47 protein-coding genes are annotated in these 50,314 nt (G+C 64.5%); 30 read left to right on the forward strand and 17 right to left on the reverse strand.

All coding sequences use genetic code 11. From position 1 onward, the window contains the following. Positions 1-289: 289 nt before the first annotated feature. A complete protein-coding gene (locus tag QCE64_RS11075; RefSeq protein ID WP_310003779.1) occupies positions 290-1,066 on the reverse strand; it encodes an enoyl-CoA hydratase in 777 nt (258 codons plus the stop codon). 136 nt (positions 1,067-1,202) lie between these two features. Between QCE64_RS11075 and paaN the strand changes: the two genes are divergently transcribed. From paaN to paaK, 4 genes are all read left to right on the forward strand, one after another. Next, the gene (gene paaN, locus QCE64_RS11080) at positions 1,203-2,912 is read left to right on the forward strand and encodes a phenylacetic acid degradation protein PaaN (RefSeq protein ID WP_309931074.1); all 1,710 of its coding nucleotides are present in this window, start codon (positions 1,203-1,205) and stop codon (positions 2,910-2,912) included. Positions 2,913-3,081: 169 nt separating this feature from the next. After that, positions 3,082-3,873, forward strand: coding sequence for a 2-(1,2-epoxy-1,2-dihydrophenyl)acetyl-CoA isomerase PaaG (gene paaG / locus QCE64_RS11085; protein WP_309931076.1), 792 nt, complete (start codon positions 3,082-3,084; stop codon positions 3,871-3,873). A gap of 69 nt (positions 3,874-3,942) precedes the next feature. Beyond that, on the forward strand, positions 3,943-4,329 hold the full coding sequence (gene paaI / locus QCE64_RS11090; RefSeq protein WP_309931644.1) for a hydroxyphenylacetyl-CoA thioesterase PaaI: 387 nt from the start codon (positions 3,943-3,945) through the stop codon (positions 4,327-4,329). A 69-nt stretch (positions 4,330-4,398) separates the two neighbouring features. After that, positions 4,399-5,700, forward strand: a complete 1,302-nt coding sequence (gene paaK / locus QCE64_RS11095; protein WP_310003782.1) for a phenylacetate--CoA ligase PaaK — start codon at positions 4,399-4,401, stop codon at positions 5,698-5,700. Between the two features lie 68 nt (positions 5,701-5,768). Here the strand turns inward: paaK and QCE64_RS11100 are convergent, their stop codons facing one another. After that, on the reverse strand, positions 5,769-7,022 hold the full coding sequence (locus QCE64_RS11100; protein WP_404987318.1) for a murein transglycosylase A: 1,254 nt from the start codon (positions 7,020-7,022) through the stop codon (positions 5,769-5,771). 101 nt (positions 7,023-7,123) lie between these two features. Further along, positions 7,124-7,498 (reverse strand): Co2+/Mg2+ efflux protein ApaG, encoded by a 375-nt coding sequence (apaG, locus tag QCE64_RS11110; RefSeq protein ID WP_309810061.1) that lies wholly within the window; start codon positions 7,496-7,498, stop codon positions 7,124-7,126. 261 nt (positions 7,499-7,759) lie between these two features. On the opposite strand from apaG, the gene rpe reads away from it, so the two are divergent. The 8 genes from rpe (at position 7,760) to QCE64_RS11150 (ending at position 15,003) form a co-directional block, all read left to right on the forward strand. Next, positions 7,760-8,449: a ribulose-phosphate 3-epimerase gene (rpe, locus tag QCE64_RS11115; RefSeq protein ID WP_309810063.1), complete on the forward strand. Its 690-nt coding sequence runs from the start codon at positions 7,760-7,762 to the stop codon at positions 8,447-8,449. Next, positions 8,446-9,186 carry a phosphoglycolate phosphatase gene (locus QCE64_RS11120; RefSeq protein WP_310003785.1) on the forward strand — a complete coding sequence of 247 codons (741 nt, stop codon included), beginning with the start codon at positions 8,446-8,448 and terminating at the stop codon, positions 9,184-9,186. The genes rpe and QCE64_RS11120 overlap by 4 nt, the downstream gene beginning before the upstream one ends. Before the next feature lie 392 nt (positions 9,187-9,578). Continuing rightward, entirely contained in the window at positions 9,579-11,075 is a 1,497-nt protein-coding gene (gene trpE / locus QCE64_RS11125; protein WP_309931082.1) for an anthranilate synthase component I, read from the forward strand. Between the two features lie 12 nt (positions 11,076-11,087). Beyond that, a complete protein-coding gene (locus tag QCE64_RS11130; protein WP_309810071.1) occupies positions 11,088-11,675 on the forward strand; it encodes an aminodeoxychorismate/anthranilate synthase component II in 588 nt (195 codons plus the stop codon). Positions 11,676-11,689: 14 nt separating this feature from the next. Then, entirely contained in the window at positions 11,690-12,724 is a 1,035-nt protein-coding gene (gene trpD / locus QCE64_RS11135) for an anthranilate phosphoribosyltransferase (protein ID WP_309931083.1), read from the forward strand. 11 nt (positions 12,725-12,735) lie between these two features. Beyond that, positions 12,736-13,521, forward strand: coding sequence for an indole-3-glycerol phosphate synthase TrpC (gene trpC, locus QCE64_RS11140; protein ID WP_309810076.1), 786 nt, complete (start codon positions 12,736-12,738; stop codon positions 13,519-13,521). A 21-nt stretch (positions 13,522-13,542) separates the two neighbouring features. Then, positions 13,543-14,214 carry a CYTH domain-containing protein gene (locus QCE64_RS11145; protein ID WP_309918644.1) on the forward strand — a complete coding sequence of 224 codons (672 nt, stop codon included), beginning with the start codon at positions 13,543-13,545 and terminating at the stop codon, positions 14,212-14,214. Positions 14,215-14,223: 9 nt separating this feature from the next. Next, entirely contained in the window at positions 14,224-15,003 is a 780-nt protein-coding gene (locus QCE64_RS11150) for a uracil-DNA glycosylase (RefSeq protein WP_310003787.1), read from the forward strand. Positions 15,004-15,102: 99 nt separating this feature from the next. Here the strand turns inward: QCE64_RS11150 and QCE64_RS11155 are convergent, their stop codons facing one another. The 4 genes from QCE64_RS11155 to QCE64_RS11170 form a co-directional block, all read right to left on the reverse strand. Continuing rightward, on the reverse strand, positions 15,103-15,699 hold the full coding sequence (locus QCE64_RS11155) for an NAD(P)H-dependent oxidoreductase (RefSeq protein ID WP_310003789.1): 597 nt from the start codon (positions 15,697-15,699) through the stop codon (positions 15,103-15,105). 196 nt (positions 15,700-15,895) lie between these two features. Then, complete coding sequence (locus QCE64_RS11160) at positions 15,896-17,707, reverse strand: PDZ domain-containing protein (protein ID WP_310003791.1); 1,812 nt, start codon at positions 17,705-17,707, stop codon at positions 15,896-15,898. A gap of 136 nt (positions 17,708-17,843) precedes the next feature. After that, positions 17,844-18,575, reverse strand: coding sequence for a DsbC family protein (locus tag QCE64_RS11165; protein ID WP_310003793.1), 732 nt, complete (start codon positions 18,573-18,575; stop codon positions 17,844-17,846). A gap of 68 nt (positions 18,576-18,643) precedes the next feature. Then, complete coding sequence (locus tag QCE64_RS11170) at positions 18,644-19,816, reverse strand: UbiH/UbiF family hydroxylase (protein ID WP_310003796.1); 1,173 nt, start codon at positions 19,814-19,816, stop codon at positions 18,644-18,646. 232 nt (positions 19,817-20,048) lie between these two features. Between QCE64_RS11170 and ychF the strand changes: the two genes are divergently transcribed. From ychF to QCE64_RS11190, 4 genes are all read left to right on the forward strand, one after another. Continuing rightward, a complete protein-coding gene (gene ychF, locus QCE64_RS11175) occupies positions 20,049-21,143 on the forward strand; it encodes a redox-regulated ATPase YchF (protein ID WP_309918657.1) in 1,095 nt (364 codons plus the stop codon). Between the two features lie 176 nt (positions 21,144-21,319). Further along, the gene (locus QCE64_RS11180) at positions 21,320-21,625 is read left to right on the forward strand and encodes a DUF3761 domain-containing protein (RefSeq protein WP_309931094.1); all 306 of its coding nucleotides are present in this window, start codon (positions 21,320-21,322) and stop codon (positions 21,623-21,625) included. Positions 21,626-21,777: 152 nt separating this feature from the next. Then, the gene (gene ettA, locus QCE64_RS11185) at positions 21,778-23,445 is read left to right on the forward strand and encodes an energy-dependent translational throttle protein EttA (RefSeq protein WP_309810097.1); all 1,668 of its coding nucleotides are present in this window, start codon (positions 21,778-21,780) and stop codon (positions 23,443-23,445) included. Positions 23,446-23,599: 154 nt separating this feature from the next. Continuing rightward, positions 23,600-24,727 (forward strand): DUF748 domain-containing protein, encoded by a 1,128-nt coding sequence (locus tag QCE64_RS11190; RefSeq protein ID WP_309918663.1) that lies wholly within the window; start codon positions 23,600-23,602, stop codon positions 24,725-24,727. A gap of 19 nt (positions 24,728-24,746) precedes the next feature. Here QCE64_RS11190 and QCE64_RS11195 read toward each other — a convergent pair whose 3' ends face one another. The 3 genes from QCE64_RS11195 to QCE64_RS11205 form a co-directional block, all read right to left on the reverse strand. Next, positions 24,747-25,370, reverse strand: coding sequence for an HAD family phosphatase (locus tag QCE64_RS11195; RefSeq protein WP_310003798.1), 624 nt, complete (start codon positions 25,368-25,370; stop codon positions 24,747-24,749). 19 nt (positions 25,371-25,389) lie between these two features. Next, positions 25,390-27,219 carry an aminopeptidase P family protein gene (locus QCE64_RS11200; protein WP_310003800.1) on the reverse strand — a complete coding sequence of 610 codons (1,830 nt, stop codon included), beginning with the start codon at positions 27,217-27,219 and terminating at the stop codon, positions 25,390-25,392. A gap of 95 nt (positions 27,220-27,314) precedes the next feature. Beyond that, positions 27,315-27,587, reverse strand: a complete 273-nt coding sequence (locus tag QCE64_RS11205; RefSeq protein ID WP_309918669.1) for a hypothetical protein — start codon at positions 27,585-27,587, stop codon at positions 27,315-27,317. Between the two features lie 351 nt (positions 27,588-27,938). Between QCE64_RS11205 and hemA the strand changes: the two genes are divergently transcribed. The 6 genes from hemA (at position 27,939) to QCE64_RS11235 (ending at position 33,153) form a co-directional block, all read left to right on the forward strand. Next, positions 27,939-29,234 (forward strand): glutamyl-tRNA reductase, encoded by a 1,296-nt coding sequence (gene hemA / locus QCE64_RS11210; RefSeq protein ID WP_309931100.1) that lies wholly within the window; start codon positions 27,939-27,941, stop codon positions 29,232-29,234. Between the two features lie 95 nt (positions 29,235-29,329). Then, positions 29,330-30,412: a peptide chain release factor 1 gene (prfA, locus tag QCE64_RS11215; protein ID WP_309918675.1), complete on the forward strand. Its 1,083-nt coding sequence runs from the start codon at positions 29,330-29,332 to the stop codon at positions 30,410-30,412. After that, positions 30,409-31,245 (forward strand): peptide chain release factor N(5)-glutamine methyltransferase, encoded by an 837-nt coding sequence (prmC, locus tag QCE64_RS11220; protein WP_310003802.1) that lies wholly within the window; start codon positions 30,409-30,411, stop codon positions 31,243-31,245. The genes prfA and prmC overlap by 4 nt, the downstream gene beginning before the upstream one ends. Positions 31,246-31,329: 84 nt before the next feature. After that, on the forward strand, positions 31,330-31,641 hold the full coding sequence (gene grxD, locus QCE64_RS11225; RefSeq protein WP_309810121.1) for a Grx4 family monothiol glutaredoxin: 312 nt from the start codon (positions 31,330-31,332) through the stop codon (positions 31,639-31,641). 17 nt (positions 31,642-31,658) lie between these two features. Further along, positions 31,659-32,261 carry a UbiX family flavin prenyltransferase gene (locus tag QCE64_RS11230; protein ID WP_309918681.1) on the forward strand — a complete coding sequence of 201 codons (603 nt, stop codon included), beginning with the start codon at positions 31,659-31,661 and terminating at the stop codon, positions 32,259-32,261. 106 nt (positions 32,262-32,367) lie between these two features. Continuing rightward, positions 32,368-33,153, forward strand: a complete 786-nt coding sequence (locus QCE64_RS11235) for a class III extradiol ring-cleavage dioxygenase (RefSeq protein WP_309918684.1) — start codon at positions 32,368-32,370, stop codon at positions 33,151-33,153. Positions 33,154-33,217: 64 nt separating this feature from the next. Here the strand turns inward: QCE64_RS11235 and QCE64_RS11240 are convergent, their stop codons facing one another. Continuing rightward, entirely contained in the window at positions 33,218-34,810 is a 1,593-nt protein-coding gene (locus QCE64_RS11240) for an APC family permease (RefSeq protein ID WP_310003804.1), read from the reverse strand. Between the two features lie 469 nt (positions 34,811-35,279). Between QCE64_RS11240 and QCE64_RS11245 the strand changes: the two genes are divergently transcribed. Further along, on the forward strand, positions 35,280-35,483 hold the full coding sequence (locus QCE64_RS11245; RefSeq protein WP_309810134.1) for a cold-shock protein: 204 nt from the start codon (positions 35,280-35,282) through the stop codon (positions 35,481-35,483). A gap of 70 nt (positions 35,484-35,553) precedes the next feature. On the opposite strand, the gene QCE64_RS11250 is transcribed toward QCE64_RS11245, so the two are convergent. Then, positions 35,554-36,804, reverse strand: a complete 1,251-nt coding sequence (locus QCE64_RS11250) for an Hsp70 family protein (protein ID WP_310003806.1) — start codon at positions 36,802-36,804, stop codon at positions 35,554-35,556. A gap of 217 nt (positions 36,805-37,021) precedes the next feature. Between QCE64_RS11250 and QCE64_RS11255 the strand changes: the two genes are divergently transcribed. Beyond that, positions 37,022-38,485, forward strand: coding sequence for an MFS transporter (locus QCE64_RS11255; RefSeq protein WP_310003807.1), 1,464 nt, complete (start codon positions 37,022-37,024; stop codon positions 38,483-38,485). A gap of 13 nt (positions 38,486-38,498) precedes the next feature. Here the strand turns inward: QCE64_RS11255 and QCE64_RS11260 are convergent, their stop codons facing one another. Continuing rightward, the gene (locus QCE64_RS11260) at positions 38,499-39,095 is read right to left on the reverse strand and encodes a nitroreductase family protein (protein ID WP_310003809.1); all 597 of its coding nucleotides are present in this window, start codon (positions 39,093-39,095) and stop codon (positions 38,499-38,501) included. An 80-nt stretch (positions 39,096-39,175) separates the two neighbouring features. After that, positions 39,176-40,459 (reverse strand): MFS transporter, encoded by a 1,284-nt coding sequence (locus tag QCE64_RS11265; RefSeq protein WP_309918699.1) that lies wholly within the window; start codon positions 40,457-40,459, stop codon positions 39,176-39,178. Positions 40,460-40,597: 138 nt separating this feature from the next. On the opposite strand from QCE64_RS11265, the gene QCE64_RS11270 reads away from it, so the two are divergent. Further along, entirely contained in the window at positions 40,598-41,245 is a 648-nt protein-coding gene (locus QCE64_RS11270) for a TetR/AcrR family transcriptional regulator (RefSeq protein WP_310003812.1), read from the forward strand. After that, the gene (locus QCE64_RS11275) at positions 41,242-41,799 is read left to right on the forward strand and encodes a DUF1415 domain-containing protein (protein ID WP_310003815.1); all 558 of its coding nucleotides are present in this window, start codon (positions 41,242-41,244) and stop codon (positions 41,797-41,799) included. The genes QCE64_RS11270 and QCE64_RS11275 overlap by 4 nt, the downstream gene beginning before the upstream one ends. Here QCE64_RS11275 and QCE64_RS11280 read toward each other — a convergent pair whose 3' ends face one another. After that, a complete protein-coding gene (locus tag QCE64_RS11280; protein WP_310003817.1) occupies positions 41,800-42,675 on the reverse strand; it encodes an SAM-dependent methyltransferase in 876 nt (291 codons plus the stop codon). A gap of 387 nt (positions 42,676-43,062) precedes the next feature. Here QCE64_RS11280 and QCE64_RS11285 point away from each other — a divergent pair, with 387 nt between their 5' ends. Next, the gene (locus QCE64_RS11285) at positions 43,063-43,383 is read left to right on the forward strand and encodes a DNA-binding protein (protein WP_309810154.1); all 321 of its coding nucleotides are present in this window, start codon (positions 43,063-43,065) and stop codon (positions 43,381-43,383) included. A gap of 60 nt (positions 43,384-43,443) precedes the next feature. On the opposite strand, the gene QCE64_RS11290 is transcribed toward QCE64_RS11285, so the two are convergent. After that, positions 43,444-44,142: a FadR/GntR family transcriptional regulator gene (locus QCE64_RS11290; protein WP_310003818.1), complete on the reverse strand. Its 699-nt coding sequence runs from the start codon at positions 44,140-44,142 to the stop codon at positions 43,444-43,446. 253 nt (positions 44,143-44,395) lie between these two features. Here QCE64_RS11290 and QCE64_RS11295 point away from each other — a divergent pair, with 253 nt between their 5' ends. From QCE64_RS11295 to QCE64_RS11305, 3 genes are all read left to right on the forward strand, one after another. Beyond that, complete coding sequence (locus QCE64_RS11295; protein WP_310003820.1) at positions 44,396-45,520, forward strand: mannitol dehydrogenase family protein; 1,125 nt, start codon at positions 44,396-44,398, stop codon at positions 45,518-45,520. Positions 45,521-45,620: 100 nt separating this feature from the next. Further along, on the forward strand, positions 45,621-46,904 hold the full coding sequence (locus tag QCE64_RS11300; RefSeq protein WP_309810161.1) for an MFS transporter: 1,284 nt from the start codon (positions 45,621-45,623) through the stop codon (positions 46,902-46,904). Positions 46,905-46,915: 11 nt separating this feature from the next. Beyond that, entirely contained in the window at positions 46,916-48,457 is a 1,542-nt protein-coding gene (locus tag QCE64_RS11305) for an altronate dehydratase family protein (protein WP_310003821.1), read from the forward strand. A gap of 5 nt (positions 48,458-48,462) precedes the next feature. On the opposite strand, the gene QCE64_RS11310 is transcribed toward QCE64_RS11305, so the two are convergent. After that, the gene (locus tag QCE64_RS11310; RefSeq protein WP_310003824.1) at positions 48,463-50,097 is read right to left on the reverse strand and encodes an NAD(P)/FAD-dependent oxidoreductase; all 1,635 of its coding nucleotides are present in this window, start codon (positions 50,095-50,097) and stop codon (positions 48,463-48,465) included. Between the last annotated feature and the right edge of the window lie 217 nt (positions 50,098-50,314).

A 50,314-nucleotide genomic window follows, 5' to 3' on the forward strand; every position in this document is an offset into this window, starting at 1 on the left:
ACTTATCGGCTGTTAGTTTTTAAAGAGCACATCGCAGAACAGAACCACTGCACTTCCGTCTTGCGTCGCTGCATCAGCAGCAGAGAAACGAGATTATGAACAACGTTTTGAAGTCTGTCAACAAGAAATTCGAACTTCCTTTCTCGCTGACCGCGCGGTGCATTCAACCACCTGCCCCATAGCGCGACGTCCAACCCGTCTTTCCCGCTCCCTTCGCGTTCATCGAATCGCGAAGGAACGGAATTCTAGTGACCCGGATCGAGAAGCGCAAGCACTTTTCGATGCACCATCACCGATGCTTGAACACAGGCTTCCGCTTCTCGACGAACGCCGCCATGCCCTCTTTCTGGTCTTCAGTCGCGAACAGCGAATGGAACAGGCGCCGCTCGAAATGCACGCCTTCGGAGAGTGTCGTCTCATAGGCGCGATTGACAGCCTCCTTGGCCATCATCACGGCAGGCAGAGAGAAGCCGGCAATGATCGTCGCGGCCTCGATGGCCTCGTCGAGAAGTCGATCAGCACCGACGACGCGCGACACCAGACCTGCACGCTCAGCTTCGGCTGCGTCCATCATGCGCGCGGTGAGGCACATGTCCATCGCCTTGGCCTTCGACACGGCACGCGGCAGACGCTGCGTCCCGCCCGCCCCCGGAATCACGCCGAGCTTGATTTCCGGCTGACCGAACTTCGCGGTGTCCGCGGCGATGACGATGTCGCACATCATCGCGAGTTCGCAACCGCCTCCCAGCGCGAATCCCGCCACCGCCGCAATCACCGGCTTGCGAACGGAGCGGATGGCCTCCCAGTTGCGCGTGATGTAGTCGCCCTTGTAGACGTCCATATACGAATAACTGGCCATCATGCCGATATCCGCGCCCGCAGCGAACGCCTTGTCGCTGCCGGTCAGAACGATCGCGCCAATGTTCTCGTCGGCGTCGAATGCCTTCAACGCACTTCCCAACTCGTTCATCAGCGCGTCGTTCAACGCGTTCAGCGCCTTCGGACGGTGCAGCGTAATAAGTCCGACGCGATCGCGCGTCTCGACCAGCAGATTTTCGTATGCCATTCGCTCCTCCTTGCGATCCTCAGGTAAGCCCTAATGAAAACAGTTCGTCACCCCAACCCGATGATGCTAACATTACCAACCAACCGGTCGGTTAATTATTTAACCCGGCGCCTTCCTCCGTTCTCCTCAAGCGACCATGACACATCCGCTATTCACGAAGCACGAAGCGACGCTCGATCGGGCGCTCGCCGCCATTGAAACGCGCGGCTACTGGAGCCCGTTTGCCGAAATGCCGAGCCCCAAAGTGTACGGGGAAACGGCCAATGCCGATGGCGAAGCCGCGTTCAAAGCGTATCTCGGAAAGACGTTCGAACTGGATCAGCCTTCGACGGGTGAAACCGTCGGTAGCGAGCGATCGCCGTTCGGCATTGATCTCGATGTCCGCTATCCGCAGTCCTTTCCCGACACCCTCATCCAGGCAGCCTCGAAGGCGCAGGCCGCCTGGCGCGCCGCCGGACCGCGTGCATGGGTTGGCGTGAGTCTCGAAATTCTCGCGCGCGTGAATCGCGCGAGCTTCGAGATCGGCTACAGCGTCATGCATACCACCGGCCAGGCATTCATGATGGCCTTCCAGGCAGGCGGCCCGCACGCCCAGGATCGCGCGCTCGAAGCCGTGGTCTATGCCTGGGACCAATTGCGCCGCATTCCGGCCGAAGCACACTGGGAAAAGCCTCAAGGCAAGAACCCGCCGCTGGCGATGCAAAAGCGCTTCGCTATCGTTCCGCGCGGCACCGGTCTCGTGCTCGGCTGCTGCACGTTCCCGACCTGGAACGGCTATCCAGGCATGTTCGCCGATCTCGCAACCGGCAACACCGTCATTGTCAAACCGCATCCGGGTGCGATCCTGCCGCTGGCGATCACCGTGCGCATCGCTCGCGACGTGCTGCGCGAAGCGGGCTTTGATCCGAACGTCGTGACCCTGCTCGCCACCGAACCGAACGACGGTGCGCTGGTCCAGGAACTCGCCGTGCGCCCCGAAATCAAGCTCATCGACTTCACCGGCAGCACGCAGAACGGCACCTGGCTCGAACGCCATGCGCATCAGGCCCAGGTTTATACCGAGAAGGCGGGCGTGAACCAGATCGTCATCGACTCGGTTGACGACATGAAGGCCGCCGCCCGCAATATCGCGTTCTCGCTTGCGCTCTACTCGGGCCAGATGTGCACGGCGCCCCAGAACATCTACGTGCCGCGTGACGGCATTCGCACCGCCGAAGGCCAACTGAGCTTCGACGACGTCGCCCGCACGCTCGCAGGCGCCGTCGAAAAGCTGACTTCCGACCCGGCCCGCGCCGTCGAACTCACGGGCGCGATCCAGAACGAGGGTGTCGTGGAGCGTATTGCCGAGGCACGCAAACTCGGCGACGTGCTGCTCGACAGCCAGTCGCTCACGCACCCGAACTTCCCGCAAGCGCGCGTGCACACACCGCTGATGCTCACGCTCGACGCCCGGACGGACAACGCCAGGTTCACCCGTGAATGGTTCGGTCCGATCTCGTTTGTCGTCGCCACCGATTCGACCGCGCAGTCGCTCGAACTGGCCGGCGCCATCGCGCACGAACACGGCGCGCTAACGCTCTCGGTTTACAGCACCGACGACAAGGTGATCGACGCTGCTCACGAAGCGGCCATCCAGGGCGGCGTGGCGCTCTCGATCAACCTGACCGGCGGAGTGTTCGTCAACCAGACCGCCGCGTTTTCCGACTTTCACGGCACGGGTGCGAACCCGGCAGCCAACGCCGCGCTCTCGGACGCCGCTTTCGTGGCGAACCGCTTCCGCGTGGTGCAAAGCCGGGTCCATGTTGCGCCGGAGGCCGCGCCAGCGGAAGTCGTCCAGACGGCCTAAGCCGCGCGACACAAAACGTGCAATGCCGACTGCACCCGCTGCCGGGTGCAAGCGGCCTATGCCATTCGGCCGAATGGAAAGCGGCGCGGCGCGCGGCTAGTATTGGAACGGTAACGAAACGAACCCGCCACGCGCCGCTGCGGCAAGCATCGGCGACAGAGGAGAATTCATGTCCGAAAAATCCGTGTTGTTCCATGTCGATGGCGAAACGCGCGTCGCAACCGTGACGCTCAATCGTCCCGACAAGCTGAACAGCTTCACGCGCGAGATGCATCGCGAGCTGAATCAGGCGCTCACCGAAATCGAAGCAAGCCCTGCGCGCGCGCTCGTCATCACCGGCGCGGGCCGGGGATTTTGCGCGGGTCAGGACCTGGCCGACCTCGACTTCACGCCAGGCGCCATGTCCGATCTCGGCGACCTGATCGAGGCTCACTTCAACCCGTTGGTGCGTCGCCTCCAGGCATCGCCGCTGCCGATCATCGCCGCGGTGAACGGCACGGCGGCCGGTGCGGGCGCCAATCTCGCCATGGCTTGCGACCTCGTGATCGCGGCCCGTTCGGCGAGCTTCATCCAGGCGTTCGTGAAGATCGGGCTCGTGCCCGATTCGGGCGGCACCTGGCTCCTGCCGCGCCGCGTCGGCGAAGCCCGTGCGCTCGGCCTCGCGCTCACCGGCGAAAAGCTCGGCGCGGAGAAGGCGGAAGCGTGGGGAATCGTCTGGCGCGTGGTGGAAGACGGCGAGTTGCAGCAGGCGGCCGCCGGCCTCGCCGCTCAGCTCGCCCAGCAGCCTGCCCGCGCCGTGACCGCGATCAAGCAAGCCATGCGGGCCAGCGCCACCCGGACATTCGACCAGCAACTCGACCTCGAACGCGATCTGCAACGCACGCTCGGCGCATCGCACGACTACATCGAAGGCGTCGCCGCATTCAAGGAGAAGCGCTCGCCGCGCTTCGAAGGGCTGTAAGCGCACGCATCCGCAAACACGGAGAACCCTGTGACACCTCAAGAACTCGCCGAAGCCACGGCCGCCGCCATGTACGAAGCCGACGCCTGCTCGCGCGCGCTCGGCATCGAATTGATCGAAGTGCGGCCGGGCTATGCGCGTCTGCAAATGGATGTGCGGGCCGACTTCCTCAACGGCCACGCCATCTGCCACGGCGGCCTGATGTTCACGCTGGCGGATTCCGCGTTCGCCTTCGCGTGCAACTCGTACAACCTCAGCACCGTCGCGGCAGGTTGTTCGATCGAGTTCCTGCGTCCCGTCCGAGGCGGCGATCGTCTCACTGCCGAAGCCGTCGAGCAGACGCTGAGCGGGCGCACCGGCATCTACGACATCCGCGTGACGAACCGCGAGGGCGAGCCGGTGGCGTTGTTCCGCGGCAAGTCCGCGCAGATCAAGGGCACCGTCATACCCGTCTGACCGAACTCATTCATGAAAGCGGACGGGGATATCAAGCCGCGCCGCACAGTCAGCTTCAAGGAGACAGCAATGAACGCACCGCTGCCGCTCGAGCCGATCGAGAAGGCGAGCCGCGACGAACTCGTCGCGCTGCAGCTCGAGCGCCTCAGATGGACGCTCAGGCACGCCTACGAGAATTCGCCGGTGTACCGGCGCAAGTTCGATGAAGCCGGAGTGCATCCCGACGAAGTCACGTCGCTGGCTGATCTCGCGCGCTTCCCGTTCACCACGAAGAAAGACCTGCGCGACAACTATCCCTTCGGCATGTTTGCGGTGCCGCAGGAACGCGTGTCGCGCATTCACGCTTCCTCGGGCACGACAGGCAAGCCGACCGTGGTCGGCTACACGGCGCAGGATCTCGACAACTGGGCGAATCTCGTCGCGCGTTCCATTCGCGCGGCCGGCGCGCGGCGCGGCGACAAGGTCCACGTGAGCTACGGCTACGGGCTCTTCACCGGCGGTCTCGGCGCGCACTACGGCGCGGAACGCGCGGGTCTCACCGTCATACCGTTCGGCGGCGGCCAGACCGAAAAACAGGTCCAGCTGATCCAGGACTTCCGTCCCGACATCATCATGGTCACGCCGAGCTACATGCTGTCGATCGCGGACGAACTCGAACGCCAGGGCATCGAGCCGGCGAACTGCTCGCTGCGCATCGGCATCTTCGGCGCGGAGCCGTGGACGAACGACATGCGCCGCGCCATCGAGACGCGCATGGGCATCGATGCCGTGGATATCTACGGTCTTTCCGAAGTGATGGGACCGGGCGTGGCGTCGGAGTGCGCCGAGACGAAAGATGGCCCGACCATCTGGGAGGACCACTTCTACCCCGAGATCATCGATCCCGATACGGGCGAAGTGCTGCCTGACGGCGAATTCGGCGAACTCGTCTTCACGTCGCTCACGAAGGAAGCGCTGCCGATCATCCGCTATCGCACGCGCGACCTGACGCGGCTGCTGCCCGGCACGGCGCGCACGATGCGCCGCATGGAAAAGATCACCGGCCGCTCGGACGACATGATGATCGTGCGTGGCGTCAACGTCTTCCCCACGCAGATCGAGGAATTGCTGCTGAAGCGTCCCGTGCTCGCGCCCCACTACCAGATCGTGCTGACCAAGGAAGGGCCGCTCGACGTGCTGACCCTGAACGTCGAACCCTGTCCCGAATCGGCGCCGGACCTGGGCGCGCTCGACACGGCAAAAGCCGCGCTCGCCTACGACATCAAGGCGATGATCGGCGTCAGCGCCGTGATCAACGTGCTCGGCGTGAACGGCATCGAACGGTCGGTCGGCAAGGCGCGGCGCGTGGTCGATCGCAGGAACCTGTCTTAAACGCACGAAAAAAAGCTCGCGAACCCAAAGGCCGCGAGCTTTTCATCAACCGCTACGCCAGGCCGCGATCAGGAGTTCGGCATCAGCAGCCACATGCGGCCGCCCTGCTTCATGCGTCCCGCGAGATCGCCGGCGTCGTCGCCCAGACCCCAGAAGTAGTCAGCGCGCACGCCGCCCTTGATCGCCGAGCCTGTGTCCTGCGCGAATACGAGACGGTTCATCGGCTGATTGCTGAGCGGACGCGTCGTCTGCAGGAACACCGGCGTGCCGAGCGGAATCGCCGAAGGATCCACCGCGATCGAACGTTCCGGCGTCAACGGCACACCCAGCGCGCCGATCGGACCGTCGCCGAGGCTTGCGGCCATTGCCTCGTTCGAAGGCATTTCGCGGAAGAAGACGAAGCGCGGATTCACGTCGAGGAGGGCATCGACCCGCGCCGGATTGGCTTTGGCCCACGCCTTGATGCCCTGCATGGTGGCCTGCGCGGGCGTCAGTTCGCCTCGATCGAGCAACTCCCTGCCGATCGACCGGTACGGCTGATTGTTGGTGCCGCCGAAGCCGACGCGCATCACGCTGCCGTCTTCCATCGTCACACGCCCCGAACCCTGCACTTGCAGGAAGAACGCTTCGATCGGATCGTCGACCCATACCAGTTCGTTGCCGGTCAACACGCCCGAACGTTCGAGCTGCGCGCGCGGCGGCAGCGCCGAGCCCGCCTTGTAGCGATACGGCCAGCGATACAGCGCGTACTGATACGGCCCGTGACGCGTGCGCGAGCCGCGCAGCAAGGGCTCGTAATAGCCAGTCACGAGGCCGTCGAGCGTGCCGTCGTTATTGGCGAGCTGGAAGGGCGTGAAATAGGCCTCGAAGAAACTGCGCGCCGCCGACATGTCGAGGTCGTCGAGCTGCTGCGCCGCCGCGCAAGCCTTCTGCCAGCCAGCCTGACGCGCAAGCCGGCTGCAGTTCTGACGCAGTGCCGCCGTGGCGCCGATCAGTGAATCGTCCTGCCAGCCTGGCACCTGCTGCCAGCTCACCGGCGTGAGACGCGACGCGGCGCGCTGGCCCGGAACGATGGGCGTGCCCGTCGCCGTGGTGGGACCGGGCTTCACATAACTGCCGCCGCCGCACGAGGCAAGCAGGACGGCGGTTGCGATCGACGCGGCCCAGGCCGCAGCCCGTGTGGCTGACTGCGCGGCTGTCCGCGAGAAACCCCTACAATGCTCGTTCTTGATGGGAACCACCATGTCTGATCTGTTCGACGAATACCCAATGCTTATTTTCGCGCTCGAGTCGCTCGTGGCGCTTGGCTTGCTGATCTTCATCGTCCTATGGACGGCGTCAGGCAAGAAAAAACAGCAGAACCGCAGCAACGATCCCGCAAAACGGCGTTGAACATGCCGCAATGCGACGTCGCGGGCAGTGCTCAATGAAGCGTGCGCGGCATGTGCAGCGCGAATTCCGCCACCGGCGCCTCGAAGCGCTCACCGTCTTCCGCCACGCAGAAATACTCACCGCGCATCGTGCCGACCGGCGTGGCGATCACCGCCCAGCTCGTGTATTCGAACTGCTCGCCCGGCGGCAGCAAGGGCTGGTGTCCGACCACACCGAGCCCCTTCACTTCCTGCACGTGATCGTTGCTGTCGGTGATGATCCAGTGACGCGAGATCAACTGCGCCGCGACCTCGCCGGTATTGCGAATCGTCAGCGTGTAGGCAAAAGCGTACTGCCGGCTATCAGGGTCCGACTGCTCCGGCAGATACCGCGTTTCCACGGATACGCTGAATTCGTACTGAGCCATCGTAATTCCAGTGACAGGTCGATGAAGACATCGACCAAGCGACCGGCCGCAGCGCCGCGGCCAGATCCGGGAAACGGCGCGCAGCCGCGCCGCCATTGGTCTGGCATTCTGCTTGATGCGCGGCGTGCCCGCAACACGCGCGGCGCCGCGACGCCACATCCGTGCATTCCGCGCATTCGTCCTAAGCCGTTTGGACGAAGGACTCGTTTGATCAACGCGAGTTAAAATCACGCTTCCAAGTCGCTACCTCTCTCTACGTCCATGGCGCCATTCCATATCGCTCCCAGCATCCTGTCGGCGGATTTCTCCCGCCTCGGCGAGGAAGTCCGCAACGTCGTCGCCGCCGGCGCCGACTGGATTCACTTCGACGTCATGGATAACCACTTCGTCCCGAACCTGACCATCGGCCCGATGGTGTGCGAGGCCATCCGCCCGCACGTGGACGTGCCCATCGACGTGCATCTGATGGTCGAGCCGGTCGACCGCATCGTGCCCGATTTCGCCAAGGCCGGCGCCAACGTCATCAGCTTCCATCCGGAAGGGTCGGTTCACATCGACCGGACGCTCTCGCTGATCCGCGATCACGGCTGCAAGGCCGGCCTCGTGTTCAATCCGGCCACGCCGCTCAACTATCTCGACTACGTGATGGACAAGCTCGACCTCGTGCTCATCATGTCGGTCAACCCGGGCTTCGGCGGCCAGTCGTTCATTCCCGAGGCACTCGTCAAGCTGCGTGAAGCACGCAAGCGCATCGACGCCTATCGCGAACGCACAGGCCGCACGATCCATCTGGAAATCGACGGTGGCGTGAAGATCGACAACATCGCGGAAATTGCCGCGGCCGGCGCGGATACGTTCGTCGCGGGCTCGGCCATCTTCGGCAAGCACGACTACAAGCAGGTCATCGACGCCATGCGCGCCGAACTCGCCAAGGCGGGAGCACAGGCATGAGCGAGACAGCAGCGGCGCAGGCGCCCTTCGTGAACCGGCCCATCCGCGCCGCCATCATCGATCTCGACGGCACCATGGTCGACACCGCGGACGACTTCGTCGCCGCGCTGAACGCGATGCTCGCGCGCATCGCGGTGGATCAGCCGGTCACGCGTGCCGAAGTCACGGACTACGTCGGCAAGGGTTCGGAGAACCTGATTCGCAGTGTGCTCGCGGCGCGGCTGCCGCACTCGCAGGCGGTTGCCCAGTTCGACGACGCCCTCGCCATCTATCAGAGCGAATACGCGAAGGTCAACGGCAAGCATTCGACGCTGTTCCCCGAAGTGCGGGAAGGGCTCGATGCCATGCGCGAGCTCGGCATTGCGCTTGCCTGCGTGACCAACAAGCCGCATCGCTTCGCGGTGGAACTGCTCGCGCACTTCGGCATCGCGGATTATTTCAGAGTGATTCTCGGCGGCGACTCGCTGCCCGCGAAGAAGCCCGATCCCCTGCCGATGATCACCGCGTGCGAACGTCTCGACGTGCTGACGCGCGAAACCGTAGCCGTCGGCGACTCCGAGAACGATGCCCTCGCGGGCCGTGCGGCAGGCCTCGCAACCTTGACGGTTCCGTACGGTTACAATCATGGGAAGCCTGTGCAATCGGTGAAGTCCGATGGTATAGTCTCCTCGCTGCGCACGGCAGCACTGGCGATAGCCGCCACCTTGGCGCCGCCGGATACCACCCTGACTGAATAAGTCCATCAATCATGTTTCTCAACAGAAAACGGAGTCTGAGCAGCATCGACCGGGGAGCCTGGCCCTGGCGTCGCTGGTCGCGCTAACCTCGCCCGAGGTCCGCTGAAGCCATGTCGCTCCCTGCCGCATCCGCTTCAGCATCCGTTTTTTGTTTCGCTGCGCATTTCCGCGCCGTTTCTGTCGAACCGTATTACGTGCATCTTGCGCACACCGCGCATCGAGCCGAACCTCGTTCGCGCGTCCCGCGTGAATGATTCGCCCGGAGCCGCTTCGCCTCGTCGAAGCGGCAAGGTCGCCGTATGCGATGATCACGGGAACCGACCGCCCGCAGCGCCCGCTTTTCCCCGATGCCGCGCCTCCCGAACCCCGCCCGGCACGCAAAGGATCGCAACATGACCGAACTCGAATTCCAATCCCTGGCGAACGAAGGCTATAACCGCATTCCGCTGATCGCCGAAGCCCTCGCCGACCTCGAAACCCCGCTCTCTCTTTATCTCAAACTCGCCCAGCCCGAGCGCAATGGCGCGAACTCGTTCCTGCTCGAATCCGTCGTGGGCGGCGAGCGCTTCGGACGTTACTCGTTCATCGGCCTGCCGGCGCGCACCATCCTGACCGTACAGAACGGCAAGTCGCAAGTGCTCACGGATGGCAACGTCGTCGAGACGGATGAAGGCGATCCGCTGGCGTTCATCGAGACCTATCAGAAGCGTTTCAAGGTGGCGACCCGTCCGGGCCTGCCGCGCTTCTGCGGCGGCCTGGCCGGCTATTTCGGTTATGACGCGGTACGCTACATCGAGAAGAAGCTCGCCGACACCGCGCCCCCCGACGATCTCAATCTCCCCGACATCCAGTTGCTGCTGACCGAGGAAGTCGCGGTCATCGACAATCTCGCGGGCAAGCTCTACCTCATCGTCTACGCGGACCCGACCCGCCCCGAAGCCTACGCGCGCGCGAAGCAGCGCCTGCGCGAACTGCGTGCGCGTCTGCGTGCGACGGTGCAGCCGCCGGTGACGTCGGCGAGCGTGCGCACCGAAACCTTCCGCGAGTTCAAGAAGGACGATTACCTGAACGCCGTGCGGCGCGCGAAGGAGTACATCGCGGCGGGCGAACTGATGCAGGTGCAGGTCGGCCAGCGTCTGACCAAGCCGTTCCGGGACAATCCGCTGTCGCTGTATCGCGCGTTGCGCTCGCTGAATCCGTCGCCGTACATGTACTACTACAACTTCGGCGGCGAAGTGCACGTGGTGGGCGCGTCGCCGGAAATCCTGGTGCGCCAGGAAAAGCGGGCCGACGATCACATCGTCACCATCCGCCCGCTCGCCGGCACGCGTCCGCGCGGCAACACGCCCGAGCGCGACGCCGAACTCGCGACCGAACTGCTGAACGATCCGAAGGAAGTCGCCGAGCACGTGATGCTGATCGACCTCGCCCGCAACGACGTCGGCCGGATCGCGCAGACGGGCTCGGTCACGGTGACGGACAAGCTGGTCATCGAAAAGTACTCGCACGTGCAGCACATCGTGAGTTCGGTCGAAGGCAAGCTCAAGCACGGCATGAACAACTTCGACGTGCTGCGCGCCACCTTCCCCGCCGGCACGCTGTCCGGCGCCCCGAAGGTCCGCGCGATGCAACTGATCGACGAACTCGAACCCATCAAGCGCGGGCTGTATGGCGGCGCGGTCGGTTATCTGTCGTTCAGCGGCGAAATGGATCTGGCCATCGCGATCCGCACCGGCGTCATCCACAAGGGCAACCTGTATGTGCAGGCGGCAGCGGGCGTCGTCGCCGATTCGGTGCCCGAATCCGAATGGCAAGAAACGGAGAACAAGGCGCGCGCCGTGCTCCGCGCCGCCGAGCAAGTGCAAGACGGCCTCGACAGCGACTTCTGAGGAGACAAGACCATGCTGCTGATGATCGACAACTACGATTCCTTCACCTACAACCTGGTCCAGTACTTCGGCGAACTCGGCGAAGACGTGCGCACGTTCCGCAACGACGAGATCACGCTCGATGAAATCGCGAAGCTCGCGCCCGAGCGCATCTGCCTCTCGCCGGGACCGAGCAATCCGCAACACGCGGGCATCACGCTCGACGTGCTGCGCGAATTCTCCGGCAAGCTGCCCATTCTCGGCGTCTGCCTCGGTCATCAGGCGATCGGCGAGGCATTCGGCGGACGCGTCGTGCGCGCGCAGACCATCATGCACGGCAAGGTGAGCCAGATCGAGACGGACTGTAAAGGCGTGTTCGCCGACCTGCCCAAACACTTCAACGTGACGCGCTATCACTCGCTGGCGATTGAACGCGAATCCCTGCCCGACTGTCTGGAAGTGTCCGCGTGGACGCCGGACGGCGAGATCATGGGCGTGCGCCACCGTGAACTCGAAGTGGAAGGTGTGCAATTCCATCCGGAATCGATCCTGTCGGAACATGGCCACGCGCTGCTCGAAAATTTCGTAAAGCACACGGCCGTATCCGGACAACGCGCTTGAACAGGCTCGACAACATGACCATTACTGCACAGGAAGCGCTGCAGCGCACGATCGAGCACCGCGAGATCTTTCACGACGAAATGCTGCATCTGATGCGCCAGATCATGCGCGGCGAGATGTCGCCCGTCATGTCCGCCGCCATCATCACCGGCTTGCGCGTGAAGAAGGAAACCATCGGCGAGATTGCCGCGGCCGCCACCGTGATGCGCGAATTCGCGAATCACGTCGAGGTCGAGGACAACTCGAATTTTGTCGACATCGTCGGCACCGGCGGCGACGGTTCGCACACGTTCAACATTTCCACCGCGTCGATGTTCGTGGCCGCGGCCGCCGGCGCGAAGGTCGCGAAGCACGGCAATCGCGGCGTGTCCAGCAAGTCCGGCAGCGCCGACGTGCTCGAGGCGCTGGGCGTGAATATCGACCTGTCGCCGGAACAGGTGGCGGCATCGATTGCCGAGACTGGCATGGGCTTCATGTTCGCGCCCAATCATCATCCGGCGATGAAGAACATCGCGCCGGTGCGGCGCGAACTCGGCGTGCGCACCATCTTCAACATTCTCGGTCCGCTGACCAATCCGGCCGGCGCGCCGAACCAGCTCCAGGGCGTGTTCCATGAAGACCTCGTCGGCATCCAGGTGCGCGTGATGCAGCGCCTGGGCGCGAAGCACGTGCTCGTCGTGTACGGCAAGGACGGCATGGACGAAGTCTCGCTCGGTGCCGCCACGCGCGTCGGCGAGCTGAAGAACGGCGAAGTGACCGAGTACGAGATCCATCCCGAGGACTTCGGCCTGCAGATGGTGTCGAACCGTTCGCTGAAGGTGCAGGACGCGCAGGAATCGAAAGCCATGCTGCTCGGCGCGCTCAACAACAAGGCCGGCGTCGCGCGCGAGATCGTCACGCTGAATGCCGGCACGGCGCTCTATGCGGCCGATGTCGTCGAGTCGATCGAAGCCGGCATGGCCGCCGCGCGCGAGGCCATCGAGAGCGGCGCGGCGCGCGAGAAGATCGACACGCTCGTCAAGTTCACGCAGCAGTTTGCGAAGCAGTAAAGGAAGCCAACATGAGTGACATCCTGGACCGCATCATCGCGGTCAAGCGCGAGGAAGTGCGCGCGGCGGAACTCAGCGCGCCGCTCGAAGAGCTGCGGCTCGAAGCCACGTCGCGTGATCTGCGCGACTTCGTCGGCGCATTGCGCGCGAAGCATGCGGCCAATCAGGCCGCGGTCATCGCCGAAGTGAAGAAGGCGAGTCCGTCGAAAGGCGTGCTGCGCGAGCATTTCGTGCCCGCGGAGATCGCGCGTTCCTACGAGCAAGGCGGCGCCGCGTGCCTCTCCGTGCTCACCGACGTGCAGTTCTTCAAGGGCAGCGTCGCCTACCTGCAGGAAGCGCGCGCCGCGTGCAGCCTGCCGGTGCTGCGCAAGGACTTCATCGTCGACCCGTATCAGGTCATGGAAGCGCGCGCGATGGGCGCCGACTGCATCCTGCTGATCGCCGCCGCGCTCGAACTCTCGCACATGCAGGACCTCGAGGCCTACGCGCACTCGCTCGGTCTCGCCGTGCTGGTCGAAGTGCACGACGCCGACGAACTGCGCGACGCGCTCACGCTGAAGACACCGCTCATCGGCATCAACAACCGCAACCTGCGCACCTTCGAAACGAGCATCGAGACGACCATCGGCATGCTGGAGATGGTGCCGGAGGATCGCATCGTCGTGACGGAGTCGGGCATTCTGTCGCGTGTCGATGTCGACCGCCTGCGCGCGATGCACGTGCATACCTTCCTGGTCGGCGAAGCGTTCATGCGCGCCGACGATCCTGGCGCGGAACTCGCGCGCATGTTTTTTTGAACTCATCGACGGGACCGGACCTTGGGCATCGAACGGGAACTGAAACTCGCGCTTGCGCCGTCGCAGCATGATGACGTCGCACGCTTCTTCGACGAACACACCGGCCCGGGGCGGCCGATCCAACTGACCAACGTCTACTTCGACACGTCCGCCTGCGCGCTGGCGAAAGCCAAGTCCGCTTTGCGCCTGCGCCGCACGCCGGAACAATGGCTGCAGACCTACAAGACGCTGGGCAAGAGCGTCGCGGGCCTGAGCAACCGTCAGGAGTGGGAGCTGCCGGTCGAGCGCGACGCGCTGCAGATCGACGCGCTGCTCGACGCCTGCGACGACGAAGCCGCGCGCGAGACGCTGGAGCGCGCCGCGCCCGAACTGATCGCGCTGTTCAAGACCGATTTCCGGCGCATCGTGTGGGACCTCGAACGCGAGGGTTCGCAGATCGAAGTGGCGCTGGACCTGGGCGACATCACCGCCGATGTCGACGGCGAGACGCGTCGCGCGAAAATCAGCGAACTGGAACTGGAACTGAAATCCGGCGAGGAAAGCGCGCTGTCCTTGCTCGCCGCCGAACTGCGCGGCGCATTTCCGGAACTGACGCCGGAAGATCTCAGCAAGGCGCAGCGTGGCTATCTGTTGCGCAAGCAGCCGGATGAAAAGCATCGCGATGAAAAGCACGAGAAGCATCCCGACGCCTGATTGCCCAGCATGAGCCAACAGTCTTCTCTCTTCGAGGATGCCGGCAACGCGCCGGCGTCGCCCGGCACGACGCTGGAAAGCCAGTTCGAAGCGCTGCCCGCCGACTGGCGCCGCCATCTGCAACCGTTCATCGACAGCAAGCACTATGCAGCGCTGTGCGCGTTCGTCGATGCCGAGCGCGCCGCCGGCAAGACCGTCTATCCCGCCGATGTCTTCCGCGCGCTCCGTCTCACGCGCCCCGCCGACGTGAAGGTCGTGATTCTCGGCCAGGATCCGTATCACGGCGAGGACAAGGGCGCGCCGCAGGCCCACGGGCTGGCGTTCTCGGTACCCGCGCCGGTGCGTCCGCCGCCGTCGCTGCGCAACATCTTCAAGGAAATCCACGCGAGCCTGGGCTTCCCCGCGCCCGCCCACGGCTGCCTGGATTCATGGGCGAAGCAAGGCGTGCTGCTGCTCAACACGTCGCTGACGGTGGAACGCGACCGCGCCGGCAGTCACGCGAAACGCGGCTGGGAGCAATGCACCGACACGCTGATCCACGAAATGGCGCTGCGCCATGACGGACTCGTGTTCATGTTGTGGGGCGCGCACGCGCAGGCGAAGCGCGGCTTGATCGAAGGTACGGGCAAGGCGCATTGCGTGCTGGAGTCGGCGCATCCGTCGCCGTTGTCGGCGTATCGCGGCTTTTTCGGCTGCGGGCATTTCGTGCTCGCCAATGAATACCTGACGAAGCATGGCCGTCCGGCGATCGACTGGCGGCTGCCCGCCGAGCCTGAACTGCTGGCCTGACGCTTCCGTGCAAGCCATGAGACGCAAAACGCCCCGCTGACAAATATCAGCGGGGCGTTTTACTTGATGCCTTGATGCCTTGCTGCCGGAGCGAGACGCTTACAGCGCCGCGATCGCCTCGCGTGCCGACGCCAGCGCCGCGCCCGCCACTTCCGGACCCATGTTCAGGCCTTCGGCGTAGATGAAGTTCACGTCGGTCAGGCCGAGGAAGCCGAGGAAAGTCTTCAGGTAAGGCGTTTGCGAATCGTTCGGCGTGCCCGCGTACTTGCCGCCACGCGCCGACACCACGAACACCTTCTTGCCCGTGACCAGGCCTTCCGGACCGTTCGCGCCGTAGCGGAACGTCATGCCCGAACGGGCGATCCAGTCGAAATAGGTCTTCAGTTGCGACGAGATGCCGAAGTTGTACAGCGGCGCCGCGATCACGACGATGTCCGCTGCCAGCAGTTCGTTGATCAGCGCTTCGCTCTTGGCGTTGATGGCCGCCTGTTCCGCGCTGCGCTGGTCGGCCGGCGTGAAGAAGGCGCCGAGCGTGGCGTCGTCGAGATGCGGCAGCGACGCGCCGAGCAGGTCGCGCACGACAACCTTCGCGCCCGGGTTGCTTTGTTGCAGTTTTACCGTGAGTTCGTCGGCGAGCAGCGTCGATTGGGCGCCTTGCGAACGAGCGGCGGAATTGATTTGCAGAATCGTCGTCATGATGGCTTCCTGTTCCTTGTCGGGGCACTGCGCGCGCTTGATCGCTCACGGTGTCCCATGCAGAGCTTTCGGGATTCGGGCGCTGTCTGCGTCCGGCTTAGGAAGCATTCTCCCCTTTCGACGATCGATTAAAAGCCATTCGCCCGTGACGGATTGTTGCAGGGGTAGAACAATCCGCCCGCCGGCTTCGGACGCCTCAGCCTTTCAGCCAGCGCTCGCGCCATTGCTTCGACGGGCCGCGTCCGTCGATGGCCGTCAGCAGGTAACGCACGACCTCGGGCCCGTCGAGCTTGAGTTCCGTGCGGCGCAATTCATCGCGGCGAAACGCATGGATCTCCACCTTCGCGCCCGGCAGATAGCGCGACAGCAGGCTGTCGAGATTGGAGCCGGTGACGCGCAGACCGTCGATCGCAACCAGCACGTCGCCCGCCGACAATCCGGCCTTCTGCGCCGCGCCGCCCTCGTGGACGACCGCGAGCGCGCACTCCGCGCCGCCGCGCACGCGCACGCCGAGCGTGGGCTTGCGCGCCGCGCCATTGCCGGGCAGATCCGGCGCGAGCGCGATGCCGAACGGCTCCAGCAAGGCATCCAGCGGCAGGTCGCGGGTGCCGCGCACGCCGTCACGGAACAGCGCGCGCAGGTCCGCGCCGGTGGCTTCGGCGAACAGCGCCTCGACGTCTTCCTCGCGAATGCCGCGCGCCTTGCCGTGATAGAAGTCGCGTCCGTAGCGCTGCCACAGCAGGCGCATGACATCGTCGAGCGACTTGCGGTTGTCGGTCTGCGCGCGGATCGACAGATCAAACGCCAGCGCGACCAGCGAACCTTTCTGGTAATAGCTGACGATCGCGTTCGGCGCGTTTTCATCGGCGCGGTAGTACTTCACCCACGCGTCGAACGAGCTTTGCGCGACCGACTGCTTGAAACGTCCCGCGCCGCGCAGCACGCCGCCGATCGTCTTGCCGAGCAGGCTGAAGTAGTCGCCGGCGGTGATGAGGCCGCTGCGCACGAGCATCAGGTCGTCGTAGTACGACGTGAAGCCTTCGAAGAGCCACAGCAGCGTCGTGTAATTCTCCTGCGACAGATCGTACGGTGCGAAGGTCGCGGGCTTGATGCGCTTCACGTTCCACGTATGGAAGTATTCGTGGCTGCACAGGCCGAGATAGGTGCGATAGCCGTCGCTCAGGTCCGGCCGGCCCTGCACCGGCAGATCCGTGCGATTGCAGATCAACGCTGTCGATGCGCGATGCTCGAGCCCGCCATACCCATCGCCGACGGCCAGCGTCATGAACACGTAGCGGTCCATCGGCGCGCGCTTCGTGCGCGGCTCGAACAGCGCGATCTGCGCTTCGCAGACGCGCTTGAGATCGGCCTGGAGCCGGTTCATGTCGAGATTGACGACGCGCCCCGAGATCACGATGTCGTGCTTCACGCCATGCGCGGTGAAACTGCCGAGCGCGAATTCGCCGAGCGTGACGGGATGGTCGGCGAGTTCGTCGTAGTTGTCGGCCTCGTAGGTCCCGAAGCCGTAGCGCTTCGTGCCGCGCGCTTCGCGCAGCGCCGTGGCGACGCGCCAGTTGCGATACGCCCCGCCCTCGGGCGGCTGGATGTCGACCACGCACGGCGCGCCCGACTGCCCTTCCACCGCGAGGAACACGCTCGTCGCGTTGAAGAAGCCGATGCTGTCGTCGAGATGCGCGGCGCGCACCGACAGATCCCACGCGTAGACCTCATAGCGCAGCGTGAGCGGGCCTTCGACGGGCGCCGCCTGCCACGCGTGCTTGTCGATCTTGTCGATCGCGACCTTGCGGCCCGCCGCGTTGAAGGCCTGCAAGGTCACGATGTTGCGCGCGAACTCGCGGATCATGTAGCTGCCCGGAATCCACACCGGCAGCATGAAGCGCTGGCCGGCCGGATCGGTGTCGGCGACGGTCAGCGTGACTTCGAAAAGATGCGCGGCGGGTTTTTTCGGAACGATGCTGTAATGCACCGGTTGCTGGGAAGGTGTCATCGCGTGGTCCTTGTTCTTGTGCCGGGCGCGCCGCTTGCGCCGCTCGCGCCCGCTATGCCCGCGGCCCCGGCCGGCGAACCGGAGCCCGTAAAACAAAGGAGGCGCCAGGCGCCTCCGTGCTCGTGCCGCATCGCGCTCACTGCGCGGCCGACAGTTCCTTCTCCAGACGGTCGGCGGGCACGGCGCCCGGCAGACGACGGCCATCGGCGAGGAAGACGGTCGGCGTACCGGTCACGTTCATCGTGCGGCCGAGCTTCAGGTTCTTGTCGATTGCGGTGGTGTCGCAGTTCGCGGCCGTGGCCGGCGCCTTGTGATCCAGCATCCAGCTTTCCCATGAATTGCCGCGATCCTTCGCGCACCAGATCGACTTCGACTTGGCCGTGGAATCCGGCGACAGCACCGGGTACAGGAAGGTGTAGACCGTGACGTTGTCGATGGACTTGAGGGTGGTTTCGAGCTGCTTGCAGTACGGACAGTTCGGATCCGAGAACACGGCGATCTTGCGGCTGCCGTTGCCCTTCACCACCTTCACCGCGTTCTCGAACGGCAGCTTCGCGAAGTCGATCTTGTTGGTTTCCGAGAGCCGCGCCTCGGTCAGGTTCTTGCTGCTGCGGGTGTCGACGAGATCGCCGATCAGCACGTAGTTGCCGGTGGCGTCGCTGTAGATGATCTGCGAGCCGAGATTCACTTCGTAGAGACCGGGAATCGCGGTCTTGTCGATGCTCTTGATGCTGGCGTCGCCCATGCGCGACTCGAGCGTCGACTTGAGTTTGTCGGTGGTGGCGTCGGCGTGGGCCGGACCGGTCACGCCGAGCGTGACGGCAAGCGCCGCAGCCGTCGCGAGCGCAGAACGAAGAATGGTTTCCATGCGGTTTCCTGTGAGTCGGCCAGCGTCGCGCGAATGCCGCGCGTCGGAATATCAATCAATGTCTTGTTTCAACCGAGCGCCGCCGACACCAGCCAGCGCTTGACCAGCGGCTGCGCGCCGACGAACGCCATGCCGGTATTGCGCACCGCGCGCGCGAACGTGCCGGGCACGGCGAAGAGCCGCTGCAGGCCGTCCGTGGCGAACATGAGCTTCTGGATGTCTTCGCGGCGCGCGCGTTCGTAGCGGCGCAACAGGGTCGGGGCGCCGAGATCGCGGAACGACTCCTTGTTGGCGATGACATCCGCGAGCGCGGCGACGTCGCGCAACCCGAGGTTCATGCCCTGGCCGGCGAGCGGGTGAATCAGGTGCGCCGCATCGCCGACGAGCGCCACGCGCGGCGCGATCAGCCGGTCGACGGTCTGCAGCCCGAGCGGAAAACCTTGCGCCGGCGTCACGCAGTCGAGCGTGCCGAGCTGGTTTTGCGTCGCGGTTTCGACCTGGGCGGCGAGTTGCGCGGGATCGAGTGCGAGCAGGTCGTCGGCGTGCTCGGTGCGCGCCGACCAGACGAGCGACACGTGATCGCCCGGCAGAGGCAGCAGCGCGATGATTTCGGAATCGCGGAACCACTGGTAGGCGGTCTCGCCGTGCGGCCGCTCGGCCTTGAAATTGGCGACGACGCCGGTCTGGCGATAATCGCGACGGGTCATCTTCGCGCCCATTTGCGCACGGACCCAGGAATGCGCGCCATCGGCGCCGACGATCAGATCCGCTTCGAGGGACTCGCCGCTTGCGAGCGCGATGTGGGCCGCGTCGGCCTCGACGGTCATGCCTTGCGCGCGCGATTCAAACCAGGACAGGCTCGGCTGGAAGCGCAAGGCGGCGTCGAGCGACTGCTCGATCAGCAACGATTCGACGATCCACGCCAGCTGCGGCACCGATGCTTGGAAGGCGGAGAAGTGCAATTCGGCGTGGGCATCGCCGAACACGCGCATGTCGAACACCGGCCCCAGGCGCGAGCGGTCGAGCGCCTGCCAGACGCGCAGCCGTTCGAGCAGCGCCTGCGAGCTGGACGACAGCGCGTAGATGCGCGAATCGAACGCGGCGCCCGGCGGCAGGCCGGCGGCGCGCGACGCGACGAGCGCGGTGCGCAGCCCGGATTGCGCGAGTGCCAGCGCGGCCGTCTTGCCGACGAGCCCGCCGCCGACGACGATCGCGTGGAATTTCAGTGGGTGCGAAGTCATCCGGGCATTATAGCTGTGGGGGTCGGAGGGGTTTGGGGGCTTGCAGATGCGAGCGCAGGCTCAGGCCCGCCGACCTTCGAGGTCCGGCGCAACGGTACGCAACGGTACAATAGCGGCTTGCCTGGCCGCGGCACGCGGCCGCCGGTCGGAGCGGGCGTCATCGCCCGTCCATCGCGCACCATTTTTGACGAAAACGCGCGACTCGCGCCGTCTCACCAGTTCGAAGGATCCCATGAGCCTCCAATGCGGCATCGTCGGCTTGCCCAACGTCGGCAAGTCCACCCTCTTCAATGCGTTGACCAAGGCGGGCATTGCCGCCGAGAACTATCCGTTCTGCACCATCGAGCCGAACGTCGGCGTGGTCGAAGTGCCGGATGCGCGTCTCCAGGCGCTCGCCGACATCGTCAAGCCCGAGCGCATCCTGCCGGCCGTGGTCGAGTTCGTCGATATCGCCGGACTGGTCGCAGGGGCGTCGAAGGGCGAAGGCCTCGGCAACCAGTTTCTCGCCAACATCCGCGAAACCGACGCCATCACGCACGTCGTGCGCTGCTTCGACGATGAGAACGTGATCCACGTCGCGGGCAAGATCGATCCGATCGCGGACATCGAAGTCATCAACACGGAACTCGCGCTCGCGGACCTGTCGACCGTGGAGAAGGCGCAGTCGCGCTATTCGAAGGCCGCCAAGTCGGGCAACGACAAGGAAGCGATCAAGCTCGTCGCCGTGCTCGAAAAGGTGCGCGCGCAACTCGACCAGGCGAAGCCCGTGCGCGGCCTCTCGCTGAGCGACGAAGAGTTGCTGCTCATCAAGCCGTTCTGCCTGATCACGTCGAAGCCGACCATGTACGTCGCCAACGTGAAGGACGACGGCTTCGAGAACAACCCGTATCTCGACGCAGTGCGCAAGCACGCCGAGGCCGAGCATGCGCCGGTGGTCGCGGTGTGCGCGGCGATCGAGGCGGAAATCGCCGATCTCGACGACGCCGACAAGACCGACTTCCTCGCCGACATGGGCATGACCGAGCCGGGCCTGAACCGCGTGATCCGCGCCGGCTTCAAGCTGCTCGGCTTGCAGACGTACTTCACGGCAGGCGTGAAGGAAGTGCGCGCGTGGACCATCCATATCGGCGACACGGCGCCGCAGGCGGCGGGCGCGATCCATACGGATTTCGAACGCGGCTTCATCCGTGCCCAGACCATTTCCTTCGATGACTACGTCGCCTTCAAGGGCGAGCAAGGCGCCAAGGAAGCCGGCAAGATGCGCGCGGAAGGCAAGGAATATGTCGTGCATGACGGGGATGTCATGAATTTCCTGTTCAACGTGTAAATCGTCAAAAAGCGTCAAACCACCTTGCCTCACGAAGCGGAGTCCCCGATAAAAGGGACTCCGTTTTTTTTTCGACCGCGACGAAGCACGACAGCGAAAAAACGAAGAAACGAACGAGGCAGCCCCAGCCTGCGCCACGCATCTGCGCCACCCACAACAACAAGCAGAGAAAAACAATGAAGAAGAGACACTTCCCCGCCCGCATCTACGCCGCCTGGCTCATCGCCGCCAGCCTCATCTGGACGCCGGCCGCCTTCGCCTACCAGAATCTCCCCTACCCGCAGCAACCCGACGAATCCGATCTCGACAGCCACGGCCACTACACCAACCGCGACGGCGACACCGTTCACGCGCCCGCGCGCTCCCGTTCCGGCAACGTGCCCGCCGGCGCCACCGCCCAGTGCCGCGACGGTTCCTACAGTTTCAGCCGGCATCACAGCGGCACCTGCTCGCGTCACGGCGGCGTCGCGCGCTGGCAATAGCGGATCGCCTCGCGAAGTACAATGACGCTTCAGCCCGCCGCGCACCGCGCGCGGGCGGCGCCACCTTCCCGCGCCGCCGGACAGCATCGGCTGCCGCACCGCACGCGCGCGGCAGCCGCACTTCTCACCAGACGACCACCCAAGACATCCACATGGCCCAATACGTCTTCACCATGAACCGCGTCGGCAAGATCGTGCCGCCGAAGCGTCAGATCCTGAAAGACATTTCCCTGTCGTTCTTTCCGGGCGCGAAGATCGGCCTGCTCGGCCTGAACGGTTCCGGCAAGTCCACGCTGATCCGGATCATGGCGGGCGTCGATCGCGACATCGAAGGCGAAGCCACGCCGATGCCCAACCTCAACATCGGCTATCTGCCGCAGGAGCCGCAACTGGATCCGCAGCAGACCGTGCGCGAAGCGGTCGAGGAAGGTCTCGGCGACGTCTTCCAGGCGCAGAAGAAGCTCGATGAAATCTACGCCGCCTACGCCGAACCCGACGCCGACTTCGACCAGCTCGCCGCCGAACAGGCGAAGTACGAAGCCATCCTCTCGACCAGCGACGGCGGCAGCCCCGAGCAGCAGCTCGAAGTCGCCGCCGACGCACTGCGCCTGCCGGCCTGGGACGCGAAGATCGAACATCTGTCGGGCGGCGAGAAGCGCCGCGTCGCGCTCTGCAAGCTGCTGCTGCAAAAGCCCGACATGCTGCTGCTCGACGAACCGACCAACCACCTCGACGCCGAATCCGTCGAATGGCTCGAGCAGTTCCTGACGCGCTATCCCGGCACCGTCGTCGCGGTGACCCACGACCGCTACTTCCTCGACAACGCCGCCGAGTGGATTCTCGAACTCGACCGCGGCCACGGCATCCCGTGGAAGGGCAACTATTCGAGCTGGCTCGACCAGAAGGAAGACCGCCTGAAGCAGGAAGAATCCAGCGAATCCGCGCGTCAGAAGGCCATCAAGAAAGAACTCGAATGGGTGCGCCAGAACCCGAAAGGCCGTCAGGCGAAGTCGAAGGCGCGTATCGCCCGCTTCGAGGAACTCAATAGCCAGGAATACCAGAAGCGCAACGAAACGCAGGAAATCTTCATTCCGGTCGGCGACCGTCTCGGCAATGAAGTCATCGAGTTCAAGAACGTCAGCAAGTCCTATGGCGACCGCCTGCTGATCGACGACCTGAGCATGAAGATTCCGGCGGGCGCGATCGTCGGCATCATCGGGCCGAACGGCGCCGGCAAGTCCACGCTGTTCCGCATGCTGACCGGCAAGGAGCAGCCGGATTCGGGCGAAATCGTCAAGGGTCCGACCGTCAGGCTCGCCTACGTCGACCAGAGCCGCGACGCGCTCGGCGGCGACAAGACCGTGTTCGAGGAAATCTCGGGCGGCGCGGATGTCCTGACCGTCGGCAAGTACGAAACGCCGTCGCGCGCGTATATCGGCCGCTTCAACTTCAAGGGCAGCGACCAGCAGAAGATCGTCGGCAACCTGTCGGGCGGCGAACGCGGACGCCTGCATCTGGCGAAGACGCTGATCGCCGGCGGCAACGTGCTGCTGCTCGACGAACCGTCGAACGATCTCGACGTCGAAACGCTGCGCGCGCTCGAAGACGCGCTGCTCGAATTCGCCGGCTCCGTGATGGTGATCTCGCACGATCGCTGGTTCCTCGACCGCATCGCGACGCATATCCTGGCGTTCGAAGGCGACTCGCACGTCGAGTTCTTCGACGGCAACTATCAGGAATACGAGGCCGACAAGCGCAAGCGTCTCGGCGAGGAAGCCGCCAAGCCGAAGCGCCTGCGCTACAAGCCGATCACGCGCTAAGCCCGCAGCGCCGCCCGCGCGCTTGTGCGGGCGCGCGCACCGACATCCGGCGCGAAAGTGGCGACTGTGGGGGACGCGGTCGCCAGTCTTTTTTGTCAGACAAGACTACACAGCGCGGCGACTTTTCAGCAGGACTTCCGGGAGACACACGCAGATGGCGGGATCGGGCGCGCGGCGGGGAGCGCTTTGGGCAGTCGGGATCATCGTGGCGCTCGTCGTCGTGGCGATCGGCGGATGGCTGTTCGTCGTGCATCAGATGAAAGAGCGGATTCTCGAGACGCTCGGTCCAAACGGGTCGGTCGAGGAGATCGACGTGGATTTCGGCCACGTGACGCTGTCACGCGTGCGCCTGCGCGGCCCGAAAGACTGGCCCACCGGCGACGCGATGCGCGCCGAACGCATCGTGCTCGACGTCGACATGCGCTCGCTCATCACGCGCCCCATCCACCTGCGCAGTGTGAGCGTCGACAACTACTATCTGTCGATCGTCCGTTCCGCCAATGGCCGCGTGCGCATCCTGCCCGGTCTGAAGGAAACCGCCCGCGCCGCCGACGCAAAGTCGGACAACAGTCAGGCCGACGAGCACGCGCAAGAGGAAAAAGTGATCGACCGGGTCTCGTTCGAGCGCGGCTCGATGGAGTTCTTCGACAGCTCCGTGCAGAACCCGCCGTATCGCGTGCTGATCGGCGATGCGCGCGCGACCATCGATCGTCTTCACCTGCCTGCGCTCAACGAGCGCACCGACCTGTCCATGTCCGGCTCGATCAAGGGTCCGCAGCATACCGGCACGGTGTCGTGGGGCGGCTGGATGGTCATTGCGAGCAAGGATTCGCAGACGCGCGCGACACTGCGTTCCGTCGATGTCCAGACGCTCGATCCGTATCTCTTGAAGAAGGCGGGCGCGCGCGCGGCGGTGACGGGCGGCACCATCGACATGACCGTGGACGCCACCGTGAAGGACAACCGCATTCACGCACCCGGCTCGCTGGTGTTGAATCATCTGCAGATCAGCGACTCGGGCAATCCGCTCGACACCTTTCTCTCGATCCCGACCAAGGCCGCCATCGCCGCGCTGAAAGACCGCAAGGAGCAGATCAAGCTCGATTTCGTGCTCGACGGCGATCTGCGCGATCCGAAGTTCTCGCTGAGCGAAAGCCTCTCGAAGAAGCTGACGGCGGGTTTCGCGAAGGCGCTCGGCGTGAGCGTGGAAGGCGTCGCGAAGGGCACGGGTGATACCGTGCGGGGAATCGGCAACGCGCTGAAGAACCTCTTGGGGCAGTAGCGCGCTTCGCTTCGTTCAATCAGAACGCCAGCTTCAACGCCCGCAATTGCGCTTCCGTGCTTGATGCGTCCGTATGGTGAATGCCATGCCAGCCAAGCGCGGTCGCGGCCTGCGCGTTGTGGAGGTTGTCGTCGATGAAGACGAGTTCGGACGGCTGCACGCCCGGCAGATGCTTTTCGATTTCGTCGAACATCAGCGCGAAGATGCGCGGATCGGGCTTCACCAGCCCGACGCGCCCCGACACGACCACTTCGCGAAACCGGCGCAGCACGTCGAAACGCTCCCACGCATAAGGAAAGGTTTCCGCCGACCAGTTGGTGAGCCCGAACAGCGGCACGTCCGCGCGCTCCAGCCGCTCCATCAGCGCGACGCCCTCGTCCAGCACGCCCGCCACCATCTCGGGCCAACGCGCGTAAAAGGCGCGAATCAACGCTTCATGTCCGGGATGAAGCGCGATCAGCTCGGCCGTGCCCGCTTCAATGGTCTGGCCGCCGTCCTGCTGCACGACCCATTCCATCTTGCAGACGTTGTCGAGAAACCAGCGGCGCTCGCTTTCGTCGGGGATCAGCTGCTGGTACAGATAATCCCGATTCCAGTCGATCAGCACGCCGCCGAAATCGAACACGACTGCCTGGATGGCCATGGTCCGACGCTCCCTTTGGTCATATGGCTTGAGTGCGGGCCTCGAGCCACGCCAGCGCCGCGCCCGACACATGCGGCGACACGCGCCTGCGCACCGTCTCGTGATAGGCATTGAGCCACGCGCGTTCATCCTCGCGCAGCAAGGACAGGTCGATACAGCGCGTATCGATCGGACACAGGGTCAGCGTCTCGAACTCGAGGAAATCGCCGAACTCGGTCTTCCCGGCGGCGCGGTTCATCGCGAGATTCTCGATGCGGATGCCCCACTTGCCCGGCCGGTAAAGCCCCGGCTCGATCGACGTGATCATGCCCTCTTCCATCGCCGTCCACGGTTCGGCGGGCGCGTAGTGGGAAATGACCTGCGGACCTTCGTGCACGTTCAGGAAGTAGCCGACGCCGTGGCCTGTCCCATGGCCGTAGTCCGCGCCCGCTTCCCAGATCGGCGCGCGCGCGATCGAATCGAGCATCGGCGAGCGGATGCCGCGCGGAAAGCGTGCGCGCGAAAGCGCCATCGTGCCCTTCAGCACGACCGTGAAGTCGCGCTTGTGTTCCGCCGTGATCTCGCCGACCGGCACGACCCGCGTGATATCGGTCGTGCCGCTCAGGTACTGGCCGCCCGAATCGATCAGCAACAGCCCGTTGCCCTCGATCACCGCGTGCGAGGCCTCGGTTGCGCGGTAATGCGGCATGGCGCCGTTGGCATTGAAGCCCGCGATCGTGCCGAACGACAGCGTGACGAAGCCCGGCCGGCGCGCGCGCGCCGCCGTCAGCTTTTCGTCGATGGTGAGTTCCGTGATGCGCTCGCGGCCCAGCGCGCCCTCGAACCATGCGAAGAATTCGGCGAGTGCGGCGCCGTCCTGCTCCATCGTCGCGCGGACGTGCTCGGCTTCGGCCGCGGTCTTGCGCGACTTCGCGAAGGTCGACGGATTCACCGCCTCGACAATCGTGACCGTCGACGGCGCCTTCTCCAGCAAGCCATGCGTGATGCGGCGCGGATCGATCAGCAGCGTCGCGCCCGCGGGCAACGCGCCCAGCGCGCCGGGCGCGTCCGCATACGGCGCGACGCGCACGTGGTCGCGCGCGAGCGATTGCTGCAACGCTTCCGGCACTTTGCCGTCGGCGACGAAGAGCGTCGCGTCATCGGCGCCGATCAGCGCATGCGCGACGAACACCGGGTTGTAGCTCACATCGCCGCCGCGCAGGTTGAAGATCCATGCGAGATCGTCGAGCGTGGACACGAAATGCCACTGAGCGCCTTTCGCGCGCATCGACTCGCGCAATTGCGCCAGCTTGTCGGCGCGCGCGACGCTCGCATGCGGCGCCGCGTGTTCGTAGACGGGTGCATCGGGCAGGCCCGGACGCGCGGGCCAGACGGCCTCGAGCAGATCGAGATCCGTGCGCAGCACGATGCCGCGTGCGTCGAGCGCATCGGCCAGCGCGCGCGCCGCCGCGACGCCGAGCACGGTTCCGTCCACCGCCACGGTCTCGCCCTCCGGCACGTGCTCCGCGAGCCATTCGACATGCGGCGCGCTCTGCTGACCGGCCATCATCTTCATCAGCACGATGCCGGTTCCGGCCAGTTGGGCTTCGGCCTGCGTCCAGTAGCGGCTGTCGACCCAGACGCCCGCGAAATCCGCGGTCACGACCAGCGTGCCGACCGAACCCGTAAAGCCGGAAAGCCACTGCCGTCCCTGCCAGCGTTCCGGCAGATATTCGGAGAGATGCGGATCGGCGGACGGAATGAGCACGGCGGCGAGATGGTCGAGCGCCATCTGGCGGCGCAGCGCATCGATGCGGCGCGCAAACGTGGACGGCTCGGGAATGGCGGAATCTGCAATGCGATCGTTCATGGGGTCACCTGCTTCGAAACGTGCTTGAAAGCCCTTTGGCACTTCAGAGGGCGCGACGGGCAGCGAGGATCGCCCGCTGTCCGCCGGGAAAGAAATCAGCGGCGCGCCGCCAGTCCGACGGTGAACGTCACGACGAGCAACGCGAAGACCGCGCACGCGAGCCATTCGAGCGTGTCGCCGTCGTGATAAAGATCGACGATGTTGCCGAGCATGCGCGCCACGATGCTCGCCAGTATGCCAGCCGCAACCGCCGTCCAGATCCGTCCCGCCGGTCCGCGGCCGACGCGTCCCGCGCGCCGCAGCGGATGCAGCCACCAGCTCGCGGCGCCGATCACCGCACCCAGGAAGATCAGTCCGAGCCAGCCCATCAGCGGCCGTGCTCCATGGCAAGCGCCGGGCGGCCGCGTGAGACAGGGGGAGAGTCGAACATGCGCGATCCGGGGTCTTCGAAAGTGGAAGGCTGAGTTTAGGGGCCGGATTTGGCGAAGGCAAGACTACGGACTGACGGGCAAAAAGCGGGAAAAGACCGTTCGTGCGTCGATCAGCCGCGTCGGGCCGCACATGCCTCTCAGACCGCGCCAGCCAATACCCGCAAGGCTTTCAGCCGGTTTGGACCGCGTGCGCGTCAAATAGCCCCTATAAATGAAGATTCACGCGAAACGCTATAATATTGGGCTATTGAAAGGCCATCGGCTTAGGCCAAGAGCATCGTTAAAACAATGCAGCTCCTCACGATCGGAATCAATCATCACACTGCGCCAGTCGCCTTGCGCGAACGCGTGGCGTTTCCGCTCGAACAGCTCAAGCCCGCCCTGGGCGCGCTGAAAGACATCTGGCTCGGTCCGCTCGCGAAGGTTTCGCCCGAAGCGGCCATCCTGTCGACCTGCAATCGCACCGAACTCTACTGCGCCACCGACGACTCCGCCGCCCGCGAAGCCGCCATCGAATGGCTGTCGAAGTATCACGCCATCCCGGTTCCCGAACTCGCGCCGCACGTGTACGCGCTGCCGCAATCGGAAGCCGTGCGCCATGCCTTCCGCGTCGCCTCGGGCCTCGACTCGATGGTGCTCGGCGAAACCCAGATCGTCGGACAGATGAAGGATGCGGTGCGCACGGCCTCGGAAGCCGGCGCGCTCGGCACCTATCTGAACCAGCTGTTCCAGCGCACCTTCGCGGTCGCGAAGGAAGTGCGCACGACCACGGAAATCGGCGCGCAGTCGGTGTCCATGGCCGCCGCCGCCGTGCGCCTCGCGCAGCGCATCTTCGAGAACATCTCCGGCCAGCGCGTGCTGTTCATCGGCGCGGGCGAGATGATCGAGCTGTGCGCCACCCATTTCGCCGCGCAGAATCCGCGTGAACTGGTGGTCGCGAACCGCACCGCCGAACGCGGCGAGAAGCTCGCCGGCCGCTTCAACGGCCGCGCCATTCCGCTGTCCGACCTGCCCGCGCGCATGCACGAGTTCGACATCATCGTGTCGTGCACGGCGTCGACGCTGCCCATCATCGGACTGGGCGCGGTCGAGCGCGCCGTGCGCGCGCGCCGCCACCGGCCCATTTTCATGGTCGACCTGGCCGTGCCGCGCGACATCGAACCGGAAATCGGCAACCTGCACGACGTATTCCTCTACACCGTCGACGACCTCGGCGCCATCGTGCGCGAAGGCAATGCATCGCGTCAGGCGGCGGTGGCGCAGGCGGAATCGATCATCGAAACGCGGGTGCAGAATTTCATGCAATGGCTGGATGCGCGCAGCATCGTGCCGGTCATCCGCCACATGCACACGCAGGCCGACGCATTGCGCCGCGCCGAAGTGGAACGCGCCCGCAAGATGCTGTCGCGCGGCGACGACCCCGCGGCCGTGCTCGAAGCGCTGTCTCAGGCGCTCACCAACAAGCTGATCCACGGTCCCACGCACGCGCTCAATCGCGCGAGCAGCGAGGAACGCAGCCAGCTCATCGACCTGATGAGCGGCTTCTACCGCCACGGCGACAAGGCCGATTCGTCGGACCGTTAGCGGCTCCATCTTTGCTATTCTCCAAGGCCGCGCGCCGCCAGCGCCGGCTTCCTGATCGCAGTCATTCCCGGCGCCCGCCGCGCCAACTCCGCACGATGAAAACGAGCATGCAAAGCAAGCTCGACCAGCTCGCCAGACGGCAGGTCGATCTCAATGAACTGTTGAGCCGTGAGGACGTCACGTCCGACATGGACCAATATCGCAAGCTCACGCGCGAGCACGCGGAAATCAGCCCGATCGTCGATCAATACGCGCTCTGGCGGCAGGCGCTCACCGATGAAGCCACGGCGCAGGAACTGCTCGCCGATCCGTCGATGCGCGATTTCGCCGAGGAGGAGATCGGCGAGGCGCGCGAGCGCATGGCAACCATCGAAGGCGATCTGCAGACCATGCTGCTGCCGAAGGACCCCAACGACGAGCGCAACATCTTCATCGAAATCCGTGCGGGCGCGGGTGGCGATGAATCGGCGCTGTTCGCGGGCGACCTGTTGCGCATGTATCTGCGTTACGCCGAGCGCAACCGCTGGAGCGCCGAGACGATGTCGGAGAGCGTGTCTGATCTCGGCGGCTACAAGGAAGTGATCGTGCGCATCGCCGGACAGGGCGCGTATTCGCGGCTCAAGTTCGAATCGGGCGGGCATCGCGTGCAGCGCGTGCCGGCGACCGAAACGCAAGGCCGCATCCACACTTCGGCGTGTACCGTCGCCGTGATGCCGGAAGCCGATGAAATCAGCGAAGTCGTGATCAATCCGGCCGATCTGCGCATCGATACGTTCCGCGCGTCGGGCGCGGGCGGGCAGCACATCAACAAGACCGATTCGGCCGTGCGCGTCACGCACTTGCCGACCGGCATCGTCGTCGAATGCCAGGACGACCGCTCGCAGCACAAGAACAAGGACCGCGCGCTGAAGGTGCTGGCCGCGCGCATCAAGGACAAGCAGTATCACGAGCAGCACGCCAAGGAAGCGGCGACGCGCAAGAGCTTGATCGGCTCGGGCGACCGCTCGGAACGCATCCGCACCTACAACTTCCCGCAAGGACGCATGACGGATCACCGGATCAACCTGACGCTCTACAAGCTCGAATACATCATGGACGGCGATATCGACGAGCTGATCGGCGCGCTCGTCTCCGAGCATCAGGCGGAATTGCTGGCGGCGCTCGGGGAAGCGGAGTGAGCACGGCGGCCGACGTGCTGCGTGCGTCCGGACTGCCGCCGCTCGACGCGCGCGTGCTGCTGATGCACGTGCTCGGCTGGCGCCGCACGGAACTCATCACGCGCGATCAGGAACCGCTCGATGACGCGTCCGTCGCGCGCTTCGAGGCGCTCGTCGCGCGCCGTCTGAATGGCGAGCCCATCGCGCAGCTGGTCGGCAGGCGCGAATTCTTCGGCCTCGACTTCGAGGTCACGCCCGACGTGCTGATTCCGCGTCCGGAAACCGAATTGCTGGTGGAAACCGTGCTCGGCATCATTGCCGGCACGCCGAACCCGCGCGTGCTCGATCTGGGCACGGGCAGCGGCGCGATCGCGGTGTCGCTGGCACACGCGCGGCCCGATGCGAAGGTGTGGGCCGTGGATCGCTCGCCGGCCGCGCTCGACGTCGCGCGCTCAAATGCCGTGCGTTTGCTCGACGCCGCGCGCGCGGGCGGTCCGGTTACCTTCGTCGCAAGCGACTGGACGGCGAACCTCGAACCGTCGCTGCTGTTCGAGGCGATCGTCAGCAATCCGCCCTATATCGCGAGCAGCGATCCGCATCTCGAACAAGGCGACCTGCGCTTTGAACCGCGCGGCGCGCTGACCGACGAATCCGACGGTTTGTCGGCGATTCGCGAGATTGTCGAAAAAGCGCCGTTCTTGCTCGCGGTGAACGGCACGCTGTGGCTTGAGCATGGCTACGATCAGGCTGACGCCGTGCGGCGTCTCCTGCAGGCGCGCGGCTTCAGTGACGTGCATTCGCTGCGCGATCTCGCCGGCATCGAGCGCTGCACGGGCGGCGTTTTCACGGCCTGAAGCGCCGGACGTCGTCAGCTCTCAAAAGCGAAATCCGCTATCATTTCAACCATCAGTCCCCCGACTTTCACGCGCAGGAACGCCATGGATACGCAAGAACATATCAAGCAGATCGTCGAATCGAATCCCGTCGTGCTTTTCATGAAGGGCACGGCGCAATTCCCGATGTGCGGCTTCTCAGGCCGCGCCATCCAGGTCCTGAAGGCCTGCGGCGTCGACAAGATCACCACCGTCAACGTGCTCGAAGACGACGCCGTCCGTCAGGGCATCAAGCAGTTCTCCAACTGGCCGACCATCCCGCAGTTGTACGTGAACGGCGAGTTCATCGGCGGCTCGGACATCATGATGGAGATGTATCAGTCGGGCGAACTGCAGCAGCTCTTCGCTGCCGCCTGAGTCTCACCCGCCCGCCGATGCCAACCAGCCTGCCCGCCCCGCAGCGACGCCTGATCGTCGCAATCACCGGGGCGACAGGCGCCATCTACGGCGTGCGTTTGCTCGACATGCTGCGCCGCCTGGGCGGCGTCGAGACGCATCTGCTCGTCTCCAGCGCCGGCTGGCTCAATATTCAGCACGAACTCGATCTCGACCGCGCCGCCGTCCACGCGCGGGCGGATGTCGTACACAGCGTGCGCGATGTCGGCGCGAGCATCGCTTCCGGCTCCTTCGCCACCGACGGCATGGTGGTCGCGCCCTGCTCGATGCGCACACTCGGCAGCATCGCGCACGGTCTCTCTGACAATCTGATTACCCGCGCCGCCGATGTCGTCCTCAAGGAACGGCGCCGACTCGTACTGCTTGTGCGGGAAACGCCGTTCAACCTCGCGCACCTGCGCAACATGACGTCGGTCACGGAAATGGGCGGCGTGATCTTTCCGCCGTTGCCGGCGTTCTATCAGAAGCCCGCGACGATCGACGAAATGGTGGACCACACCGTGGCGCGCGTCATCGATCTGTTTGGCTTCGGGCAGCCGGTTGCGTCGGCGTGGCAGGGATTGCGCGCAACGCTCGACTAGTGCGTTATTAGCAACAGTGGCGACATAATCCGTTGCCTTGCAGAAGGTTTATTAACGCCCCGAGCGGCCCTACATTGACGACATAGTCCACAGGAACCTTGCCGTCATGAGCCCGACACCCACCGTCTTCATTTCCCACGGCGCGCCGACGCTGCCGATCGACCCGTCGATGCCTTCCGCCGAATTCGCCTCGCTGAGCGCGACGTTGCCGCGCCCGCGCGCGATCCTGATGCTGTCGGCGCACTGGGGCACCGCGCAGCCGGTTGCGAGCATCGCCGAGCGGCCGGAAACCATCCACGACTTCTACGGATTTCCGCGTGCGCTGTACGACCTGCGCTACCCGGCGCCCGGCGCACCCGATCTGGCGAAGCGCGCCGCCGCCTTGCTCGGCGCGCAGGGCATTCCCGCCGCGACGACCGAACATGGTCTGGATCACGGCGCATGGGTGCCCCTGCTGCTGATGTTCCCGGACGCTGACGTACCGGTCGCACAGCTGTCGATACAGCCGCACCTGGACGCCGCGCATCATTTCGGCATGGGCCGGGCGCTGCGGGATCTGCGCGATGAGGGCGTGATGATCGTCGGTTCCGGCCAGATCACGCACAACCTGCGCATGGCCGATTTCAGCGCGCGTCCCGAAGATGCCGATCCGCGCGTCACCGAATTCACCGACTGGTTCGAGGACCGCATGGCGGCACGCGACATCGACGCGCTGCTCGACTATCGTGCGCGCGCGCCCCATGCGGCGCTGATGCACCCGACGGACGAACATCTGCTGCCGGTGTTCAGCGCGCTCGGTGCCGCCGCGGATGACTACACGCTCGGCATTCAGTCGCTCGGAACCTTCCAGCGCGCACTGGCGATGACGAACTACGTCTTCTCGGACGCATGATGAAAAAAACCGCCTGAGCAGCCACTCAGGCGGTTTTCTGTCTCGCTACAAGGCGCCGGAAAGCTCAGGCGCCGACTTCGTGAAGGACGTCGTCGCGGCTTTCGCGCTCGTCGAGATACGCGGTGCGATATCCGGTGTGCACGCCCCAGTAGTAGAACACCAGCGCCAGCACAGCGACTGCGGCCATATCCCAGCCGTACGGCAGCAATCCACTACCCCCAAAATCCCTGCTGCCGATCAGCGACATCACCGCCATGCACGGCAGATACGCCACCAGCCACCACGCAGCCTTGAGATCGCGTCCCCAGCCGGCGAAGCCCGCCTTGGCCTGGAAGTAGAAGTACACCGGCAGCGCGACGACCATCAGCAGAATGATTTCGCCGGTGAGCGGCCACTTCGCCCAGAACAGCACCAGCGACGCGCACACGAACGCGAACGGCGCGACCACGCCCATCATCGGCAGCTTGAGCGGACGCTCGAGGTCCGGAGCCGCGCGGCGCAGCGCCATCAGGCTCACCGGGCCCGTCAGATACGAGATCACCGTCGCCACCGAAATCACCGCGGCCAGCGAGCTCCAGCCACGGAAGAAGAACATGAAGATGAACGCGACGAACAGGTTGAACCACATCGCCGGACGCGGCACGCCGTAAAACGGATGCACGTTGCCGAAGATCTTCGGCATCGTGCCGTTGCGCTCCATCGCGTAGATCATGCGGGTGGTCGTCGCCATGTAGGTCGTGCCGGTGCCGCTCGGGCTGACGAAGGCGTCCACATACAGGAGGATGGCAAGCCAGTTCAGGTTGAGCGCCAGCGCCAGTTCCGCAAACGGCGACGCGAAGTTGAAATGCGCCCAGCCCTTCGCGACATCAGCGGGATTCACCGCGCCGATATACGCGATCTGCAGCAGCACGTAGATCACGAGCGCGAGCACGATCGAGCCGATCACCGCGAACGGCACGCTGCGCGCCGGGTTGCGTGCCTCGCCGGCGAGGTTCACCGGGCTCTGGAAACCGTTGAAGCTGAACACGATGCCGCTGGTCGCGACGGCGGTCAGCACCGCGGGCCAGCCATAAGGCGCGAAAGTCGACGACGTGCCGAAGTTCTCCGGGTGGAATCCGGCGAAGATCAGCCCCGCGATGGTCGCGCCCGGGATGAGGAACTTGAAGACCGTGATCAGCGAGTTCGCACGGGCGAACACCTTCACGCCCCAGTAGTTCAGCATGAAGTAGATGATCACGAGCAACGCCGAGAGGCCAATGCCGGTCGGCGTCAGCGACTCGTTGACGAACAGTGCATGCGCCCATTCGTAGGGCCAGGTGCTCATGTACTGGATGGAGGCTTCGGCTTCGATCGGAATCACCGAAACGATCGCGATCCAGTTCGCCCACGCGCTGACGAAACCCACGAGCGCGCCATGCGAATAGCGGGCGTAGCGCACCATGCCGCCGGACTCGGGAAACATGGCGCCCAGTTCGGCATACGTCAACGCGATCGCCAGGATGACGATCGCGCCGATCACCCAGGCGGCGATCGCGGCAGGTCCAGCGATCTTGGCGGCCTTCCATGCCCCGAAGAGCCATCCCGACCCGATGATGGATCCCAGACCGGTCAGCATCAGGGCCATCGGGCCGATGTTTCTCTGTATCGAACTTTTCACTTCTTTTCTCCGTTGTCTCGCGCCGCTCATGCTGCTTGCGGCTTGGCCGGTTTTCGATCGGCGCCAGGCCGCGGCCGCACCAGTTGCCAGAATCATTCCCGCCAACCCGGCATGTCCGGTGCAACCCTTTGAAAATGGTCGCGTAGTTTAACGGTTGCACCTTTCGAATGCAGTGCGGAGGGCGAGCAGTTTCACCTTTTTTTGCCTCTTTTTCGTGCAATGCGGCACAAGATTTCGCTCATCGCGGCTGAAATCCGTATGGCGTTAAAAAATCCCTTGGAGTTGTCGGATATTAATTGACCGCGAAATGGTTTCGCCGTATAAAGCTTCTTGCAGGATTTCAAGTGGCGAGTGAATTGGTTCTTTCGAGTTCGCCATCACGGTACTCCGGTTGGCCCCATTGCCCCTTCCTTGATCTTTTGCACCCCTGGGCTTCGGCCTTATTCATCATTTTTTTGGAACAAGTAACATGGAAACCGGTACCGTCAAGTGGTTCAATGACGCAAAGGGCTTTGGCTTCATCACTCCGGATGGCGGCGGCGAAGATCTGTTCGCGCACTTCTCGGAAGTCCGTGTCGAAGGCTTCAAGACGCTTCAGGAAAACCAGAAGGTTACCTACGAAGTGAAGACTGGCCCGAAGGGCAAGCAAGCCGCGAACATCAAGCCGGCCTAAGTTCCGCCTGATTCGTAAAAAAACCCCGCCTGCGCGGGGTTTTTTATTTGCGGCGCGCGTTCAGGCGGAATCACGCGAAAACGCGCTGTGCGTAGATGCCGAGGCCCTTCGCCACGCTGGCGAGGCGATCGCCGAACACCGGCTGCGCAGCAGGAAACGCCGCCGCCAAAGCCTGCGACAGGAACCGCAGCCCGGTCGTCCCGCCTGTGAAATACACGGCGCCGACGTCCGTATCCGCGACGCCCGCACGCCGGATGGTCTCGCGCGCGGCGTCCACGATGCGCCGCGTTTCCTCCGCGCCCGCCTCGATCAAGCGCGTTTCGTCGAAGGCGACGCGCAACGCTTCCTCCACCTCTTCCATGTCGATTTCCGTCGCCCCGCCCGCGGCGACTTCGATCTTCGCCTCCTCCGCATGCGCGGTGAGCGCGTGCCCCAGCCGGCGATCAACAACGCGCATCAGGCGGTCATGATGACGCACCTCCGGGTAGAGATGGCGCATCAGCTGCAGCTCGCTGACACGCTTGGGCGTGTAGACGGTGTTGATCAGATGCCACGTGGAGAGATCGAAATAGATGCGGCTCGGCACTTCCCGTCCTTGCGGATCGAGCGATTGATAACCGAGCTCGCGCAGCACGGTCGCGAGTTCGACGCGGCGGTCGAAATCCGTGCCGGCGACATGCACGCCGTGATGCGCGAGCACGTCGCTCTTGCGGTCGAGTTCGCGAGCGCGCTCCGGACCAACGCGCACCAGCGAAAAGTCCGACGTACCGCCGCCGATATCCGCGACCAGCACGAGCCCTTCCTGCGTCAGGCCGGCTTCGTAATCGAAGGCGGCGGCAATTGGTTCGTACTGGAAGTGGATCTCGCGCAAGCCGACGGCATGCGCGCACGCCTCGAGCTGCTTCTGCGCCAGGTTGTCGGCGCGCGGATCGTCGTCGACGAAGAACACCGGGCGGCCGAGCACCGCGCGCGACAGCGGCTCGCCGGCGATCGCCTGGGCCTTCTGCTTCAGGTGCTGCAGGAACAGCGTGATGACGTCGGTGTACTTGATGGCCGATCCGTCGCCGAGATCCGTCGTGCTGTCGGCGAGCGCCGAGCCGAGAATGCTCTTCATCGAGCGCATCAGGCGGCCGTCGAAACCGTCGATGTATGCCTCCAGCGCGGCGCGTCCGTAGGCCTGGTTATTTTCGTCGGTGTTGAAGAAGACGGCGGTGGGCAACGTCGTCGCCTCTCCTTCGACGGGCGCCAGCCGAATGGCGGGGCCGTCCGGAAGGGCGACGGCGGAATTCGACGTGCCGAAATCGATCGCGCAAAAATTCATGATGCTGAGCCACGTCCGCCAGGACGCCGCGTTGGACATGGACGGCGTTTTTAACACGTTCCCCGGTAGGCATCAACCGCGGCCGGAGATTTTTAAACCGTTGACTTCATTCGACAAAGCGGAATGTAACTTGCTCGTTCGAAAGCCGCCTGCGTTTTTCCGCGCTTTCGCGGCGTACGACAGGCGACATGAGCAAAACAATGACGAGGAGAACCGTTTGAACGATCGACCGACGGAGCACGCCACGCAGCCAGGCATCATCGAAACCGATCTGCCCGGGCGCCTCGACCGCCTGCCCTGGGGACGCTTCCACACGCTGATCGTGCTCGCGCTCGGCATCACCTGGCTGCTGGACGGACTCGAGGTAACGCTCGCGGGCGCCGTCGCCAGCGCGCTGAAGACCAGCCCGGCGCTGCAATTTTCGAACGCCGACGTCGGCATTGCGGGCAGTGCGTACATCGCGGGCGCGGTGCTCGGCGCGCTGGGTTTCGGCTGGCTGACGGACCGGCTCGGCCGCCGCAAGCTGTTCTTCATCACGCTGTTCCTCTACGCGGCCGCGACCGCCGCCACCGCGTTCTCATGGGATCTCGCGAGTTTCGTGCTGTTTCGCTTCCTCACGGGCGCCGGCATCGGCGGCGAGTACACCGCGATCAATTCGACGATCCAGGAGTTCACGCCCGCCCGGTTGCGCGGCTGGACCGATCTGGCGATCAACGGCACGTTCTGGATCGGCGCGGGCATCGGCGCGGCGGGATCGCTGGTCCTGCTCGACCCCGGCCTGCTGCCGCCCGACTGGGGCTGGCGCGCGTGCTTCCTGATCGGCGCGGTGCTCGGGCTCACGATCCTCTTCATGCGGATGTGGGTGCCGGAGAGCCCGCGCTGGCTCATCACGCACAATCGCGCGGACGAAGCGAAGCAGGTGGTCGAGGAAATCGAGGCCCATTTCCGGCAGCATGGCGTGACGATTCCCGACACGCCCGTCAAGCCGCTGCGCCTGCGCGCGCGCGAGGGCACGCCGCTCAGCGAGGTCGTACATACGCTCTTCAAGGCGCATCGCAGCCGCTCGCTCGTGGGTCTCACGCTGATGACCGCCCAGGCGTTCTTCTACAACGCCATATTCTTCACCTACGCGCTGGTGCTGACGGATTTCTATCACGTGCCCGGCGATCACATCGGCTGGTACGTGCTGCCGTTCGCCGCCGGCAATTTCCTGGGGCCGGTGCTGCTCGGCAAGCTCTTCGACGTGCTCGGCCGCCGCCGCATGATCGCGTTCACGTATGCGACGTCCGGCGTGCTGCTGACCATCAGCGGCTGGATGTTCATGCACGGCATGCTGAACGTGACGACGCAGACCATCGCGTGGATGGTGATCTTCTTCTTTGCCTCGGCGGCGGCGAGTTCGGCGTACCTGACAGTCAGCGAAACCTTCCCGCTGGAAATACGGGCGCTCGCCATTGCCGTGTTCTATGCGTTCGGCACGGCGCTGGGCGGCATCATCGGGCCGGCGCTGTTCGGGCATCTGATCGACACGCACGAGCGCGGCGCCGTGTTCGCGGGCTATCTGATCGGCTCGGTGCTGATGATCGCGGCTGCGGTCGTCGCCGGCATCTGGGGCGTCGCGGCGGAGCGCAAGTCGCTGGAAGAGGTGGCTCGTCCGCTGTCGGCAGCGGACGAGCGGTAAGGCACGGCGGGATTTATTCGAACGCGCGGCTCCACGCGCCTTCGTACACCGTCTCGCCGAGCGCCTTGCGCACGCGCGGTGCGGCTTCACGCTCCTGCAACGCCTCGTCGAGCTGGCTGGCATCGCCGTGATGACCGATCGCCACCATCGCGATGATCTGCACATCCTCGGGAATCGAGAACGCCTGGCGGAACGCGTCGCGGTCGAAGCCGCCCATCTGATGCGCCGCCAGGCCGAGCGCGTGCGCCTGCAGGACCAGCGCCATCGCGGCCGCGCCCGTGTCGTAGGCGGCCGTGCGGTTGGGCTCGCCCTTCGCCGTGAGCGTCGCGGCCGTCACGCAGACCAGCACCGGCACGTTGCCGTTCCACTTCTGGTTGCCGGGCATGAGCGTGTCGAATGCGCGCTGAAAGGCGGCTTCGTCGCGCTGACGGTCGAACGCGATCAGACGCCACGGCTGCTGATTGCTTGACGAAGGCGCCCAGCGCGCCGCTTCGAACACCTGATGCAGCTGCGCACGACCGACCGGCTCCGTGGAATAGGCGCGCGGACTCCAGCGGCCGGCGATCAGTTCGTGGATGTCGATATCGGTCGGAGCGGGTTTTGCGTTCATGGTTCGAGTCCTTGACGGTTGGATAAACAGGCAGGCCGTCAAGGATATCAAGTCAAGCGCAGCCGCTTCATTTCACCACTTCAAGTCGCCGCCACGCCCATCGCACGTCCCGCGCGATTGATGCGCAGCACGATCACCGCCGCGACGAGGCACAGCCCGCCCGAAATCATCGTGGCGACCGTATAGCTGCCGAGACTCGAACGCAGCATCCCGCCGCCGAGCGCCGCGAACGCCGCGCCCAGCTGATGTCCCGCCACGACCCAGCCGAACACGATCGGCGCGCTTTCCTTGCCGTAGACATCGGTGGCGAGGCGCACGGTCGGCGGCACGGTGGCGATCCAGTCGAGACCGTAGAACACGGCGAACAGCGGCAGGCCGAAGAAGTCGATGCCGAACGCATACGGCAAGTAGATCAGCGACAGCCCGCGCAGCCCGTAGTACCAGAACAGCAGCACGCGGGCATTGAAGCGATCGGAGAGCCAACCGGACAGCGTCGTGCCGAACAGGTCGAAGATGCCCATTGCCGCGAGCAGGCTGGCGCCCTGCACCGGCGTCATGCCGTAGTCCGAGCACATGGCGATCAGATGCGTGCCGACATAGCCGTTCGTGCTCGCACCGCAGACGAAGAAGCTGAAGAACAGCAGCCAGAAATCACGCGTCTTGCTGGCCATGCCGAGCGTGCTGAACGCGACCTTGATCGGGTTCTTCGGGGCGGAAATGGCGGCGGGCGGCAGATCGGCCTTCTCGCCGACCGGACGCAGCGACAAATCCGCCGGCCGTTCAGGCAGGAGCCACGCGACGAACGGCAGCACGATCACCGCCGCGCCCGCGACGACGAACACGACAGGACGCCAGCCGTAGTGCTCGGAAATCGACGCGAGGAACGGCAGGAACACGAGCTGGCCGGTGGCCGAGCTGGCGGTGAGAATGCCCATCGCCAGACCGCGATGCGTGGTGAACCAGCGGTTGACGATGGTCGCCGAGAGCGTCAGCGCGGCGACGCCCGTCGCGCTGCCCACCATCACGCCCCAGACCAGCACCATTTGCCAGGGCGCGGTCATCATCGACGAGAGCGCGACGCCCGCCGCCAGCGTGGTCAGCGCGGTCAATACTGTGCGGCGCACGCCGAAGCGCTGCATCGCCGCCGCGGCGAACGGCCCGGCGAGGCCGTACAGCGCCAGATTGATCGAGATCGCCAGCGAAATCGTGCCGCGCGACCAGCCAAACTGCTTTTCGAGCGGCAGCATCATGACGCTCGGCGTCGCCCGCGTGCCCGCCGCGGCGAGCAGCACGAAAAACACCACGCCTACCGCGATCCATCCGTAATGCATCCGGCCGTTCAGCCGCCTCGCTACCCAATTCATCGCCGCTCCAATCCGTGGTTCCGTTGATTTTTGCCCCGGACGACATCACTCGTTACCGGTCTGTCACATCAGAGTTGCGAGCTTAGTGACCGATCTGTAACATGTCAAGCATGCAGTTCGCATGACGAGGAAGCGACTTTGACACGAACATCCGCGGAACAACCCAAAGGCCCTGCCCGCCGCAGTGTCCGCACGGACGGCGCGACGGCGCAGGAACAGTTGCTGGATGCCGCGCAGGAGCTGTTTTATCGCGACGGTATTCGCGCCATCGGCGTCGATGCGGTCGTGGAGCGCGCCGGCGTCAACAAGATGAGCCTGTACCGGCGCTTCGCATCGAAGGACGAGCTGGTGGTGGCGTATCTCGACCGCATGGACGAGCGCTTTCGGGGACGCTTCGAAGCGAGCGTCGAAAAGCATCCGGGCGAGCCGGTCAAGCAGCTGATCCAGGCGTTCGACGATCTGGTGAAGCGCGCGTCCGCACCCGACTATCGCGGCTGTCCGTTCCTGAACGTCGCATGCGAATTCGGCGATCCGGAGTACGCGGCGCGCGAGCCGGTCGAGCGCAATAAAAAATATCTGATGAATCGGCTTATCGAAATCTCGGCGGCGGCGGGGGCTGCCCAGCCGCATGAACTCGCCGATTCCCTCGCGCTGCTGGTCGAGGGCGTCTATGCGAGCAGTCAGACTTACGGCCCGGGCTCCGGTCCGCTGGTCGCGGCGCCGCGCATCGCGCGCATGTTGATCAACGCGGCCTGCAAGGCTCAACCCGGACAGGAAAACGCATGAAGCCAGGCAGTTCCTCCGAAGACGTCATCGCAGCAACGCAGCACTGGCTCACGCGCGCAGTGATCGGACTGAATCTCTGTCCGTTCGCGAAGAGCGTGCATGTCAAGCAACAGATCCGCTACGTGGTGAGCGAGGCGCGCGCGGTGGACGACCTCGTCGTGGAACTGGCCGAAGAGCTTCGTTTGCTGAAGGAGACGGATCCGGATGTCGTCGACACGACGTTGTTCATCACGCCCCACGCTTTCGCTGATTTCGCCGAGTACAACGACGCCCTGTTCTTTGCCGACCGTCTGCTCGGCGACATGGGACTCGCGGGCGAAGTGCAGATCGCGAGTTTCCATCCGCACTATCAGTTCGAAGGCAGCGAGCCGGACGACATCGACAACTACACGAACCGCGCGCCCTATCCGATCTTTCACTTGCTGCGCGAGGCCAGCATCGACCGCGCGGTGGCGGCCTTTCCCGATGCCTCGGATATCTACGAACGCAACATCGACACCCTGCGCCGCCTCGGCCCCGACGGCCTCAATGCGTGGATGAACGATAAAAGCTGATCAATGCGCGGGCGTGAAAAAACGCTCGCGCAACTCATCCAGTCCGAGCGTCTCGAGCACTTCCGACAGCCGTTGCGCCGGCCGCCCGCGCGGCAAGTCCTTGAACTGCGCGACGATCAACTCGTTCTTCATCGAGTGCTCCCAGCCGACGAGTTCCGTCACGCTCACCTGATAACCGTGCGATTCGAGTTGCAGGCAGCGCAGCACGTTGGTGATCTGACTCCCGAATTCGCGCGTGTGCAGCGGATGCCGCCACATTTCCGTCAGCACGTTCTTCGCGAGCGAGTGCCCCTTGTTCTTGCGCAGCACCGAGGCTACTTCCGCCTGACAGCACGGCACGACCACGATGTACTTCGCCTTCTTCTGCAGAGCGAACTGGATGGCGTCGTCGGTGGCGGTATTGCATGCGTGCAGCGCGGTGACGACATCAACCGAAGCCGGCAAGCGGTCGGAATGCATTGATTCGGCCACCGACAGATTCAGGAACGACATCCCGGTAAACCCGAGTCGGGCCGCCAATTCCTCTGACTTTTTCACCAGTTCTTCACGCGTCTCGATTCCAAAGATGTGTGACCGATCGCGCAGAGTCTTGAAGAACAGATCGTAGAGAATGAACCCGAGATAAGACTTGCCCGCGCCGTGATCCACGAGCGATACCGCTCCCTGGCGCGCATGCACGTCGGCGAGCAGCGGTTCGATGAACTGATAGAGGTGGTAGACCTGCTTCAGTTTGCGGCGGCTGTCCTGATTCATCTTGCCGTCGCGCGTGAGGATATGGAGTTCCTTCAGCAGTTCGATCGACTGTCCGAGACGGATCTCGTGTTTGGCGGAGGGATCGGGGCTCTCCGAACCCGGCGCGGGGGACTTCCTGGTCATCGTGAAGGTCTGTCGAAAAAAATAAGGCGGAGCGTGTTTGCGCTGAATGTGCGCTAACCGCTGGTACTCACGCCTGAAAAGGGGAAGTTTACCCAAAAGCGCAAAGACGCTCTGTGTTCCAGCCATCGGCTGATTGGCTGATTGGCTAATGCGTAGCGGCAGAACGCATGGAACAGATTGTGCACCGTCCGACAATGAGGCCATTGGAAGAGACGACACACAGCGCGGCGCCGCATCGCGTACCGGTGCGGCACGCAGGAGCAGCAAGCTGGCAGGCCACGCTTCGACACGCGCCGCGATGTCACCGCACCCGGCTTTGTTACGTAACACCTAAACGCACAGCGCGGCGATGCGACTCGCCGGCGCCACGAACATGAGAGGACGGCGATGGACGCGATCCCCGACAAGAAAGCAGAGAAGCAGTTCCAGGACATGCTCGCAGCATTGACGGCGATGCCCGCGTGGAGCGAGAAGCAGCAACTCGAACTGGAGATGGCCCGAGAGATTTCCGTGGAGATGTTGCGCCTGGCCGAATCGATGCGCGACGGCTCCACTGATATCGAAAGCTGCCTGACCATGCTGAAGTACGCGAAGGTCATGGACTTTGTCCTGACGACGCTGGCCTCGCGCCGCGAAATCGCGCCGCAGACGCTGCGCGTCATCTTCAAGCTGGCTGGTCTGAAAGTCGATGAAGCCTATCCGGGTTGAACGGCGAGCCGGGCATCACGGCTCGCTGAATCCGGTGCGCGTCGCGGACCCGTACCGGCTTCAGCCCTTGCGTCTCGTCATCAGCCGCGCCGCCGACTGACGCATGTGCCGCTGCATCGCGGCCTGCGCCTGGACGGCGTCGCGCGCTTCAAGCGCTTCCAGAATCTCCCGATGCTCGCCCAGTGCGGCGAGCCACGTTTCCTCCCCTTCGAAGTGCCCACGCAAGGTCGATGACAACGGACTATGTCGTTCGTCGTACAGACTGCCGACCGTGCGCACCAGCACGTCGTTGCCGGCCATCTGCGCGATCGCAATGTGGAACGCGCGATCGGCGGCCATCGGCACCTGGCCGTTCGCGACTTCGCGCGCCATCGATTCGTACAGCGCGCGCAGCGACTTCAACGCCTTCGGCTTGACGAACGGCGCCACGCTCGCGGCAATCGCGCCTTCGATCACGCTGCGCGCGTTCATGATCTCGATCGGGCTTTCGCCGAGCTCCGTCTCGGTGGCCGGAGGCTTGGCGACCGGCGCGGCGACGATATACACCCCCGATCCCATGCGGATCTCGACACGCCCTTCCAGTTCGAGCGCGACCAGCGCCTCGCGCACCGATGGCCGCGATACGCCGAGCCGCTGCGCGAGCTCGCGCTCGGATGGCAGGCGGCCATTCGGCGCGAAATCCTGCTGCTCGATCAACCCGCGCAACTTGTCGGCGATCTGGAGATAAAGGCGGCGCGTCTCGGGAGGTTTCACGCTCACGTGCTGGGCTCCTGCTTTCGAGTCGGGGAAAACGTGGATTGTAATCAGCCGAAGGGGACGAGCACCGCAAAACCGCGCTCACCCTCGAACCGGCCGCCTTCAAGTGGCTTGACCAATTCCATTTCGAGCCACTAGTATGCAATCCGGTAAGGCCAGGTTGGCCACTTTTTTTTCCGGCGATCTGGAACCGTTCCCACCTCGATAAACGACCGACGAGCGCTCGCGCCGACGGTCAGAACGGCCCCGCATATTCATGAGCCACCCCATTCTCCAGTTCGGCACGAGCCGATTCTTGCAGGCGCACGTGGATTTCTTCGTCGCCGAAGCGGCGCGGCGCGATCCGGCAAAAGCGCTCGGCAAGATCACGGTCGTGCAGACGACCTCCAGCGCGGACAGCCGTGCCCGCATCGAGGCGCTGAAAAAAACGGGCCGCTATCCGGTGCGGATTCGCGGCCGCCGGCGGGACGAGACCATCGACGCAACCATCGAGTGCGATGCCATCGGCGAAGCGCTGCATGCGGACGAGGACTGGCCGCTGCTCAGGACGCGCATTGAGCGAGAGGTGAAGGTCATCGTCTCGAACACGGCGGATGCCGGCTACGCCCTCTTCGACGAGGACACGCGCGACCTGCTCGACAGCCCGCGCGCGCCGCGCGGTTTCGCGGCGAAGCTCGCGGTGCTGCTGCACGCGCGCTTCGCCGCCGGAGCCGCGCCGATCACGCTGCTGCCCTGCGAACTGGTGTCCCGCAATGGCGACACGCTGCGCGATCTGGTGATCGGCGTGGCGCGCGGCTGGGACTTGAGTGCGGCCTACATCGACTATCTGACGAACGACTGCGTGTGGGTGAATTCGCTGGTCGACCGCATCGTGTCGGAGCCGATCCCGCCGGTGGGCGCGATCGCCGAGCCGTACGCGCTGTGGGCGATCGAGCGCCGGGCGGGCATGGTGCTGCCGTGCGAGCACGAGGACATCGTGATCACCGGCGACCTCGCCCACTACGAGCGCCTCAAGCTCTTCCTGCTGAATCTCGGCCACACGATGCTCGCGCAAATCTGGCGCACGCGCGACGCCGCAGCCGACATGACCGTCCTCGACGCCATGCGCGACGCCGCCTTCCGCGATCCGCTCGAAGCGACCTGGCGCGATGAAGTGCTGCCGGTTTTCGCGGCGCTCGGACAACGCGACGTCGCCACGGACTATGTGGCGAGCGTGCGCGACCGTTTCGAGAACCCGTTCCTGGTACACCGGCTCGCCGACATCGCGCGGAACCACGGCGAAAAGAAGCAACGCCGCTTTCAGCCGGTGATCGATCTGGCGCGCGAACTCAAGCTCGATCTCGCGCAGAAGCGTCTGCGCGACGCCCTCGAATCCGCCTGAAGAGCGGAACGACCCTTTTCGAATCACGACGCGCCGCGCCGGCATTGCGGCGACGTCATCAGACATTAAAAGTGCCGCCCCATCACGGAGGAGACAAGCAATGCGCAAAATGCGTTGGGTAGTGATTTTTCTCGCCTTTCTGGCCATCGCGATCAATTACATCGATCGCGCCAACCTCGCCGTCGCGGCGCCGCAGATCGAGAAGGCGCTCAACATCGGTCCCGCCGAAATGGGCTTCATCCTGAGCGGCTTCTTCTGGAGCTACGCGCTGATGCAGATGCCCTTCGGCTGGTTCGTCGATCGCGTCGGCGCGCGCATCGCGCTGCCGCTGGCGGTCGGGTGGTGGTCGGTCTTCACGGCATTGACGGCCGTCGCGACGAGCGTCGCCGGCATGTTCGGCTGCCGCCTGATGCTCGGCATCGGCGAGGCGGGCGCGTATCCGTCGTGCGCGAAACTCGTGTCGCAATGGTTCAGGAAGGAACAGCGCGCGTTCGCCACCAGCATCTTCGACAGCGGCTCGCGCGTCGGCTCCGCGCTGTCGATTCCGGTCGTCGCGCTGATCATCAGCACGTTCGGCTGGGAAGCGTCGTTTGTCATTACCGGCGTGATCGGTTTCGCGTGGATTCTCGGCTGGTTCGTGATCTACCGGAACAAGTCGCGCGGCGACCTGACCGGTGAAACCGATGTCGCGCCGGTGCCGGTCGCGCCGCGCAACAAGGTGTCGTGGGCGTCGCTGTTCAAGTACCGCACGCTGTGGGGCATGATGCTGGGCTTCTTCTGCCTGAACTTCGTGATCTACTTCTTCATCACCTGGTTTCCGAGCTATCTCGTCCAGGCACACGGCTTCTCGCTCAAGTCGCTCGGCACGCTCGGCACCATTCCCGCGCTGATGTCGATTCCGGGCGGCTGGTTCGGCGGCTGGGTCTCCGACGCGCTGTTCAAGCGCGGCTGGAGCCTCACCGCCGCGCGCAAGACCTGCATGGTCGGCGGCATGCTGCTGTCCTCGGTCATCACGCTCTGCGCGTTCGTCGAGAACATCTACCTGATGCTCGCGTTCTTCGGCATCGCCTACGCCAGCCTCGCGTTCGCCGCGGCCAGCATCTGGTCGTTGCCGAGCGACGTCGCACCGACGCCGGATCACGTCGCGTCCATCGGCGGCATCCAGAATTTCGCGTCGAATCTGGCGGGCATCGTCATCACGACCTTCACCGGCGTGATGCTCGCCATCACCAAGGGCTCGTTCGTGATTCCGCTGTGCGTCGCGGGCGGCTTCTGCTTCCTGGGCGCATTCAGCTATCTTGTGATTGTCGGCAAGATCGAACCGCTCAATCGCGCCGAAGAAGAACAGGCGCGGCGCGACAGCCACGCCCCCTCCACGGTCTGAGAACATAAACCATGTCCACCCCACTCAACGACCATGCCGTCATCCGGCTGCATCCGAAAGACGACGTCGTGATCGCGACGCGTCAGCTGGTTTCAGGCGCGCGCATCGCATCTGAAGATCTCGTCGTCGCCGGGCTGATTCCGCCGGGACACAAGATCGCCACCCGCGACATCGCCGCCGGCGAGCCGGTCAAGCGCTACAACCAGATCATCGGCGTGGCGCGCGAGGCGATTGCGCGCGGTCAGCATGTCCACACCCAGAATCTCTCGATGGCCGATTTCACGCGCGAACACGAATTCGGCGTCGATCTCCATCCGACGCCCTTCGTCGACGCGCCTGCCACGTTCATGGGCATCCGCCGCGACGACGGCCGGGTGGCGACGCGCAATTTCGTCGGCGTGCTGACGAGCGTGAATTGTTCGGCGACGGTCGCGCGGGCCATCGCGGATCATTTCCGGCGCGACGTTCATCCGGAAGCGCTGGCGGATTATCCGAACGTGGACGGCGTGATTGCGCTGACGCACGGGCTGGGATGCGGCATCGACATGAAAGGCGACGGGCTCGGCATCCTGCGCCGCACGCTCGCGGGTTACGCGGTGCATCCGAATTTCTACTCGGTGTTGTTCGTCGGCCTGGGCTGTGAGACGAACCAGATTTCGGGCGTGCTCGAATCGAGCGGGCTCAAGGACGGCGAGAAACTGCGCAGCTTCACCATTCAGGACAGCGGCGGCACGCGGAAGACGATCGAGCGCGGCATCGCGATGGTGAAGGACATGCTGGCGGAGGCAAATCGTGTCACGCGCGAGCCGGTTCCGGCGGCGCAGCTGATCGTTGGCCTGCAGTGCGGCGGATCGGACGGCTATTCGGGCATTTCGGCGAATCCGGCGCTGGGCGCGGCAGTGGACAAGCTCGTCGCGCACGGCGGCACCGCGATTCTCTCGGAAACGCCGGAAGTGTATGGCGCCGAGCACCTGTTGACGCGACGGGCCGTCACGCGTGAGGTCGGCGAAAAGCTGCTCGCGCGCATCAAATGGTGGGAGGATTACTGTGCCCGTAACGGCGCCGCGATGGACAACAATCCTTCGGCCGGCAACAAGGTCGGCGGATTGACGACCATTCTCGAAAAATCGCTGGGCGCGGTCGCGAAGGGCGGCACGACGAATCTCGTCGAGGTCTACGAGTATGCGCAGCGCATCGACGCGAAGGGCTTCGTGTTCATGGATTCGCCCGGCTACGATCCGATGTCGGCCACCGGTCAGGTCGCGTCCGGCGCGAATCTGATCTGCTTCACGACCGGGCGCGGCTCCGCCTACGGCTGCGCGCCCTCGCCCTCGCTCAAGCTCGCGACCAATACCGCGCTGTGGGAGCGGCAGGAGGAGGACATGGACATCAACTGCGGCGGCGTGATCGACGGCAGCGCGACCATCGATCAACTCGGCGAACAGATTTTCCAGATGATGCTCGACTGCGCGTCAGGCGTGGCGTCGAAGAGTGAACTGCACGGCTATGGGCAAAGCGAGTTCGTGCCCTGGCAGGTGGGTGTGGTGACTTGATTGCCTCAAGCGGTCGCGGCGTGCTCAGCCATCATCTTCAGGGCGAGCGCTTCCGCGACCTCGATGCCATCGATCGCCGCGGAATAGATGCCGCCCGCATAACCGGCGCCCTCGCCCGCCGGATACAGTCCTTCGACGTTGACGCTCTGATAATCATCCTTCCGACGCAGCCGCAACGGCGACGACGTGCGCGTCTCAACGCCCGTCAGCACGGCATCGTGCATGGCGAAACCTTTGATCTTCTTGTCGAGTTCGGGCAGGGCTTCGCGGATCGCTTCGATCACGTAGTCGGGAAGCGCGGTGCTCAGGTCGGTCGGCTTGACGCCGGGCTTGTATGACGGCGTCACCGAACCGAGCGACGTCGAGGGCCGCCCGGCGATGAAGTCGCCCACCAGCTGGCCTGGCGCGCAGTAATCGTGACCGCCCAGTTCGAAGGCGCGCTCTTCCCACTTGCGCTGGAAGTCGATGCCGGCGAGCGGCCCGCCCGGATAGTCATCCGGCGTAATGCCGACGACGATGCCCGCATTGGCGTTGCGTTCGGCGCGCGAGTACTGGCTCATGCCGTTCGTTACGACGCGCCCCGGCTCCGACGTCGCCGCGACCACCGTTCCGCCCGGGCACATGCAGAAGCTGTAGACCGCGCGGCCGTTGCTGGCGTGGTGGACGACCTTGTAGTCGGCGGCGCCCAGTTTCTCGTGTCCGGCGAACTTGCCGAAGCGGCTGCGATCGATCACACCTTGCGGATGCTCGATACGGAACCCGAGTGAAAACGGCTTCGCTTCCATGTAGACGCCGCGGTCATGCAGCATCTGGAAGGTATCGCGGGCGCTGTGGCCGATCGCGAGCACGACGTGATCGCATCGCAGCGTCTCGCCGGACGAGAGACGCAGACCGCGTACCTTGCCGCCTTCGATCTCGATATCCTCGACGCGCTGCTGGAATCGGACTTCTCCGCCCAGTTGATGAATCTCCGCGCGCATCTTTTCGACCATGCTGACGAGCCTGAACGTGCCGATGTGCGGCCGGCTCAAATACAGGATGTCTTCGGGCGCGCCGGCTTTGACGAATTCGTCGAGCACCTTGCGGCCGTAGTGTTTCGGATCCTTGATCTGGCTGTAGAGCTTGCCGTCGGAGAACGTGCCGGCGCCGCCTTCGCCGAATTGCACATTCGACTCGGGATTGAGTTCGTTACGCCGCCACAGACCCCATGTGTCCTTGGTGCGCTCGCGAACGGCTTTGCCACGCTCGAGGATGATTGGACGAAAACCCATTTGGGCCAGGATCAAGCCGGCAAACAATCCACAAGGACCCATGCCGATCACGACGGGCCTAAGTTGCGTCGATTCCGCCGGTGCTTTCGCGACGAAGTGATAGGCCATGTCTGGCGTAGCACCGCAGTGCGGAAGCGGCCGCATTTCGAGACGCTTCAGGACGGGCGCTTCGTCCTGCAATTCGACATCGATGATGTACGTGAGCTTGATGTCTGCACGCTTGCGCGCGTCGTGCGCCCGGCGATACACGTGGAAATGCACGAGTTCTTTGGCCGATACGCCGATCTCGTCGAGACGAGCGACGACCGCAGCTTCAATCGCAGACTCGGGATGATCGAGCGGGAGCTTGATTTCGCTTAGACGTAGCATGGGAACTCGGTAGGCATTTGCCTTGGCGGATACAAAAGAGAAATTCTAGCGCGCGGGGGTTTTGATTTGTTTCCGATCGGCGCGTTATGGTCGAAGCCACGGAGCTGCGCGCGCTGTGGCGCCCTGAAACGCAAAAACCCCACCTTTGTGGGGTGGGGTTTTTGTTTGTAGCATGAGGAGCCTGACGATTACCTACTTTCACACGGGTGATCCGCAC

Origin of the sequence: Caballeronia sp. LZ043 (assembly GCF_031451075.1) — a bacterium.
In the GTDB taxonomy this organism is placed as follows: domain Bacteria; phylum Pseudomonadota; class Gammaproteobacteria; order Burkholderiales; family Burkholderiaceae; genus Caballeronia.

What these genes read in the sequence shown, in the direction of transcription:
- QCE64_RS11075 (WP_310003779.1), bottom strand. Translation starts at nt 1,066, where the DNA reads ATGGCATACGAAAATCTGCTGGTCGAGACGCGCGATCGCGTCGGACTT.
- paaN (WP_309931074.1), top strand. Translation starts at nt 1,203, where the DNA reads ATGACACATCCGCTATTCACGAAGCACGAAGCGACGCTCGATCGGGCG.
- paaG (WP_309931076.1), top strand. Translation starts at nt 3,082, where the DNA reads ATGTCCGAAAAATCCGTGTTGTTCCATGTCGATGGCGAAACGCGCGTC.
- paaI (WP_309931644.1), top strand. Translation starts at nt 3,943, where the DNA reads ATGTACGAAGCCGACGCCTGCTCGCGCGCGCTCGGCATCGAATTGATC.
- paaK (WP_310003782.1), top strand. Translation starts at nt 4,399, where the DNA reads ATGAACGCACCGCTGCCGCTCGAGCCGATCGAGAAGGCGAGCCGCGAC.
- QCE64_RS11100 (WP_404987318.1), bottom strand. Translation starts at nt 7,022, where the DNA reads ATGAAGATCAGCAAGCCAAGCGCCACGAGCGACTCGAGCGCGAAAATA.
- apaG (WP_309810061.1), bottom strand. Translation starts at nt 7,498, where the DNA reads ATGGCTCAGTACGAATTCAGCGTATCCGTGGAAACGCGGTATCTGCCG.
- rpe (WP_309810063.1), top strand. Translation starts at nt 7,760, where the DNA reads ATGGCGCCATTCCATATCGCTCCCAGCATCCTGTCGGCGGATTTCTCC.
- QCE64_RS11120 (WP_310003785.1), top strand. Translation starts at nt 8,446, where the DNA reads ATGAGCGAGACAGCAGCGGCGCAGGCGCCCTTCGTGAACCGGCCCATC.
- trpE (WP_309931082.1), top strand. Translation starts at nt 9,579, where the DNA reads ATGACCGAACTCGAATTCCAATCCCTGGCGAACGAAGGCTATAACCGC.
- QCE64_RS11130 (WP_309810071.1), top strand. Translation starts at nt 11,088, where the DNA reads ATGCTGCTGATGATCGACAACTACGATTCCTTCACCTACAACCTGGTC.
- trpD (WP_309931083.1), top strand. Translation starts at nt 11,690, where the DNA reads ATGACCATTACTGCACAGGAAGCGCTGCAGCGCACGATCGAGCACCGC.
- trpC (WP_309810076.1), top strand. Translation starts at nt 12,736, where the DNA reads ATGAGTGACATCCTGGACCGCATCATCGCGGTCAAGCGCGAGGAAGTG.
- QCE64_RS11150 (WP_310003787.1), top strand. Translation starts at nt 14,224, where the DNA reads ATGAGCCAACAGTCTTCTCTCTTCGAGGATGCCGGCAACGCGCCGGCG.
- QCE64_RS11155 (WP_310003789.1), bottom strand. Translation starts at nt 15,699, where the DNA reads ATGACGACGATTCTGCAAATCAATTCCGCCGCTCGTTCGCAAGGCGCC.
- QCE64_RS11160 (WP_310003791.1), bottom strand. Translation starts at nt 17,707, where the DNA reads ATGACACCTTCCCAGCAACCGGTGCATTACAGCATCGTTCCGAAAAAA.
- QCE64_RS11165 (WP_310003793.1), bottom strand. Translation starts at nt 18,575, where the DNA reads ATGGAAACCATTCTTCGTTCTGCGCTCGCGACGGCTGCGGCGCTTGCC.
- QCE64_RS11170 (WP_310003796.1), bottom strand. Translation starts at nt 19,816, where the DNA reads ATGACTTCGCACCCACTGAAATTCCACGCGATCGTCGTCGGCGGCGGG.
- ychF (WP_309918657.1), top strand. Translation starts at nt 20,049, where the DNA reads ATGAGCCTCCAATGCGGCATCGTCGGCTTGCCCAACGTCGGCAAGTCC.
- QCE64_RS11180 (WP_309931094.1), top strand. Translation starts at nt 21,320, where the DNA reads ATGAAGAAGAGACACTTCCCCGCCCGCATCTACGCCGCCTGGCTCATC.
- ettA (WP_309810097.1), top strand. Translation starts at nt 21,778, where the DNA reads ATGGCCCAATACGTCTTCACCATGAACCGCGTCGGCAAGATCGTGCCG.
- QCE64_RS11190 (WP_309918663.1), top strand. Translation starts at nt 23,600, where the DNA reads ATGGCGGGATCGGGCGCGCGGCGGGGAGCGCTTTGGGCAGTCGGGATC.
- QCE64_RS11195 (WP_310003798.1), bottom strand. Translation starts at nt 25,370, where the DNA reads ATGGCCATCCAGGCAGTCGTGTTCGATTTCGGCGGCGTGCTGATCGAC.
- QCE64_RS11200 (WP_310003800.1), bottom strand. Translation starts at nt 27,219, where the DNA reads ATGAACGATCGCATTGCAGATTCCGCCATTCCCGAGCCGTCCACGTTT.
- QCE64_RS11205 (WP_309918669.1), bottom strand. Translation starts at nt 27,587, where the DNA reads ATGGGCTGGCTCGGACTGATCTTCCTGGGTGCGGTGATCGGCGCCGCG.
- hemA (WP_309931100.1), top strand. Translation starts at nt 27,939, where the DNA reads ATGCAGCTCCTCACGATCGGAATCAATCATCACACTGCGCCAGTCGCC.
- prfA (WP_309918675.1), top strand. Translation starts at nt 29,330, where the DNA reads ATGAAAACGAGCATGCAAAGCAAGCTCGACCAGCTCGCCAGACGGCAG.
- grxD (WP_309810121.1), top strand. Translation starts at nt 31,330, where the DNA reads ATGGATACGCAAGAACATATCAAGCAGATCGTCGAATCGAATCCCGTC.
- QCE64_RS11230 (WP_309918681.1), top strand. Translation starts at nt 31,659, where the DNA reads ATGCCAACCAGCCTGCCCGCCCCGCAGCGACGCCTGATCGTCGCAATC.
- QCE64_RS11235 (WP_309918684.1), top strand. Translation starts at nt 32,368, where the DNA reads ATGAGCCCGACACCCACCGTCTTCATTTCCCACGGCGCGCCGACGCTG.
- QCE64_RS11245 (WP_309810134.1), top strand. Translation starts at nt 35,280, where the DNA reads ATGGAAACCGGTACCGTCAAGTGGTTCAATGACGCAAAGGGCTTTGGC.
- QCE64_RS11250 (WP_310003806.1), bottom strand. Translation starts at nt 36,804, where the DNA reads ATGAATTTTTGCGCGATCGATTTCGGCACGTCGAATTCCGCCGTCGCC.
- QCE64_RS11260 (WP_310003809.1), bottom strand. Translation starts at nt 39,095, where the DNA reads ATGAACGCAAAACCCGCTCCGACCGATATCGACATCCACGAACTGATC.
- QCE64_RS11265 (WP_309918699.1), bottom strand. Translation starts at nt 40,459, where the DNA reads ATGAATTGGGTAGCGAGGCGGCTGAACGGCCGGATGCATTACGGATGG.
- QCE64_RS11275 (WP_310003815.1), top strand. Translation starts at nt 41,242, where the DNA reads ATGAAGCCAGGCAGTTCCTCCGAAGACGTCATCGCAGCAACGCAGCAC.
- QCE64_RS11280 (WP_310003817.1), bottom strand. Translation starts at nt 42,675, where the DNA reads ATGACCAGGAAGTCCCCCGCGCCGGGTTCGGAGAGCCCCGATCCCTCC.
- QCE64_RS11285 (WP_309810154.1), top strand. Translation starts at nt 43,063, where the DNA reads ATGGACGCGATCCCCGACAAGAAAGCAGAGAAGCAGTTCCAGGACATG.
- QCE64_RS11295 (WP_310003820.1), top strand. Translation starts at nt 44,396, where the DNA reads ATGAGCCACCCCATTCTCCAGTTCGGCACGAGCCGATTCTTGCAGGCG.
- QCE64_RS11300 (WP_309810161.1), top strand. Translation starts at nt 45,621, where the DNA reads ATGCGCAAAATGCGTTGGGTAGTGATTTTTCTCGCCTTTCTGGCCATC.
- QCE64_RS11305 (WP_310003821.1), top strand. Translation starts at nt 46,916, where the DNA reads ATGTCCACCCCACTCAACGACCATGCCGTCATCCGGCTGCATCCGAAA.
- QCE64_RS11310 (WP_310003824.1), bottom strand. Translation starts at nt 50,097, where the DNA reads ATGCTACGTCTAAGCGAAATCAAGCTCCCGCTCGATCATCCCGAGTCT.